At 64.1% G+C, this 56,404-nt stretch carries 53 protein-coding genes and 1 pseudogene (1 of these 54 cut by a window edge); 26 read left to right on the top strand and 28 right to left on the bottom strand.

What is annotated here, in order from left to right:
• On the top strand, positions 1-290 hold the 3' end of the coding sequence (locus ACIPUD_RS32170; RefSeq protein ID WP_446482250.1) for a thermonuclease family protein. Its footprint begins 550 nt before the window's first position; 290 of the gene's 840 nt are visible here — the last part of the coding sequence; the start codon falls outside the window, past its left edge; the stop codon is at positions 288-290.
• A gap of 134 nt (positions 291-424) precedes the next feature.
• Entirely contained in the window at positions 425-1,816 is a 1,392-nt protein-coding gene (locus ACIPUD_RS32165) for a M48 family metalloprotease (protein WP_018452960.1), read from the top strand.
• A gap of 198 nt (positions 1,817-2,014) precedes the next feature.
• Here the strand turns inward: ACIPUD_RS32165 and ACIPUD_RS32160 are convergent, their stop codons facing one another.
• Positions 2,015-3,340 (bottom strand): MFS transporter, encoded by a 1,326-nt coding sequence (locus ACIPUD_RS32160; protein WP_007604615.1) that lies wholly within the window; start codon positions 3,338-3,340, stop codon positions 2,015-2,017.
• A gap of 181 nt (positions 3,341-3,521) precedes the next feature.
• Here ACIPUD_RS32160 and cyoA point away from each other — a divergent pair, with 181 nt between their 5' ends.
• Genes cyoA through ACIPUD_RS32125 form a run of 7 tightly spaced genes read left to right on the top strand, consistent with a single transcriptional unit; the run spans position 3,522 to position 10,435 of the window.
• Positions 3,522-4,682 carry a ubiquinol oxidase subunit II gene (gene cyoA / locus ACIPUD_RS32155; protein WP_446482249.1) on the top strand — a complete coding sequence of 387 codons (1,161 nt, stop codon included), beginning with the start codon at positions 3,522-3,524 and terminating at the stop codon, positions 4,680-4,682.
• 11 nt (positions 4,683-4,693) lie between these two features.
• The gene (cyoB, locus tag ACIPUD_RS32150) at positions 4,694-6,691 is read left to right on the top strand and encodes a cytochrome o ubiquinol oxidase subunit I (RefSeq protein ID WP_018452957.1); all 1,998 of its coding nucleotides are present in this window, start codon (positions 4,694-4,696) and stop codon (positions 6,689-6,691) included.
• Entirely contained in the window at positions 6,692-7,321 is a 630-nt protein-coding gene (cyoC, locus tag ACIPUD_RS32145; protein WP_085351629.1) for a cytochrome o ubiquinol oxidase subunit III, read from the top strand.
• Complete coding sequence (cyoD, locus tag ACIPUD_RS32140) at positions 7,318-7,704, top strand: cytochrome o ubiquinol oxidase subunit IV (protein WP_085351630.1); 387 nt, start codon at positions 7,318-7,320, stop codon at positions 7,702-7,704. Before cyoC ends, cyoD begins: the two co-directional genes overlap by 4 nt.
• Positions 7,701-8,561, top strand: a complete 861-nt coding sequence (locus ACIPUD_RS32135; RefSeq protein ID WP_446482248.1) for an SURF1 family protein — start codon at positions 7,701-7,703, stop codon at positions 8,559-8,561. Before cyoD ends, ACIPUD_RS32135 begins: the two co-directional genes overlap by 4 nt.
• Complete coding sequence (locus tag ACIPUD_RS32130) at positions 8,533-9,912, top strand: ATP-binding protein (RefSeq protein ID WP_446482247.1); 1,380 nt, start codon at positions 8,533-8,535, stop codon at positions 9,910-9,912. The genes ACIPUD_RS32135 and ACIPUD_RS32130 overlap by 29 nt, the downstream gene beginning before the upstream one ends.
• Complete coding sequence (locus ACIPUD_RS32125) at positions 9,902-10,435, top strand: response regulator transcription factor (protein ID WP_018452952.1); 534 nt, start codon at positions 9,902-9,904, stop codon at positions 10,433-10,435. The genes ACIPUD_RS32130 and ACIPUD_RS32125 overlap by 11 nt, the downstream gene beginning before the upstream one ends.
• A 37-nt stretch (positions 10,436-10,472) precedes the next feature.
• Here the strand turns inward: ACIPUD_RS32125 and ACIPUD_RS32120 are convergent, their stop codons facing one another.
• Positions 10,473-11,183, bottom strand: coding sequence for a glutathione S-transferase family protein (locus ACIPUD_RS32120; protein WP_204512782.1), 711 nt, complete (start codon positions 11,181-11,183; stop codon positions 10,473-10,475).
• A gap of 109 nt (positions 11,184-11,292) precedes the next feature.
• Here ACIPUD_RS32120 and ACIPUD_RS32115 point away from each other — a divergent pair, with 109 nt between their 5' ends.
• The gene (locus ACIPUD_RS32115) at positions 11,293-11,664 is read left to right on the top strand and encodes a winged helix-turn-helix transcriptional regulator (protein ID WP_018452950.1); all 372 of its coding nucleotides are present in this window, start codon (positions 11,293-11,295) and stop codon (positions 11,662-11,664) included.
• Between the two features lie 135 nt (positions 11,665-11,799).
• Here the strand turns inward: ACIPUD_RS32115 and ACIPUD_RS32110 are convergent, their stop codons facing one another.
• From ACIPUD_RS32110 to ACIPUD_RS32090, 5 genes are all read right to left on the bottom strand, one after another.
• Complete coding sequence (locus ACIPUD_RS32110; protein ID WP_018452949.1) at positions 11,800-12,624, bottom strand: CarD family transcriptional regulator; 825 nt, start codon at positions 12,622-12,624, stop codon at positions 11,800-11,802.
• Between the two features lie 343 nt (positions 12,625-12,967).
• Positions 12,968-13,306: a ferredoxin FdxA gene (gene fdxA, locus ACIPUD_RS32105; protein ID WP_018452948.1), complete on the bottom strand. Its 339-nt coding sequence runs from the start codon at positions 13,304-13,306 to the stop codon at positions 12,968-12,970.
• A 132-nt stretch (positions 13,307-13,438) separates the two neighbouring features.
• Positions 13,439-13,708, bottom strand: coding sequence for an RNA-binding S4 domain-containing protein (locus ACIPUD_RS32100; RefSeq protein WP_083926310.1), 270 nt, complete (start codon positions 13,706-13,708; stop codon positions 13,439-13,441).
• 22 nt (positions 13,709-13,730) lie between these two features.
• Positions 13,731-17,147, bottom strand: coding sequence for a helicase-related protein (locus tag ACIPUD_RS32095; RefSeq protein WP_446482246.1), 3,417 nt, complete (start codon positions 17,145-17,147; stop codon positions 13,731-13,733).
• Positions 17,148-17,824: 677 nt separating this feature from the next.
• Positions 17,825-18,634, bottom strand: a complete 810-nt coding sequence (locus ACIPUD_RS32090; RefSeq protein ID WP_085384094.1) for a DUF3108 domain-containing protein — start codon at positions 18,632-18,634, stop codon at positions 17,825-17,827.
• 628 nt (positions 18,635-19,262) lie between these two features.
• On the opposite strand from ACIPUD_RS32090, the gene rpmB reads away from it, so the two are divergent.
• A complete protein-coding gene (gene rpmB / locus ACIPUD_RS32085) occupies positions 19,263-19,574 on the top strand; it encodes a 50S ribosomal protein L28 (protein WP_007604603.1) in 312 nt (103 codons plus the stop codon).
• A 271-nt stretch (positions 19,575-19,845) separates the two neighbouring features.
• Entirely contained in the window at positions 19,846-23,682 is a 3,837-nt protein-coding gene (locus ACIPUD_RS32080; RefSeq protein WP_446482245.1) for an AAA family ATPase, read from the top strand.
• A gap of 125 nt (positions 23,683-23,807) precedes the next feature.
• On the opposite strand, the pseudogene ACIPUD_RS32075 reads toward ACIPUD_RS32080, so the two are convergent.
• Positions 23,808-23,915 (bottom strand): annotated as a pseudogene (locus ACIPUD_RS32075) (DUF1488 domain-containing protein); the annotation flags it as partial.
• Between the two features lie 194 nt (positions 23,916-24,109).
• Here ACIPUD_RS32075 and ACIPUD_RS32070 point away from each other — a divergent pair.
• A complete protein-coding gene (locus tag ACIPUD_RS32070) occupies positions 24,110-24,490 on the top strand; it encodes a hypothetical protein (protein ID WP_446482244.1) in 381 nt (126 codons plus the stop codon).
• Positions 24,491-24,505: 15 nt separating this feature from the next.
• Here ACIPUD_RS32070 and ACIPUD_RS32065 read toward each other — a convergent pair whose 3' ends face one another.
• The 3 genes from ACIPUD_RS32065 to ACIPUD_RS32055 all read right to left on the bottom strand — a co-directional run bounded on the left by ACIPUD_RS32065 (position 24,506) and on the right by ACIPUD_RS32055 (position 25,514).
• Positions 24,506-24,784 carry a DUF1488 family protein gene (locus ACIPUD_RS32065; protein WP_018452941.1) on the bottom strand — a complete coding sequence of 93 codons (279 nt, stop codon included), beginning with the start codon at positions 24,782-24,784 and terminating at the stop codon, positions 24,506-24,508.
• Positions 24,785-24,958: 174 nt separating this feature from the next.
• Positions 24,959-25,255: a hypothetical protein gene (locus ACIPUD_RS32060; RefSeq protein ID WP_085351639.1), complete on the bottom strand. Its 297-nt coding sequence runs from the start codon at positions 25,253-25,255 to the stop codon at positions 24,959-24,961.
• Entirely contained in the window at positions 25,248-25,514 is a 267-nt protein-coding gene (locus tag ACIPUD_RS32055; protein WP_377791081.1) for a hypothetical protein, read from the bottom strand. Before ACIPUD_RS32055 ends, ACIPUD_RS32060 begins: the two co-directional genes overlap by 8 nt.
• 360 nt (positions 25,515-25,874) lie before the next feature.
• Here ACIPUD_RS32055 and ACIPUD_RS32050 point away from each other — a divergent pair, with 360 nt between their 5' ends.
• The 3 genes from ACIPUD_RS32050 to ACIPUD_RS32040 all read left to right on the top strand — a co-directional run bounded on the left by ACIPUD_RS32050 (position 25,875) and on the right by ACIPUD_RS32040 (position 28,236).
• Complete coding sequence (locus ACIPUD_RS32050; protein ID WP_007599247.1) at positions 25,875-26,006, top strand: hypothetical protein; 132 nt, start codon at positions 25,875-25,877, stop codon at positions 26,004-26,006.
• A 293-nt stretch (positions 26,007-26,299) separates the two neighbouring features.
• Positions 26,300-27,637, top strand: coding sequence for a DUF2235 domain-containing protein (locus ACIPUD_RS32045; RefSeq protein WP_446482243.1), 1,338 nt, complete (start codon positions 26,300-26,302; stop codon positions 27,635-27,637).
• Between the two features lie 353 nt (positions 27,638-27,990).
• The gene (locus tag ACIPUD_RS32040) at positions 27,991-28,236 is read left to right on the top strand and encodes a PilZ domain-containing protein (RefSeq protein WP_027515169.1); all 246 of its coding nucleotides are present in this window, start codon (positions 27,991-27,993) and stop codon (positions 28,234-28,236) included.
• A gap of 243 nt (positions 28,237-28,479) precedes the next feature.
• On the opposite strand, the gene ACIPUD_RS32035 is transcribed toward ACIPUD_RS32040, so the two are convergent.
• The 5 genes from ACIPUD_RS32035 to cobS all read right to left on the bottom strand — a co-directional run bounded on the left by ACIPUD_RS32035 (position 28,480) and on the right by cobS (position 34,529).
• On the bottom strand, positions 28,480-28,890 hold the full coding sequence (locus ACIPUD_RS32035) for a hypothetical protein (RefSeq protein ID WP_026232425.1): 411 nt from the start codon (positions 28,888-28,890) through the stop codon (positions 28,480-28,482).
• Positions 28,891-29,172: 282 nt separating this feature from the next.
• The gene (locus ACIPUD_RS32030; RefSeq protein ID WP_018452936.1) at positions 29,173-30,285 is read right to left on the bottom strand and encodes an NADH:flavin oxidoreductase/NADH oxidase; all 1,113 of its coding nucleotides are present in this window, start codon (positions 30,283-30,285) and stop codon (positions 29,173-29,175) included.
• Between the two features lie 119 nt (positions 30,286-30,404).
• Positions 30,405-31,466 carry an esterase-like activity of phytase family protein gene (locus tag ACIPUD_RS32025; RefSeq protein WP_446482242.1) on the bottom strand — a complete coding sequence of 354 codons (1,062 nt, stop codon included), beginning with the start codon at positions 31,464-31,466 and terminating at the stop codon, positions 30,405-30,407.
• Positions 31,463-33,367, bottom strand: coding sequence for a cobaltochelatase subunit CobT (gene cobT, locus ACIPUD_RS32020; protein ID WP_018452934.1), 1,905 nt, complete (start codon positions 33,365-33,367; stop codon positions 31,463-31,465). Before cobT ends, ACIPUD_RS32025 begins: the two co-directional genes overlap by 4 nt.
• 163 nt (positions 33,368-33,530) lie before the next feature.
• Positions 33,531-34,529, bottom strand: coding sequence for a cobaltochelatase subunit CobS (gene cobS / locus ACIPUD_RS32015; RefSeq protein ID WP_018452933.1), 999 nt, complete (start codon positions 34,527-34,529; stop codon positions 33,531-33,533).
• A gap of 309 nt (positions 34,530-34,838) precedes the next feature.
• On the opposite strand from cobS, the gene ACIPUD_RS32010 reads away from it, so the two are divergent.
• From ACIPUD_RS32010 to ACIPUD_RS32000, 3 genes are all read left to right on the top strand, one after another.
• Positions 34,839-35,498: a DedA family protein gene (locus ACIPUD_RS32010; protein WP_018452932.1), complete on the top strand. Its 660-nt coding sequence runs from the start codon at positions 34,839-34,841 to the stop codon at positions 35,496-35,498.
• A 105-nt stretch (positions 35,499-35,603) separates the two neighbouring features.
• Positions 35,604-35,816 (top strand): antitoxin MazE-like protein, encoded by a 213-nt coding sequence (locus ACIPUD_RS32005; RefSeq protein ID WP_143273843.1) that lies wholly within the window; start codon positions 35,604-35,606, stop codon positions 35,814-35,816.
• Positions 35,803-36,132, top strand: a complete 330-nt coding sequence (locus ACIPUD_RS32000; RefSeq protein ID WP_026232424.1) for a type II toxin-antitoxin system PemK/MazF family toxin — start codon at positions 35,803-35,805, stop codon at positions 36,130-36,132. The genes ACIPUD_RS32005 and ACIPUD_RS32000 overlap by 14 nt, the downstream gene beginning before the upstream one ends.
• Before the next feature lie 48 nt (positions 36,133-36,180).
• On the opposite strand, the gene ACIPUD_RS31995 is transcribed toward ACIPUD_RS32000, so the two are convergent.
• Positions 36,181-37,401 (bottom strand): citrate/2-methylcitrate synthase, encoded by a 1,221-nt coding sequence (locus tag ACIPUD_RS31995; protein WP_085358851.1) that lies wholly within the window; start codon positions 37,399-37,401, stop codon positions 36,181-36,183.
• Positions 37,402-37,476: 75 nt separating this feature from the next.
• On the opposite strand from ACIPUD_RS31995, the gene ACIPUD_RS31990 reads away from it, so the two are divergent.
• Positions 37,477-38,571 carry a citrate synthase/methylcitrate synthase gene (locus ACIPUD_RS31990; RefSeq protein WP_018452928.1) on the top strand — a complete coding sequence of 365 codons (1,095 nt, stop codon included), beginning with the start codon at positions 37,477-37,479 and terminating at the stop codon, positions 38,569-38,571.
• 198 nt (positions 38,572-38,769) lie between these two features.
• On the opposite strand, the gene ACIPUD_RS31985 is transcribed toward ACIPUD_RS31990, so the two are convergent.
• Complete coding sequence (locus ACIPUD_RS31985; protein ID WP_018452927.1) at positions 38,770-39,405, bottom strand: J domain-containing protein; 636 nt, start codon at positions 39,403-39,405, stop codon at positions 38,770-38,772.
• Positions 39,406-39,557: 152 nt separating this feature from the next.
• Here ACIPUD_RS31985 and ACIPUD_RS31980 point away from each other — a divergent pair, with 152 nt between their 5' ends.
• The gene (locus ACIPUD_RS31980; protein WP_026232423.1) at positions 39,558-39,833 is read left to right on the top strand and encodes a BolA family protein; all 276 of its coding nucleotides are present in this window, start codon (positions 39,558-39,560) and stop codon (positions 39,831-39,833) included.
• A 142-nt stretch (positions 39,834-39,975) separates the two neighbouring features.
• Here the strand turns inward: ACIPUD_RS31980 and ACIPUD_RS31975 are convergent, their stop codons facing one another.
• From ACIPUD_RS31975 to ACIPUD_RS31965, 3 genes are all read right to left on the bottom strand, one after another.
• Complete coding sequence (locus ACIPUD_RS31975; protein WP_018452925.1) at positions 39,976-41,280, bottom strand: HlyC/CorC family transporter; 1,305 nt, start codon at positions 41,278-41,280, stop codon at positions 39,976-39,978.
• Between the two features lie 90 nt (positions 41,281-41,370).
• Positions 41,371-42,519 carry a 3-dehydroquinate synthase gene (gene aroB / locus ACIPUD_RS31970; RefSeq protein WP_247299191.1) on the bottom strand — a complete coding sequence of 383 codons (1,149 nt, stop codon included), beginning with the start codon at positions 42,517-42,519 and terminating at the stop codon, positions 41,371-41,373.
• Positions 42,516-43,139, bottom strand: coding sequence for a shikimate kinase (locus tag ACIPUD_RS31965; protein ID WP_018452923.1), 624 nt, complete (start codon positions 43,137-43,139; stop codon positions 42,516-42,518). The genes aroB and ACIPUD_RS31965 overlap by 4 nt, the downstream gene beginning before the upstream one ends.
• 184 nt (positions 43,140-43,323) lie before the next feature.
• On the opposite strand from ACIPUD_RS31965, the gene ACIPUD_RS31960 reads away from it, so the two are divergent.
• From ACIPUD_RS31960 to ACIPUD_RS31945, 4 genes are all read left to right on the top strand, one after another.
• Positions 43,324-43,470, top strand: a complete 147-nt coding sequence (locus tag ACIPUD_RS31960) for a hypothetical protein (protein ID WP_035669499.1) — start codon at positions 43,324-43,326, stop codon at positions 43,468-43,470.
• Between the two features lie 16 nt (positions 43,471-43,486).
• The gene (gene xerD, locus ACIPUD_RS31955; RefSeq protein WP_018452921.1) at positions 43,487-44,470 is read left to right on the top strand and encodes a site-specific tyrosine recombinase XerD; all 984 of its coding nucleotides are present in this window, start codon (positions 43,487-43,489) and stop codon (positions 44,468-44,470) included.
• A gap of 281 nt (positions 44,471-44,751) precedes the next feature.
• Positions 44,752-45,714, top strand: coding sequence for an acetyl-CoA carboxylase carboxyltransferase subunit alpha (locus ACIPUD_RS31950; protein ID WP_007599220.1), 963 nt, complete (start codon positions 44,752-44,754; stop codon positions 45,712-45,714).
• Positions 45,715-46,126: 412 nt separating this feature from the next.
• Positions 46,127-47,674 carry a L,D-transpeptidase family protein gene (locus ACIPUD_RS31945; protein ID WP_231189755.1) on the top strand — a complete coding sequence of 516 codons (1,548 nt, stop codon included), beginning with the start codon at positions 46,127-46,129 and terminating at the stop codon, positions 47,672-47,674.
• 186 nt (positions 47,675-47,860) lie between these two features.
• On the opposite strand, the gene ACIPUD_RS31940 is transcribed toward ACIPUD_RS31945, so the two are convergent.
• The 7 genes from ACIPUD_RS31940 to ACIPUD_RS31910 all read right to left on the bottom strand — a co-directional run bounded on the left by ACIPUD_RS31940 (position 47,861) and on the right by ACIPUD_RS31910 (position 55,447).
• A complete protein-coding gene (locus ACIPUD_RS31940; RefSeq protein WP_446482241.1) occupies positions 47,861-48,556 on the bottom strand; it encodes a branched-chain amino acid ABC transporter ATP-binding protein in 696 nt (231 codons plus the stop codon).
• The gene (locus ACIPUD_RS31935) at positions 48,549-49,283 is read right to left on the bottom strand and encodes an ABC transporter ATP-binding protein (protein WP_018452918.1); all 735 of its coding nucleotides are present in this window, start codon (positions 49,281-49,283) and stop codon (positions 48,549-48,551) included. The genes ACIPUD_RS31940 and ACIPUD_RS31935 overlap by 8 nt, the downstream gene beginning before the upstream one ends.
• Entirely contained in the window at positions 49,270-50,376 is a 1,107-nt protein-coding gene (locus ACIPUD_RS31930; RefSeq protein ID WP_446482240.1) for a branched-chain amino acid ABC transporter permease, read from the bottom strand. Before ACIPUD_RS31930 ends, ACIPUD_RS31935 begins: the two co-directional genes overlap by 14 nt.
• A gap of 6 nt (positions 50,377-50,382) precedes the next feature.
• Positions 50,383-51,600, bottom strand: coding sequence for a substrate-binding protein (locus ACIPUD_RS31925; RefSeq protein WP_018452916.1), 1,218 nt, complete (start codon positions 51,598-51,600; stop codon positions 50,383-50,385).
• A 4-nt stretch (positions 51,601-51,604) separates the two neighbouring features.
• A complete protein-coding gene (locus ACIPUD_RS31920) occupies positions 51,605-52,462 on the bottom strand; it encodes a branched-chain amino acid ABC transporter permease (protein WP_446482239.1) in 858 nt (285 codons plus the stop codon).
• Positions 52,463-52,570: 108 nt separating this feature from the next.
• The gene (locus tag ACIPUD_RS31915) at positions 52,571-54,085 is read right to left on the bottom strand and encodes an amidase (RefSeq protein WP_446482238.1); all 1,515 of its coding nucleotides are present in this window, start codon (positions 54,083-54,085) and stop codon (positions 52,571-52,573) included.
• A 174-nt stretch (positions 54,086-54,259) separates the two neighbouring features.
• Positions 54,260-55,447, bottom strand: coding sequence for a substrate-binding domain-containing protein (locus ACIPUD_RS31910; RefSeq protein WP_085384113.1), 1,188 nt, complete (start codon positions 55,445-55,447; stop codon positions 54,260-54,262).
• Between the two features lie 178 nt (positions 55,448-55,625).
• Between ACIPUD_RS31910 and ACIPUD_RS31905 the strand changes: the two genes are divergently transcribed.
• Positions 55,626-56,060, top strand: coding sequence for a MarR family winged helix-turn-helix transcriptional regulator (locus ACIPUD_RS31905; protein ID WP_007599198.1), 435 nt, complete (start codon positions 55,626-55,628; stop codon positions 56,058-56,060).
• The last annotated feature ends 344 nt before the right edge of the window (positions 56,061-56,404 follow it).

Raw genomic sequence — 56,404 nt, 5'->3', positions numbered from 1 at the left:
GGATCGGGCGTTTTGTGGTGGTCGAGGGCAAAGTCCTGTCGGTCCGGCAAGCTGGGGCAATGACCTACCTCAACTTCGGACGAAACTGGACACGCGGCTTCGCCGTGACTATTTCAAAGCGCATGATACCCGCGTTCGAAAGCGCCGGGATCGCCCCTAAGTCTCTGGAAAATAAGCGTATTCGTGTCCGGGGCTGGGCTGAGGGGAATACGGGGCCGCGTATCGATGTACGCCTCGTGGGACAAATCGAGTTGCTGGGCGCAAACGAGCCGACAGGGGTAAGGCCCTAAAAAGGGCCAGGCACGGGTTAAGCGACGTGAATGGGGTGCTAGGACGGCACGGACGAGGTGAACGCCGCCGCCTGCGGGCAGCGCCGGCTGCGCTATGCCTCGTGCTGAGTTCAGCCCTCGCCGGTTGCGGCGATATGGGCCGGTTCCAGACCGCGGCGGCGCCCCCGACCGTCGCAATGCCCAAGCCGAAGCCGGCCGTCGCGCAGACCCCCGCCACCGAAAAGGAGCACGAGCGCATCCTGGCGAGCTACGGCGGCACATATGACGACCCCAGGCTCGAATCGCTCGTCACCAAGACCGTCGACCGCCTGGTCGCAGCGTCCGACCGCCCCGATCAGGGTTACAGGGTCACGATCCTCAATTCCGGCGCGGTGAACGCCTTCGCGCTGCCGAACGGCCAGCTCTATGTCACGCGCGGTCTTCTTGCGCTGGCGAGCGATACGTCGGAATTGTCCTCCGTGCTCAGCCACGAGATGGCGCATGTGCTGTCCAAGCACGCCGCGATGCGCGAGGACCAGGCCCGCCAGGCCGCGATCGTCACCCGCGTCGTCACCGACATGAGCAACGATCCCGATCTCACCGCGCTGGCGCTCGCCAAGACCAAGCTGACCATGGCGAGCTTTTCGCGCAATCAGGAGTTCGAGGCCGACGGCGTCGGCGTCGGCATCTCCGCCAAGGCCCATTTCGATCCTTATGGTGCTGCACGCTTTCTCTCGGCGATGGAGCGCAATGCCGAGCTGAAGGTCGGCAAGACCTCGCTCGATCCGCGGGCGCAGGATTTCACCTCGTCGCATCCGGCAACGCCCGAGCGCGTGCAGAACGCGCAGACCATCGCGCGGCAATACGCAGCGCCAGAGGGCGGCGAACGCGACCGCGAGACCTATCTCGCCGCGATCGACAATCTCGTCTACGGCGAAGACCCCAGCGAAGGTTTTGTCCGTGGCCGGCGCTTCCTGCATCCGAAGCTCGGTTTCACCTTCCAGGCGCCGGACAATTTTACGCTCGACAACACCGCGCAGGCCGTGATCGGCGTGCGCGACGGCGGCTCGCAGGCGATGCGCTTCGACGTCGTGCGGGTGCCGGCCGAACAGTCGCTGGGCGATTACCTGAATTCCGGCTGGATGGAGGGCGTCGAGAAGGCCTCCACCGAGGACATCACCATCAACGGTTTTCCGGCTGCGTCCGCCACCGCCAAGGGCGACCAGTGGCAGTTCAAGGTCTATGCGCTGCGCTTCGGCAGCGACGTCTACCGCTTCATCTTCGCGGCACGGCAGAAGTCGACCGAGAGCGAGCGCAATGCGCGCGAGACCGTCGGTTCATTCCGCCGCCTGACGCTCGACGAGATCCAGGCCGCGCGCCCGCTGCGCATCAAGGTCATCACCGTACAGCCTGGCGACACCGTGGAATCGCTCTCCCACCGCATGGCCGGCGTCGACCACCCGGCCGAGCGTTTTCGCGTGCTCAACGGGCTCGATCGCAACGCGCAGGTGAAGGTGCGCGATCGTGTGAAGGTCGTGGCGGATTGACGCGCGGTGGTTCCGCAAACTCCGCTGTCGTCCCGGCGTCGGCCGGGACCCATAACCCCAGGGAGCAATTTGGCGGGCGCTGGTCGTTCGGGATTAAGAACACCCGCGTTCGATAGATCACGCGGTATGGGTCCCGGCCCCCGTGCGCAATTGCGCACTAGGCCGGGACGACATTCGCTTGTAGCTGCAGCTCACGCCCTAACCGCCCGCGTCCATATCGCCGGCCTCGCGCTGGCCGCTGAGCCAGAGCGCGAGCAAGGTCCAGAACGCGCCTGACAGCAGGTACGCACCCGAGGCGATGACGCCGAGATTGGTCGCCAGCAACAGAGCGACCAGCGGTGCAAAGCCTGCGCCGAACAGCCAGGCCATGTCGGAGGTCAGCGCCGAGGCCGTGTAGCGATACGCCTGCTTGAAGTTCGAGGCGATCGCACCCGAGGACTGGCCGAACGAGAGGCCGAGCAGGATGAAGCCGATCACCATGTAGATGGTCTCGCCGAACGCGCCGGCATCGAGCAGCTGCGGGGCAAAGCCGCTGTAGATCGCGATCGCGATCGCCGATCCCATCAGCAGCGACTTGCGGCCGACGCGATCGGCGATGACGCCGGAGAGCACGATCGCGCCGACGCCGAACACGGCGGCGACGATCTCGATGATCAGGAAGCGCACCGGGCTTTCGCGGGTGAACAGGAACACCCAGGACAGCGGAAACACCGTGACCATGTGGAACAGCGCGAAGCTCGCCAGCGGCGCAAACGCACCGAGCATGATGTTCTGGCCTTCGCGCGCCACGGTCTCGGAGATGCGCGAGGGTTGCAATTCGCGGGTCTCGAACAGCGAGGCATATTCTTCCGTCGTCACCATGCGCAGGCGCGCGAACAGCGCCACGACGTTGATGGCGAAGGCGACGAAGAACGGATAGCGCCAGCCCCAATCGAAGAAATCGTCGGCCGACAGATTCCCGGCGAAATAGGCGAACAGCCCGCTCGCCACGATCAGACCAAGCGGCGCACCAAGCTGCGGCACCATCGCGTACCAGCCGCGCTTTGAAGGCGGCGCGTTCAGCGCCAGCAGCGAGGCCATGCCGTCCCAGGCGCCGCCCCAGGCCAGACCCTGTGCGATGCGCGCCAGCGCCAGCAGCCAGATCGCGGCAGCGCCGATCTCGTGATAGCCGGGCAGGAACGCGATCGCGACGGTGGCGGTGCCGAGCAGGAACAGCGCCGAGATCAGCTTGGCCGTCTTGCCGTACTCGCGGTCGACCGTCATGAAAATGACGGTGCCGATCGGCCGCGCCATGAAGGCCAGCGCGAAGATCATGAAGGAATAGAGGGTGCCGGTCAGTTCGCTCGTGAACGGGAAGACCAGGCGCGGGAACACGATCACCGAGGCGATCGCGAAAACGAAGAAGTCGAAGAATTCCGAGGTGCGGCCGATGATGACGCCGATGGCGATCTCGCCGGGACTGGCCTGGTCGTGGCCGTGCTCGCCCGAGTGGTCTGCCATTGCGGGGGTCTGTGCCATCGCCATTCGCGCGCCCTTAACGTTCTGAAACCAAAGCCGACTGCCCGGCGAGGCGCCAGGCAATCGAATCCTGTCTGGCGCAACATCCCGCACTGCAACATTGGACAAATTGTCCAATGTTGGGATTGCTGCGCCGCAGCTACCCCTTGGCCCCGCAAAAGAAACTCATTCTCATAAGGCTCGGCCCGTGTCCCGTTTCAAGATCCTGGCGATGCTACCCTTGGCGGTTATGCTAAGTGGCTGCAACTACGTCGTGCTGGCGCCGGCCGGCGATATCGCGGCGCAGCAGCGCGACCTTGTCATCATCTCCACCGTCCTGATGCTCCTGATTGTCGTCCCCGTGATGGCCCTGACGGTGCTGTTCGCCTGGCGCTACCGGCAGTCCAACACCGACGCCCGCTACGAGCCGGAATGGGACCACTCGACCAGCCTCGAGCTGGTGATCTGGTCGGCGCCGCTTCTGATCATTGTTTGCCTTGGCGCGCTGACCTGGATGGGCACGCACCTGCTCGACCCCTATCGCACGCTCGGCCGCATCCATGCCGACCGCGCAGTCGACCAGTCCAAGGCCCCGCTCGAGGTCGACGTCGTCGCGCTCGACTGGAAGTGGCTCTTTATCTATCCGGATTACGGCATCGCCACCGTCAACGATCTGGCAGCTCCCGTCGATCGTCCGATCAACTTCCGCATCACCGCGTCCTCGGTGATGAACTCGTTCTACATCCCCGCGCTGGCCGGCCAGATCTACGCGATGCCTGGCATGGAGACCAAGCTCCACGCCGTCGTGAACCACGCCGGCACCTACCGGGGCTTTTCGGCGAACTACAGCGGGGCCGGCTTCTCCGGCATGCACTTCAACTTCCAGGGCCTCGACGACAAGGGCTTTGACGCCTGGATCGCCAGCGCCAAGTCCGGCGGCGGCTCGCTCGGCCGCGCCGAATATCTCCAGCTCGAAAAACCCAGCCAGAACGAGCCGGTGCGGCGCTACGGCACCGTCGATTCCGATCTCTACCGCCTGATCCTCAACATGTGCGTCGAGACCGGCAAGATGTGCCAGAGCGAGATGATGGCGATCGACGCCAAGGGCGGCCTCGGCCATGAGGGCCTGAACAACACCCTGCCGCTGGCCTACGACAAGTACGCCCGCCGCGGCACGGCGCTTGGGCCGGAGCCGACCTTCGTCGCCGGCACCTGCACGCCCGATGCGCCGCAGGGCAGGACCACCGCTTCCATCACGGCACCTGTCGACACCGCGCCGCTGCTCGGCGCCGGCCTGAAGCGGCCGAGTTTCACGCCGCTGAAGTCCTCGTCCTTCTTCCTCGGACAACGTCCGAAGTCAGATTCGTAAAGAGATCCCGCATGTCTCCTGATCTTCTCAAGCTCATCTTCGGCCGGCTCACCTTCGAATCGCTGCCGCTGCACGAGCCGATCGTCGTCGGCACGTTTGCCGTGGTGGCGACCGGCGGCCTCATCATGCTCGCCGGCCTGACCTATTTCCGCGTCTGGGGTTATCTCTGGAGCGAGTGGTTCACCAGCGTCGACCACAAGCGCATCGGCATCATGTACATGATCCTCGGCATCGTGATGCTGCTGCGCGGCTTCGCCGACGCGCTGATGATGCGGTTGCAGCAGGCGCTCGCCTTCGGCGGCTCGGAGGGCTATCTCAACGCCCATCACTACGACCAGGTCTTCACCGCCCACGGCGTGATCATGATCTTCTTCGTGGCGATGCCGCTGGTCACCGGCCTGATGAACTTCGTCGTGCCGCTCCAGATCGGCGCGCGCGACGTGTCGTTCCCGTTCCTGAACAATTTCAGCTTCTGGATGACGGTCGGCGGCGCGGTGCTGGTGATGGCCTCGCTGTTCATCGGCGAATTCGCCCGCACCGGCTGGCTCGCTTATCCGCCGCTGTCGAACATCGGCTACAGTCCGGATGTCGGCGTCGACTATTACATATGGGGGCTACAGGTCGCGGGCGTCGGAACGACACTGTCCGGCATCAACCTGATCTGCACCATCGTCAAGCTGCGGTGCCCCGGCATGACCATGATGCGGATGCCGGTGTTCACCTGGACCGCGCTCTGCACCAACGTGCTGATCGTCGCTTCCTTCCCGGTTCTGACCGTCGTGCTCGCGCTGCTCTCGCTCGATCGCTACGTCGGCACCAACTTCTTCACGAACGATTTCGGCGGCAGCCCGATGATGTACGTGAACCTGATCTGGATCTGGGGTCATCCCGAGGTCTACATCCTGGTTCTCCCCGCCTTCGGCATCTTCTCGGAAGTGACATCGACCTTCTCGGGCAAGCGGCTGTTCGGCTACACCTCGATGGTCTACGCCACGGTGGTCATCACCATCCTGTCGTACCTGGTCTGGCTGCACCACTTCTTCACGATGGGGTCGGGCGCCAGCGTCAACTCCTTCTTCGGCATCACCACGATGATCATCTCGATCCCGACGGGCGCGAAGATGTTCAACTGGCTGTTCACGATGTATCGCGGCCGCATCCGCTTCGAGTTGCCGATGATGTGGACGATCGCGTTCATGCTGACCTTCGTGCTCGGCGGCATGACCGGCGTGCTGCTCGCGGTGCCACCGGCCGACTTCGTCCTGCACAACAGCCTGTTCCTGATCGCGCACTTCCACAACGTGATCATCGGCGGCGTCGTGTTCGGCGCGTTCGCCGGTATCGGCTACTGGTTCCCGAAGGCATTCGGCTTCAAGCTCGACCCGTTCTGGGGCAAGCTGTCGTTCTGGTTCTGGGTCACGGGCTTCTACCTCGCTTTCATGCCGCTCTATGTGCTCGGCCTGATGGGCGTGACCCGCCGCCTCCGCGTGTTCGACGACCCGAGCCTGCAGATCTGGTTCATCGTCGCCGGCATTGGCGCCTTCCTGGTCTTCCTTGGCATCCTCTCGATGCTGATGCAGTTCGCCGTCAGCTTCCTCAGGCGCGAGCAGCTCAAGGACGTCACCGGCGATCCCTGGGACGCGCGCACGCTGGAATGGGCGACCTCCTCGCCGCCGCCGGCCTACAACTTCGCCTTCACCCCCGTCGCTCACGACAACGACGCGTGGTGGGACATGAAGAAGCGCGGTTATCAGCGCCCGCTCACCGGGTTCAAGCCGATCCACATGCCGAGCAGCACCGGCACCGGCATCATCCTCGCCGGCTTCGCCACCGCGATGGGATTCGGCCTGATCTGGTACATCTGGTGGCTGGCGGCCGCGAGCTTCATCGCGATGCTCGCCGTCGGCATCGGTCACACCTTCAACTATCACCGCGATTTCGATATTCCGGCCGAGGACGTCATCCGGGCCGAAGACGCGCGCACCAAGCTGCTCGCCGGAGCCAAGTAAATGACTGTCGCTGTCAATCCCACGCAAACCGGCGAGCCGGTCTTCTACCTCGCCGACGAACACCCGCATCCGGAAGGCTACAGCACCTCGCTCGGCTTCTGGATCTATCTGATGAGCGACTGTCTCATCTTCGCGATCCTGTTCGCCACTTTCGGCGTGCTCGGCAGCAATTACGCCGCCGGCCCGGCGCCGAAGGATCTGTTCGAGCTGCCGCTGGTCGCGGTCAACACCTCGATGCTACTGCTGTCGTCGATCACGTATGGTTTTGCCATGCTGACGATGCAGCAGAACAAGATCGCGCAGACCCAGATCTGGCTGGCGATCACCGGCCTGTTCGGAGCCGCATTCATCGGCATCGAGCTGTCCGAGTTCGCCCACATGATCCATGAGGGCGCGACGCCGCAGCGCAGTGCCTTCCTGTCCGCCTTCTTCACCCTGGTCGGCACCCATGGCCTGCACGTCAGCTGTGGCCTGATCTGGCTGGTGACCCTGATGGTGCAGGTCTGGAAGTTCGGCCTGATCGAGGCCAATCGCCGCCGCCTGATGTGCCTGTCGATGTTCTGGCACTTCCTGGACGTGGTCTGGATCGGCGTCTTCACCTTCGTCTATCTCCTGGGAGTTCTGCGATGAACACCGATACTCACGCCGCCCACGCGGACGATCATCATCACGGCGACAGCCACGCCAATGCCCACGGCTCGTTCTCGACCTATATGCTCGGCTTCGTGCTCTCGGTCGTGCTCACCGCGATCCCGTTCTGGCTGGTGATGAGCGGCGCGCTTCCGAGCAAGCAGATCACCGCGCTGGTGATCATGGCCTTCGCGGTCGTGCAGATCATCGTGCACATGATCTACTTCCTGCACATGAACACGACGTCAGAGAACGGCTGGAGCATGATGGCGCTGATCTTCACCATCGTCATGGTGGTGATCGCCCTGTCGGGTTCGCTGTGGGTGATGAACCACCTCAACAGCAACATGATGCCGATCCACCAGATGACCGGGATGAAATGAACGAGACCCGGACCGTGACGAGCGAGGCAAACGGGACGCGCAGCAACGCAGCGCGCCCGCCCTTGTGGCTCACGATCCTCTCGCTCACGGCCTTTGCGCTTCTGATCGCGCTCGGCGTCTGGCAGATCGAGCGCCGCGCCTGGAAGCTGGCGCTGATCGATCGCGTCGAGCAGCGCGTTCATGCCCCGGCCCAGCCGATCCCCTCGCCGGCGGCATGGCCGACCGTCTCCGCCGCGAACGACGAATACAGGCACGTCAGCGTCTCCGGCCATTTCCTGCATGACCGCGAGACGCTGGTTCAGGCCGTCACCGAAGAAGGCCCGGGCTATTGGGTGCTGACGCCGCTCAGGCGCGACGACGGCACGCTGGTCCTGGTCAACCGCGGCTTGGTGCCGCCCGAGCGGCGCGACGCCTCGACGCGCCGGGACGGCAATCCGCAAGGCCAGGTCGAGATCACCGGCCTGTTGCGCGTGACGGAGCCAAAAGGCGGATTCCTCAGGACCAACGTGCCTGAGCACAATCGCTGGTACTCGCGGGATGTCGCCGCGATTGCGGCGGCACGCGGCCTCGACCATTTCGCGCCCTTCTTCGTCGATGCCGACGCTCGATCACAATCCGGCAACGGCCCAATCGGCGGATTGACCGTGATCAGCTTTCCCAATAACCACCTGATCTACGCGCTGACGTGGTTTGCCCTGGCGTTCATGCTGGCCGGCAGACTTTTCGTCACATTCGGCGGCGGGCTGTTCCGCCGCAAGGAGCCCTGGAGCGGCTTCGCCCACGAAGCGGCCGGCGGCCTCGATGCTGTCGCCCGCAGGACGGGATCAGATGCTGGAACGATCGGCGAGCCCACCTGACAACGGAAGAACGCATGGCGCCGTCACGCTGCAATCGCAGGCGGACGCGCGCAGCGAGCTGATCGGCACAGCGCCAACCGACGACGAGACCAACCGCAAGAACATGGCGCTGCTGATCCAGCTACGCTGGACCGCAGTGGTCGGCCAGATCGTGACCATCGGCGGCGTGCATGTGTGGCTCGGCATTCCCCTGCCCCTCACCCGCATGGGCGCGGTAATCGGCGCCCTGATATTTCTCAACATCTCCAGCCTGGTCTGGGTGCGCCATCGCGCCGCGATCACCAACAATGAGTTGCTGGTCGCCCTGATGCTGGACGTCGCCGCGCTGACCGCGCAGCTTTACCTCAGCGGCGGCGCCACCAATCCCTTCACCTCGCTGTTCCTGCTCCAGGTGACGCTGGGCGCGGTGCTGCTCGATGGCCGCTCGACCTGGTCGCTGGTCGCCTTGACCTGCGCGAGCTTCGTCTGGCTGACCGTCGCCTACCGACCGCTCGATCTGCCGCCGAACCCGCTGAGCGAAACCTACACCCTCACGGTTGCCGGCATGCTGCTGGGCTTCGTGCTCAACGCCGTGCTGCTGGTGGTGTTCGTCACCCGCATCAACAGGAATTTGCGCGAGCGCGACGCGCATCTGGCGGCGCTGCGCCAGCATGCCGCCGAGCAGGATCATATCGTGCGCATGGGCCTGCTCGCCTCCGGCGCGGCTCACGAGCTCGGCACGCCGCTCGCCTCGCTCTCGGTCATCCTCGGCGACTGGCGCCGCATGCCCGACCTCGCCGCCGATCAGGAGCTGGCCGAGGACCTCGCGGAGATGGAGACCTCGCTGCAACGCTGCAAGTCGATCGTGACAGGCATTCTGGTGTCGGCGGGCGAAGCCCGCGGCGAGGGATCGTCGCCGACGACGGTGGCGGCTTTCGTCACCGCGCTCGTGGAAGAGTGGCGCGACGCGCGCTCGGCGCGCACGTTGTATTTCGTCAACACTTTCGGCGAAGACGTCGCAATCGTCTCGGACGTCGCGCTGAAGCAGGTGATCTTCAACGTGCTCGACAACGCCTACGAGGTCTCGCGCGACTGGGTCGAGCTCGTTGCCGGGCGCGAGGGCGATCATCTCGTGCTGTCGATCAGCGATCGCGGCCCCGGCTTTGCGCCGGAGATGCTGGCACAGCTCGGAAAGCCCTATCAATCGAGCAAGGGCCGCGCCGGCGGCGGGCTCGGCCTGTTCCTGGTGGTGAACGTGGTGCGCAAGTTAGGGGGCAGCGTGACCGCCGAGAACCACAGGAAGCGCGGCGCTACGGTCCGCCTCACGCTGCCGCTCGCAACGCTCGCGATCGGAGGCAGCTTTGACGCCTGATCGTTCGCTCGTCGTCGTCGAGGACGATGCCGGCTTCGCCCGCACCCTGAAGCGTTCGTTCGAGCGCCGCGACTACGAGGTCGTGCTCGCCGCCTCGATCGAGGACGTGCGGAAAGTCCTGGAGGAGCGATCGTTTGGCTATGCCGTCGTCGACCTCAAGCTCGGCGGCGCCTCGGGACTGGCCTGCGTGGAGCTCTTGCACACGCACGATCCAGAGATGCTGATCGTGGTGCTGACGGGCTTTGCCAGCATCTCCACCGCCGTCGAGGCCATCAAGCTCGGCGCATGCCACTATCTGGCAAAGCCGTCGAACACCGACGACATCGAGGCCGCCTTCAACAAGGCCGCAGGCAATGCCGAGGTCGCGCTCGACGCCCGGCCGACATCGATTAAGACGCTGGAGTGGGAACGCATCCACCAGACCCTGATCGAAACCGATTTCAACATCTCGGAAGCCGCAAGGCGGCTCGGGATGCATCGGCGGACGCTGGCGCGGAAGCTCGAGAAGCGGCCGGTGAAGTGAGGAGGAGCGGATCGAAGCCGCTCCTCCTCTCCACTGGTTAGGCTTGCTTGCCATATCGCGCGATGACGTCGGCCAGGGCGGTGTGGCCTGCGCAGGATCCTGTTCCCGGATCATTGCTGCCGCTCTCCACGGCGGTGGCGTAGATGACCCCGGGATCGGCCTCGAGTTGTTGGCGCAGCGCGGCCAGCTTTGGCCAGCGGCTCCTGTCCGCGACAGCGTGGAAGTCGAGCCAGCGCGCCACACCTGCCAGCAAGGCGTCCGCGAGGGTCGGCCGGTCGGCGAGCAGGAACCTTGCCGGCTCGATCATGCCTTCGAGCTTGTCGTGACGTTCGATCACCTTTCTCCTTCCGAACTCCCGCAAGGCCGAACGCATGGCGTCGTCCATCGCCACGCCTTCCATTGCGACCCAAAGCGGCGCGAAGGCGCCGGTAAAGCCGGTATTCACGAACGCCATCAGCTGGTGCATGCGATCGGCTTGCGGCGACAACGGATCAAAGCTGATGCGCCGTTCGGTATCCCTGGCTTCGAGCCAAGCCGCGATCGCCATGGTTTCCGTCAGCACATCGCCCTGGTCCGTGATGAGTGCAGGTGTCTCGTGTCGCGGATTGATCCTGGCGTATGACGGGCTCAGCATCTCGCCCAGCATGTCGACGCGACACAGGCGATATGGCCTGCCAAGCCATTCAAGAGCTGCAACGAGCCCCATGGAGCTTCCCATCGGGAAGCCGTAGAGTAGGATTGGATCCATCGATCTATTCTCCGTGATTTCTGATGATCACGCTGCGCAGCGGTCCCGAACCCTAGTCGCTCGCTCCATCAAGTAAATTGCGAACATTTTTGTAACCTGGAGTCCGCCGATGAAAGACCTCGTTTCGAGATGTCCCATCGAGGAAGTGATGCAGATCCTGAGCGGCCGGTGGCCTACGCTTCTGATCTACTATTTGAAACAGGGCACCAAACGGTTCAGCGACTTGCGTCGGGACAATCCGACCATCTCGCACAGGATGCTCGCCCTCGAGCTTCGCAAGCTGGAGGACGCCGGTATCGTGACCCGCACGGAATTCGACGGATACCCGTTGAGGGTCGAGTACGATCTGACCGCCGCCGGCCACACCTTGGTGCCGTTGATCGATGCGTTGGGCGCCTGGTGGTCGACGGTTGCGACTGACGCGCGCGGAGACGACCGCGAGACCGGGCGCGGCGCTTCGGGAAGCGCATCGCGGGTTTGATCCTGCTCAGGACCGCATAGGCTCAAGGCAATTCCGCCCGCTGACGTCCCCGAACCGGGACGGTCAGCGTCTCCAAAACAAGAAGCCCGGCCGTAAGGCCGGGCTTTGATCTGTTGCGTTCGACGCGCGAGACGCTTACGCGGCCTCGTCGGCGACCGTGGCGCCGCCCTCGGTCTCGTCGCTATCGCCCTCGGCGTCCGCATCGGCCTCGCCTTCGGCGGCTTCGGACTTGGCGCCAGTGCGGCGCGGGCTCTTGGCGAGCTGGGCCTCGATCTCCTTGACCGCTTCGGTCTCGGTCGAGTGCTGCACCACCGCGATCTCGCGGGAGAGACGGTCGAGCGCTGCTTCATAGAGCTGGCGTTCGCTGTAGGACTGCTCCGGCTGCGACTCGGAGCGATAGAGGTCGCGCACGACTTCCGCGATCGCGACGATGTCGCCCGAATTGATCTTCGCTTCGTATTCCTGGGCGCGGCGCGACCACATGGTGCGCTTGACGCGGGCACGGCCCTTGAGGGTCTCGAGCGCACGCTTCACCAGCGCGGGGTCGGAGAGCTTGCGCATGCCGACATTGGCGACCTTGGCGGTCGGCACGCGCAGCGTCATCTTGTCCTTGATGAAGTTGATGACGAACAGCTCGAGCTTCGCGCCGGCAATCTCCTGCTCCTCGATGGCCAGAATTTGGCCGACGCCGTGAGCGGGATAGACGACGAATTCGTTGGCCTTGAAGCCCTGACGCTGGGTCACAACCTTCTTTTCCTCGACCTTCGGCGCAACAGCCGCGGGCTTCACGGCCGGCTTGGCGGCAGCAACAGGGGCCTTGGCAGGAGCAGCAGCAACAGGAGCCTTTGCGGCGGGCTTGGCAGCGGGAGCCTTGGCAACAGCGGGCTTGGCGGCAGGCTTGGCGGCAACAGGCTTGGCAACGGTCGCTTTCGCGGCCGGCTTGGCAGTCTTGTTAGGCATTGCGCTTCTTTTGTTCTTCGAGGACTTTGCAGCCGGCGCCTTCGTCGCGGTCCGACCCTTGGATGCGCTACGGCTGGCCGCGGCGACTTTCTTGGCGTCCTTATGGGAAGCCTTCGCTGAAGTACTCTTTTTACGCGTTTTCTGTGACACAGCCTGCGCGCGGAAACTGCCACGCCCCTGTTCGACATTTGGTTTCACGGGAACCCAAGGGGCCGACGGGGCTAACCAGGGTTCGGCTCAATGTGCCCAATATAGCACATTTCCCGCAAAAATCAATGATTTAGGGGTGTTAAGGGCTGGTTTTCGGCGGTAAGGCCGCTAATAGGGTTAAGTTTGGCCCGAATTAGTCGCCGGAGCCGGGGTTCGGCGAGAAATACTTGTCGAACTTGCCCTCCATGCCGTCGAAATCCTTGGCGTCGTCGGGTGATTCTTTCTTCTGGGTGATGTTCGGCCAGCTCTTGGCGTAGTCGGCGTTGACCGTGAGCCACTTTTCCAGGCCCGGTTCCGTGTCCGGCTTGATGGCATCGGCGGGGCATTCCGGCTCGCACACGCCGCAGTCGATGCACTCGTCAGGATGGATGACGAGCATGTTCTCGCCCTCATAGAAACAGTCGACCGGGCAGACCTCGACGCAGTCGGTGTACTTGCACTTGATGCACGCTTCAGTGACGACGTAAGTCATCCAACGCTCCGAAAAGCTCTTTTAAAAGTCGCGGCTTGCGTAGCGCGGATGGCCCGGCGCCGCAAGCTCAGGAACGGCCGATCATGACGGCTTTATGCGCTTGATCGACCAAGAAATGAATTCAAAGCGCAATTAATTGCGCTGAGAACTTGGCGGGCCTTCACCGAGCTCTTCGTAGAGCACACGGGCCGAGGCGGCATCGCCACGGCGCTCGTTGAAGGCGATGACTTTCAAGACGCGCACGGTGCGATCGAGCGCGATGGTGAGCACGTCGCCGATCTTGATCGCATGCCCCGGCGATTTCTCGCGTGCGCCGTTGACGCGAACATGGCCGGACTCGACAAGCGCGGCCGCGGAGGTGCGCGCCTTCACCACCCGCGCGTGCCACAGCCATTTGTCGATGCGCTGCCGCTCGGTCGTGGGCTCACTCCTTACGCCCGGACAGCTGCTCCTTCAGCGCAGCGAGCTTCGCGAACGGCGAGTTCGGATCGACCGGACGATCGCGCTCGCGCGGGGTGGCGCTCGATGCGTAGGGCCGCAGCGACGGGCCGCCCTGGCGGTCGCGGCCCTTGTCGCGGTCGCGGCCACGGTTATCGCGGCCCTTGTCGCGATCGCCGCCGAACTTGCCCTTGTTGCGGTCCTTGTTGTCGCGGTCCTTGTTGCCGCCATTTTTGCCCTCGAAGCGGCGGTTCTTGTCGTCGCGGCCCTCGGGACGCGGCGCAGCTTCGGCGCTACCTTCTCGCGGCTTGCGGAAGTCCCTGCCACCATCTCGACGATGACCGCCGCCATGGCGATGGCGCTCACCGCGCTTCTCGCCGTCGGCGGCAGGCTGGGCTTCGCCTTCGGCAGGCGCAGCGCCGGCTTCAGCGGCCGCCTGTGGACGCGGCTGGTGATGACGCGGGTTGCGATGGCGCTCGTGGCGCGGCTTGCGATCATCGTGACGGCCCGCGGGACGCCAGACCTCGATGAGCTCGGGCTCGGCGGGCGTCGCCGCGGCTTCCACGGGCGCTGCCGCATCGGCCGACGCAGTGGCTTCAGTTGCAGCGGTCTCTGCAGGCGCGGTTTCGGCAGGTGCGGTTTCGACAGCTTCAGCGGGGGCAACAGGCTCTTCCGCAGGTGGCGCGATGCCGGGAGCGTCTTCCGGCGTGACGGAAGCTTCGAGCGCCGGCTCGTCATGCGCGGGCTCGTCGTGTTGCTCCATCCCGGGCGCGTCTTCGACGGTCACAGGCTCGGCGGCGGCTTCGATTGCGGTGTCAGCGGGCGCTGCGGCGTCTTCGACCGGCGTTTCGGTTGCGGGCGTCTCTTCGCTAGATGCTTCAGCAACAGGCGCGTCAGCAATAGGCGTCTCGACAACAGCCGCGGCGGGCTTCGCCGGCAGCGGCGGGCGCTTGTCCATGCGATAGCCGAGCGCACGCAGCACGGAGGCAAAGTCTTCGCCGGCGGAGCCGGTGAGCGAGGTCATCGCCTGCGTCACCACAAAGCTGCGGCCGTCGAATGCCCCGGCGGGCTTTTCGCCAGACGCGTTCTCGCGCCAGGCCAGCGCCGGACGGATCAGATCGGCCAGGCGCTCGAGGATATCGACGCGCACGGCGCGCTCGCCGGCCTGCTTGTAGCCGAGCACGCGATAGGCATCGCGCGGCAGCTGCTTGTCGACCGGGAACGAGGTGCGGCCGGAGCTTGCCAGATGCTGCGCGCCCGACAGCGCGGAGGGATCGACATTGTCCTGCTTCAGCGCCCAGAGCAGCGCGGCCAGCGCACGCCCGGCCGGCTTGAGCAGGCCGGGGAAATAGAGGTGATAGGCGCCGAAGCGGACGCCGTATTTGCGCAAGGTCGCGCGCGAGGGCTGGTCGAGATCCTTCAGCTCGTTGGCGATCTTCGGGCGCTCCAGCACGCCGAGCGCCTCGACGAGTTGATAGGCGATGCCGCGGGCGATGCCGGTGACGTCCTCGGCCTTGCTGAGCTCGAACAGCGGCCCGAGCAGCTTTTCGATATGCGTCTTGAGCCAGAGCTCGAGCCGGGCCTGCACCTTGTCACGGGGGGCGCCCGTGAGGCGTTCGTCGGAGATGATGCGGATGCGCGGATGCAGCGCCTCCTCTGCGGCAGACAGCCGCGCCACGGCGTCGCCGGTCCAGCGGATGATGCCTTCCGAGGTCAGCACGAACTGCTCGTCCGGTGCGTTGCCCAGTTTTTCGGCGCGCGCGTTGATCTCGCCGGCGAGCACGGCCTGCGCTGCAGCCTGCAACGCTTTCGCATCGGAGCCGGCTTCCGCCGCATCCGGTGCAAAGGTGAAGCCATCGAGGCGGCCGATGACATGGCCTTCGACGATGACTTCGCCGGTCTTGCCGATTTCCGTATTCAAGCTCGTGTTCTCCCGCAGGCGGCGCATCAATACACTGGTCCGGCGATCAACGAAACGCTCAGTCAAGCGTTCATGGAGCGCATCCGATAATTTATTTTCGACCTCGCGGGCGATCCCCTGCCAGCGTTCGGGGTCTTTCAGCCAGTCGGGGCGGTTGGCGACGAAGGTCCAGGTGCGAATCTGCGCGATCCGGGCCGACAGCGTGTCGATATCGCCGTCAACGCGGTCGGCCTGGTCGATCTGGGTCCTGAACCAGGCGTCGGGGATGCATCCCTTCCGCATCAGGAAGCCGTACAGCGTCGTCACCAGCTCGGCATGGGCGGCCGGCGACAGCTTTCGATAATCCGGGACCTGGCAGGCCTCCCACAGCCGTTCCACCGCATCCTTGCCATGCGCGACATCGCGCACTTCGGCGTCGCGCGCGGCGTGGTCGAGCACGCGCATGTCCTCGGCGATCGGCGCACGCGTCAGCGCGTCGTGGCCGGGGGCCAGGTTCAGCGACACCTGGAGCGCGCCGAGGGACGCAAAATCCAGCTTCGAATTGCGCCATTGCAAAACCTTCACGGGATCGAAGGTGTGGTTCTGCAGCGCATTGACGAGCTCGGGCTCGAACGGCGCGCAGCGGCCGGTGGTGCCGAAGGTGCCGTTGCGGGTGGCGCGGCCGGCGCGGCCGGCGATCTGGGCGAATTCGGACGGTGTCAGGCGGCGGAACTGGTAGCCGTCGTACTTGCGGTCGGAGGCAAAGGCGACGTGGTCGACGTCGAGATTGAGGCCCATGCCGACGGCGTCGGTGGCGACGAGGTAATCGACCTCGCCGTTCTGGAACATCGCGACCTGCGCGTTGCGGGTGCGCGGCGACAGCGAACCCAGCACCACGGCGGCGCCGCCATGCTGGCGGCGGATCAGCTCGGCGATGGCGTAGACCTCGTCGGCCGAGAAGGCGACGATGGCGGTGCGGCGCGGCTGCCGCGTGATCTTGCGATCACCCGCGAATTCCAGCTGCGACAGGCGCGGCCGCGTGATCATGGAGACGCCCGGCAGCAGCCGCTCGATGATCGGGCGCATGGTCGCAGCGCCGAGCAGCAGCGTCTCGTCGCGGCCGCGGCGATTGAGGATGCGATCGGTGAAGACGTGGCCGCGTTCGAGATCAGACGCGATCTGCACCTCGTCGACGGCAAGGAACGAGACGTCGAGATCCCGCGGCATCGCCTCGACGGTCGAGACCCAATAGCGCGGCGCTTTCGGCTTGATCTTCTCCTCGCCGGTCACGAGCGCGACGGCATCGGGGCCGACCCGCGCGGCGATCTTGTTGTAGACCTCGCGCGCCAGCAGGCGCAGCGGCAGCCCGATCATGCCGGAGGGATGCGCGAGCATCCGCTCGATGGCGAGATGGGTCTTGCCGGTGTTGGTGGGACCAAGCACCGCAGTGACGCCGGCGCCGGGAAGCCGCTCGGAAGCGAAGGGGGAGGAGGAAAAAGGCATCTGGGGGATTAGGTAATGGCGATTGGGGCGAATGTCAGTGCTGTTTTGGGGCGGTGGCGCGAAGGGCTCGCCTCACACGCTGCTGTCCTCGCCCGGCTCGACCGGGCGATCCAGTATTCCAGAGGCGGCGCAGATCAAACCGAGAGGGCGCGGCGCACTGGATGCCCCGGTCAAGCCGGGGCATGACGGCGGAGAATGCGGCGCCCCTTCCCAGATCCCGCGCAACTGTCTCACTTTGCGACGCTTTTCCCGTTGGCTTTAAGCTTCGGAACGAGTTGAGAACGAATCGCGGCCGAATCGCTGACTCCCCCTTGAGTCCTGTTCCGTTCACGCAAGATGTCGCGGGAGGCTTGTTGGGTCGCACTAGATGGAGTTTTGGCCCGCCGCACAAGCGACGTTTCGGTGGCGGATTCGTTAAAGCTGGGGACGGCGCGGAGTCGAATCAGAATCGGGGAGGAGTCAAATGGATTCCCGGTTCTCGACCCCCTCCAAACAAAATGCGCGAAAACAACCCCATGCACAGTAGGGATGTTGTTGAAATCATTGATGTTTATTTTCACCAAAAGGGAGGTCCGTAGCCCGCATGGAGCGGAGCGCAATGCGGGGGCCGAAGCAAAGAACCCCGGATTACGCTGCGCTCCATCCGGGCTACGGCAGCGGGGCTACGGCACCCAGCCCTACTGCGTCTTCGCAACCTTGGGCGGCTGGGCGCTGGTGATGAAGGAGGTTGCTTCCAGCATGGCCGGCCCGAGCGGGGTCGGCACTTTCAGCCAGAACGGGACCAGGATGCGCGTGCCCGCGATCGGCGCGAACGCGACCTCGATGTTGCGCTGGGCGGCGAGATATTTGATCACGGGACGGTCGGGGATGTAGCCGGCGATGGGCACGAAATAGAGCGAGCAGACCACGACCTGGCCGTGATAGCCCTTCTCCGCCTTCACGTTCTCCATGCGCTTGAAATCGAGCTTGAGCTCGTAGCGCATGCGGCCGTCGAACACGGCGGCGCTGCCGTGGCAGGCGTCCGCCGACAGCACGTCGCCGGTGCCGGATACGCGCACCAGCGAGGCCGTCATCGGGTCCCAGACGCCGCGGCGATGCGCGTCGGTGACGACGATGCGGTCGGGATCGACCGGCGGCTCCGGCAGGATGGCAAAATCCTTCACATTGCCCTTGTCGAGCGTGATGCGGATCTCTTCGGTCTTCTTCGAGGTGGTGGTGGAGGCCTGATAGCCGGTCGCGACCAGCGCGCCGTTGACCACGCGGCCCTGCGAGGCGCCGGTGCCGGACCCGCCCGCGAAGGATTTCAGCAGCCCCGAGGTGCCGCCGGAGGCCGCGGCCGCGAACACATCGTCCTGGATGTCGATGTTCCAGGCGCCCTTGCCGACGGGAATGCCCGCCAGCGTCGCCTCATATTGCGCCTCGAGCTTGCCCTGCGCCGCCGCGGGCTCCGCCGCCCACGCCAACACCAGCCCGCCAAGGGCCGCCATGACCCAGCGGCCGGCAGAGCGAGGATGGCTTACGCGCGGATTCCTCGCGCGCCGCTCCGCTGAGCGCAGGCCGGGCGCAAGATGAGGCGTTGTGAGCACGAAACAATCCAATCGGGGCGCGAACGGTTGTTACTTAAGCCAAATACCGCGCCAAGCAATGCGTCCGGGCCTGTCGGCGTCCGGAACTCCACCGGACTTTTCGGGCGCGAATACGCCCTTTATGTGATGGTAAGGCGCGATAATCATTGCCGTTTTGGTGATCGGGGGTGGGACTGAAAAGCGCACCTCACCCCGCCACCTCCACCGCCGTCATGCCCCGGCTTGACCGGGGCATCCAGTACGCCGCGGCCCCTCTGGTCAGCCGCACCGGCGCGGAGTACTGGATCGCCCGGTCCCGGCTCCGCCAAGGCTACGCCGAGGCCCACACGGGTGCTCGGCCCGCCGAAGCTTCAGCGAAGGCGGCGAGCCGGGCGATGACAGCTACCTTGGAGCACGAAACCCGCCCCAAAACCTTGACGTCCCGCCGCTTCCCCCCTATACGTCCGCCCGCTCCCTGCAAGGACAGAGATTTGCCCGTGGCGCCCCGAATGGCGGCCGCACATCGTTGGGAAAGATTGAGGATTTTGCCATGTCTCGCCGCTGCGAATTGACGGCCAAGGGCCCCCAGGTCGGCCACACGGTCAGCCACTCCAACATCAAGACCAAGCGCCGCTTCCTGCCGAACCTGGTCAACGTGACCTTCATCAGCGAAGCGCTGGGCCGCAACGTGCGCCTGCGCGTCTCCACCAACGCGATCAAGAGCGTCGACCACAATGGCGGCCTCGATCCCTTCCTGCTCAAGGCCAAGGCCGCCGTGCTGTCGCCCCGCGCCCTCGAGCTGAAGCGCGCCATCCAGAAGAAGGTCGGCCCGACCCCCGCGCCGGCGAAGAAGGCGAGCTAAGAGTTTTAGATTGGGCGGGAGCTTGCGTCGCGTGACGTAGGCTCAGCCGGATCAAGTTTTGCGTGACGGCCGGATCGGAAGATCCGGCCGTTTTTGTTTTTGCCATGCAACGCGCTGAATTCCCGCGAACATAATTGGTATTAGCTCCCAGAAGTTGTTGACTACATGCTGCGCAACTACCATCGTGCTCAAACTTTGAACTTTAGCTCGATTGCATTTTCGCTTCGCTCTTTTCCGGCTTAGCCGCCCTCAATCATTTCAAGAGATTTCTGTGGCGCGCCTTACGAAGGCAGATATCGAGAAGACGTTATTGGCAGGCGACAGCCTGTCTTTCGCAGATGCAAGCGGAAGCCAGGCCGCGTTGCAACTTACGACGCCAACGCAACGGCGCCTCTTCGAATATCTTCTCGGTTCGAGCGTGCGCCTACCAACTTCGCTTCCTGCCGAATTCATCGCAGGTCTCCAGAAGGCGCTTGAGGCAACGCACGATCCGGCCATACAAGCAGCAACTGCGAGCCATACTCCTCTTGGATCGGCCGGACCTTGGAAACTTTCGTTGATCGAGGCGGAGGGTTTCGGAGGGTTGAATACGTGGCAAGGCGAAATTTTCACCTTCGATCTCGCCTGCGAGAGCTTCGTATTGGAGGGCCCCAATGGAAGCGGAAAGTCTTCTTTGATTGGCGCCGTCACTTGGGCCCTCACAGGACAACGCCCCCGTGAGCAATCCGAAATTGCCGAATCAGAGAAGAAGCCAGTCTACGGAAACGGCCCTAAACCCGTCGGACAGTGGCCTCCACTAGCATGCTATCCACCAACCACCGCCGATGCCGAAAAGACACCGAAGGTACGCGTAAAACTCACCTTCCGTGACCCCGGCGCACAAACGGCAACGGTCGAACGCAAATTGCTGGGCGACACAGTCTCCACAAGCGTTTCGTCAAACTTTCAAATACCGCTTCCCTTCATTGAGGTTGGGCTCCTTATGCCCTCGCGCATTGGGCGCATCCGCTTAAATGAGCCAGGCAACCGACTAAAAAGTGCAGTCGAACAATTAACTGGACTGGATGATCTCATAGCAATCGGATCGCTGACGGCGGGGCTTTGTCACGCGGCCAGAGAATACAGAAGTTACCGCGCTAAGGAGTTGATCGCTCTACGCAGCAGCTTTAACCGCGCCGTAGAGACCGCTCGAGTCGCACTAGCGCGTGTGAACATGCCGGTAGCAGAGTTTAAGCCGGCTGACACTGAGGACACTAGCGGTCCGATGGTGGCTCTTGGAAAACAGCTTTCCGAACTCGCCGCGGAACAGGCTAATGTAATCAAGAATGACCTTCATCCGAGCATCCAACTAGGCCAAGCTCGCGTCCAGAATGAAGTTGTCGCGTATATCTCTGCCGCTCGACAAGACTTCGAAACGGGCTTGGCAATCCTCCCCGCATGGAAGACTGTTAGCTCAATCCAATCTACACTAAGTCTTCAAGCAGCAGCGTCGCTCGAAGTTGCAATTAACACGGCCAGATCAAGCCTAGATGAAGCCCTAGTTCTCCTTCGAAAATCGCAACTGGACACAAAGTTTCAGCTAAAGGCGATCGGCGCTCATTGGCACGAAGAGAACCTTGGTGGCATCGTCGCTGATTGCCCGCTCTGCAGTACTCCCCTTTCGGATCTGGTACTGAAAGCTGAATTAGAGGAGCTTAGAAAGTCGGGAGACGCCGCAAGACGGGCATTCGCAGACAACACGAATGCAATCGTCCTTCGGTTGAATGAAGCAACTCCCGCCGAACTTCAAAAATTCGATCTTGACCTGCTAGCGTTGGAACCGAGGCGATCTTTGATCGATGATATCACCTCTACTCTGATATCAAATCCGCGGTATCGCGATTGCCTCGTAGGAGCAAAAGCGCTCGTGGAAAGCGCACTCAAGATTACCCCAGACATTGATGTCCAAGCGACACTTCCGCCTTCAGGCGCACTCAACGCAAACGATGCGGCCCGCGTTCTTGAGCGCATATTAATCGCCGAAAGACTCGTCGCGCTCGCGAAGTGGTCAGCCACCGAAAGTGCACGATGGACACAATGGTGGAGCAACCTAGTCGAGGGATTGTCTGCGACGGATACGGAAGGATCGCCCCCAATAGAGGGAATTAGAGTTCACCTCGATCGACTGTCGGAAATACTTGAGAAGGCTGAACCCTATCGCACGGCGCTTGAGTCTATGCGCACCGCATTCAAAGAGGGCAAGCAAGCTGCAGACATTCAGCGAGAGGTCGATCTCCGGACTTTAGTTTCTGAAGGTCTCGCACCATTAAAGACATTGAACGGCGTATGCGACTGGGTTACCCGCAATGCGCTGGATGAGCTATCCGGGCGCATTGGTGGGTTGCTCAAAGAAATCCTGGTCGCAGAGCAATTGCAGTATCAAAGCGCAGCGCTCGACCGAAAGGAAGGTTTGCGCGTCCAAGCTAATTTCTCCGCTGATTTAAGTGTGGATGCCACAGTCGTCGCGAACACATCGTGGATAAGAGCCGTGCTTTGGGCGTTTGTCTTTGCTCTACGAGAGGAACTGGTCGAGCAATTCGGAAGAGACTGTTTGCCCCTGATGATGTTTGATGATCCTCAATCGACATTTGATGATTTTCATCGCTCCCGGTGGGCGAACTACATCGCCAAGCTTCAACATGAAAGCAGCAGCGTTCAGATCATAATCACAACCCACGATATAGGCTTCGTGGATTTGATTAAGATGGACGGTGTGACGGGGCGGGACGGCCTTCTGATTGCATGTGGACCTCGTTCAGACCGCGCTACAGTTTTGGAAGGTGCAAAGATCGATAGAGCATGGGCCATTGCCAACACTGAGAAGACCCCAAAAGCGGCGCAAGATTACTTAGCTGATGTACGCGAGTACGCAGAAGGGCTTCTGAAGACGATAGTAAGGGGCCGCGACGGCGATGTCCGAATGATGGCGCTGGGCGATCTGCGTGACTTGCTTGAGCGATCAAACAAAGCCGGCCTCACTCCTTGGGATGCTCCCGTCATCGGGACGGTATTGGCCTTGATTCGCAAGGGCAGCCCTGAAACCAGCTATATTGAGGGCCCTCACCATACGACTGGCCGACAGTTCGGCATGCAGGAGGCCACAGCCGTCCGCACTCTGTGGAAGAAGCTTGGTCCGGCAATTGAGGGCGCCTATCGTACGATCCGTGACTATCGTAAGCTTCACGGCGGAATGGAGTTGCTTTTTTCAACTCCTGCGACTGCTGAGATGCCGGACGGTCATCAGGCCGCCGTTCGTACCATTCCACTGAAAATACTTGGGCGCGCAGCGGCGCTCAGCGACGGTCGGGCTGCAGACGGCACAATCGACATGAGCGAATATAAATCAGTCGAACAGATTGGGATTACGCTCGGGAAGCATTCTGCGTTTCGACTGACCGCCCCGACGCTCGAACCTGTCGCACGAGTAGGCGACATCTTGATCACAAGAGAATATGGCGAGGTTTCCAATCGGTCGCTTGTTGTGGCTCGATTCGACGACCGACTACTTGCGCGACGACTCGAAATTTCTGACAACGTTAACAACGTCGCAGCTCTTACAGCTCAAGCCGTCAACCCTCGTGAGATCGCCGCTCCAGTGGTAACGCACCGGGGATCTCTCGACGTGCGAAAAATCGTAGGGGTCCTCTTCGAGAAACGTAGCTCTTCGGCGGTATTGCAGACCAGCAGAAACGAGATATGCGATTGTGGAGGCCAGGCAGCGCTGACACACCTTGCGAAGACCGCGCTGGGTATTGTTGAGGTCGAAGGCAAAAGCGCTGAACCTTTAGCCCTCGATGGTCAGTACTTGATCGTGCAAGACGCTCTTACGTCGCAAGCAGCCATCAATGCTCAAGATGGAAGACCTGTCATTGTCGAAGATTCGAATGGCACGCATTATTTCAAACGTCTCCGTCTCCAGCCGGATGGAGGTGCAGTACTTGAGAGCCTGCATAGTGGGGGCGAATATTGGCCAATCGTGCTAAGTCCAGTTGGTTCGAAAAAAAACTGCTTACAAAAGCTATGGCCGGTTGCCGGCGTTCTCTTCGAGTTGCCTGGAAAGGCCGTCTAAAGCTGACATAGTTGAATCCAGTGTCATCACAAGCTTTTAGTGAGGCATCGCTCTACTTTATCTTCCAGCCGGCCTTGGCGCCGCAATGCTGGTATCGCAGTGATGGAGCATTTGGAGCAATCCCCCTACCCCCGAAAATCAATGCTCCGCAGCCCGATCCCCGGCGGCGTGCCCTCGAACTCCGTCGCCTGATATTTGCGTCCGGTGCAGGCTTCGATGCGCTCGCGCAGGCGATCTCCTTAGGGCATTCCTACCGAGGGAACCTGACGTTCATGCAACGTGGCGATGATTCAAGGCTCAGAATTGTCGGTCCATCACTTATCGCCGAAACCGACTGCTACTCCGTAGTGTTACTAGCTAAGCCAAGGTTCTATTGATCTCCCGCAATGGTTGCGCTTCTGTGCAACTTTCCGGGGGGACTCTTCTAATGCGTAATTTGGGCGTGGCGGTCCTTGCGGCCGCGCTTGGTGGCTGCGCGTCGTCTTCATCTGACATCACGGCGGCTTACGTCTCGCCGGTGCAGTATCAACAGTACAACTGCCAGCAGCTCGCGCTTGAAGCGCAGTCGGTATCCGCCAGAGCTGCGACCCTCTCCGGCGTGCAAGACAGCCAGCGCACCAAGGATCAGGTCGCGACGGGCGTTGCCGTCGTTGTGTTCTGGCCCGCGGCGTTCCTGGTCGGCGGCGACAAACAGGCTGCGGCCGAACTTGCGCAAATGAAGGGACAATTGATCGCGGTCGAACAGGCCTCGATCGCAAAGAAGTGCAACATCCAATTCCAGGGCAAACCCCAGGAGCCGCCGAAGTAGGCGTCCTCGCTTCCCCTACCCCCGAAAATCAATGCTCCGCAGCACGATCCCCGGCGGGGTGCCTTCGAACTCCGTCGCCTGATATTTGCGTCCGGTGCAGGCTTCGATGCGTTCGCGCAGGCGCGTGAACTGCTCTTCGCGCTCGCTGGGCCGGGCGCGCGGGCCGCGCTCGAGGTCGTCCATGGCGGAGGTCGAGATCGCGCAGGCGATCTCCTTCGCGCCGTCCTGCATCGAGAACTGGACGATGCCGCGGTCCTGGTCGTGGGCGATGAAGCGGCTGCTGGTGAGCGTCATGGGGTACTCCTTTTGCGTCCGCGCGCTTGTGCGCGATGGCGCACGGGGGCGGCGTCGGTCAGCGTTGTCGAAGCACGCTGTGGCACAAGCGTGCAAAACAATGCACTTCGGTGGTTATGGGTCCCGGCCATCGCCGGGACGACGCCTGAGTGGCTCGCCGTCAGCCGTCGCCGTTCAGCCGTCGCCGTTGAGCCTTGCGAAATCGTCGAACAGGGCGGCCACCAGCGCGCGGTGGCGGGTGTCCTCGCTGGGCAGGCTCGCGGCATAGAGGTTGAGCAGATGGCGGGCCTTCACGGCGGCCTCCGGCCAGGACGTAGCCGGCACCGACATCATGCGGTTTTCGAGCTCGGCCTCGCGCTCGCGCAGCTCCCTGACCTGGGCCTCGACATCGGCCAGCGCGCGGCGCAGATCGGTTGCCTTCTGGGCGGCCATGCCGCGGTGGCTGTCGAGATCGACCGGAATTTCAGTCATTGGCGGCACTCGCGTCGATACGTTGGGCATCCGCCAGGTCGACCGAGCCGATCGACAGCATCTCCGTCGCACCGCGCACGCCTTCGGAGGGCACCGTGATCATGGTGGCGACGCGGCGATAGGACGCGAAGGACAGGCCCTCGATCATCTCCTCGTCGGTGACGACCTCATAGGCGCCGGCCGGCAATTGGCGCTCGAGGCCGCGGATGTGAAATGGATGCTTGAAGGTGATGGTTTCTCGCCGCGAGCGGATGGTCATGCGCGCCTGCCTTTCGCAAAGAAGGGGCCCCAACCGACACCAGCTGGTCACGACCATGCGCTTGTTGCCCGGCAATAGCCAGCATTATGTCAGCGCGGGCCGGGACTTAAGCGGCAAGCGCGGTGCTCGCGCGCGGCGTTTTAGTCCTCGCAATCGGCAGGACGCGGGCGTACGCTCGACCACGTCAGCGCAGCTCACGCAATTGCCGCGCGTCGATGTTGCGCTGCATCTTTCGCGCCTCGTGTGCGCGGCGCCGATCTTTCAATGGCTCGGGCGGGTGCATCGCGTAGCCCTGCCAGCGACCATTGCAGCGCCGATCTCGCACGCGGACGAACTCGAAACCCAGGAGGAGACGACGTCATGGCCAAGGGACAGCAACGCAGCAACCGCGAGACCAAGAAGCCGAAAAAGGACAAGATCAAGACCAGCGCCGCAGCGCCCAGCCGCAAGGATGCGGCGTGGCAACCGGAAATCGGTCAGAAGAAGAAGTAGCGGGCGGGCGCTGTTTTCCCTTCTCCCCTTGTGGAGAAAGTGGCGTAGGCGGCCTTTGGCCGCTGTTCTTGAAAACGCCGATGCTTCGCATCGGCTATGGCGCCGGATGAGGGGTCTGTCTCCGGGAGTTCTGACGCGAGAGATTCGCACGCGGAGAGAGACCCCTCACCCGGCTCGCCGCTTCGCGGCGATCCACCCTCTCCCACAAGGGGGGAGGGGAAGAAGCGCCATCTCCCTCTCCCCACGCTTTTCCGCTATACTCGCCCGGGTAGCATCAGCGGGAGGGGCATCCTGTGGATCACGAGCGCAACGCCGAGCATACATCCGAGCCGAAGAACCTCGTCATCTGCTGTGACGGCACCGGCAACGAGATCTCGGAGAACATCTCCAACGTCCTGAAGCTCTATCGCTGCCTGCGCAAGACCGACAAGACGCGGCCGCGGCAGCTGGTGTTCTACGATCCCGGGGTCGGCACGGTGACGGAGCCGTCGACGTGGCACCGCTGGAAAGCCAACGTCAATCTGGTGCTGGGGCTCGCCACCGGCTACGGGCTCGATGACAACACGCTGTCGGCCTATTGCTTCCTGGTCCAGCACTACGCGCCCGGCGACAGGATCTATCTGTTCGGTTTTTCGCGCGGTGCCTACACGGTTCGCGTGCTGGCGGGGCTGATCCACAAGATCGGCCTGATCTCGCCGGAGCAGGCCAACCTCGCAGGCAGTGGCCTCGTCGCCTACAAGCAATATTCCGGCACCGGGCGCGGCAACGATGTCAGCGACCTCATCGATGAGGGGTTTGACGACAGCGGGCCGCTGCCGAAAAACAAGTTCGATCTCGCCGCGCAGTTCGCACGCATCACCTCGTCGCGCTGGCCGACCATCCACTTCATCGGCGTCTGGGACACGGTGGCGAGCGTGATCGTGCCGCGCGCCGACCGGGGCTATTTGCCGAGCTTCGAGGAGCTCGCCTTCACGCTGCGCAATCCCAGCGTCAACATCTTCCGCCAGGCGATCGCCATCGACGAGCGGCGCTGCATGTTCCGCCTCAAGCAGTATGAGGAGCCGCAGGATTATTGGCGCAACCGCTTCGTGCCCGACGACAAGAAGGAGCCGCAGGACATTTTGCAGGTGTGGTTCGCCGGCGTGCATTGCGACGTGGGCGGCGGCTATCCGGAAGTCGAGAGCGGCGAGTCCAAATATCCGCTGCTCTGGATGATCGAGGAGGCGACCAAGGCCGGGCTGAACTTCAACCCGCGCACGGTGAACCAGCTCGCCTGGGGCATCCAGCGCAAGAACTCGCCGTTCCAATACGTGCCGCCGGCTTACACCGGCAAGACCGGCGAGCTGCATGATTCGATGACCGCGCCCTGGCGCGTGCTGGAGTATCTGCCGAAGAGCGCGACCTACAAGGAATGGCCGGCGCGGAAGGTGTTTCTCGGGTTCTACATCCCCGATTGCGAACCGCGCCTGATCCCCGAAGGCGCGCATGTGCATGAGAGCGTGGTGAAGCGGATGGCGGTGGAGCCGGGCTATCGGCCGGTGAATTTGCCGAAGGAGTATGTGACGGTGCCGATGCCGGCGCCGCCGGGTGTGGGGATGGCGGCGGAGGCGGGGGAGATCGTGGTGGGGTGAGGGCCTTCCCTTCTCCCCCTGTGGGAGAAGGTGGCATAGGCGGTCTTCGGCCGCCGTTCTTGAAAACGCCGATGCTTCGCATCGGCTATGGCGCCGGATGAGGGGTTGTCGCCGCGAACGCGAAAGCTTCGTATGCCGTGCGAGACCCCTCATCCGTCTCGCCACTTCGTGGCGATCCACCCTCTCCCACAAGGGGAGAGGGGGAAGCCTTCCCACCCCGCTACCGCCGCTTTCTCCACTCGCCGACACTTTTCATTAAAATTCTCCAGCCCGCCTTAGCCGGATCGAATCAACTCCTTGGCATCATCTCCCAGACCACCCGCGCCATCCGCGGAAATTGGAGGAGAGTGCCAATGCATCCGCGACGACATGCCCGTGTCAAGCCTGCGGGCCTCGTGTCCCGCCAGGCCAAGATCATCACCGACCCGCGCGCGCCGGTGATCCCCTGCACGCTGATCGACTATTCGCCGGGCGGCGCCTGCGTCGATCTCGGCGGCCAGGTGAAGATTCCCGATCGCTTCGAGCTGCTGCATGTGAACACGAAAAAACGCTGCCGGGTGGCGTGGAAGCGCGGCTCGAAGGTGGGCGTGGTGTTTTGACTCCTTCCAGCTGCTGAACAAGGCCGCGCTCCACACTCCGCTCGGCTCCCTCCCGCCTTGTGGGGGAGGGTTGGGGAGAGGGGTGGCCCAGCAAAAGGTGTTAGTTACGTGCGAAGCGATGGCAACAGAGTGTCGCTTCATTCGACAGAGCACGCCGTGTGGCTACCCCTCTCCCTAGCCCTCCCCCACAAGGGGGAGGGAACGCAGTGTACTTGCGGCGCGATCTCTCCCAACACAACAAATTCACGGCTTCCGCATCCGCGCCTTTGCGCCCGCGACGATCTGCATCGCGACGCCGGCGATCCAGCCGAACAAGGCGAACCAGCTCCAGGCGATGTGCGGATCGAGGCGGAGCACGATGATGGCGACGGAGGCGAGTGCGGTGAGCGTGGCGCAGAGCGTGCCGGCGGCGCTCAACAGTTCCGCGGCGTCGATGTCGCCGTGGGCCTCGTCGAACGGCAATTGCGGCGTGTCGATGCCGAGATAGAAGCCGACGAAGCCCAGCACCATCATCAGCAGCAGGAACCCCTCGGTGGTGAGCGCGGGGATCGCCGATCCCACATAAGCGCCGACAAACAGCCCGCACGCCGCGCCCGCCATCGCAAGGCCCACGCGCTCGATGACGTGGGCAGCTTTTCGAACACGAAATCGCATGGCGGGCCTCCGCGAGGCGTTGGACGCACGCGAGGTTAGGCCAGATTTGGGTGGGGTGGAAGCTGAGAGGGTTTACGGATGCGTGAGGCGGAACGGCACGGGACCAAAAGGTAAGCGGAGCAACGACCTTGGCGTGTGTCGCATGGCTGCCTCCCCATCCTCATGGCGAGCGCAGCGAAGCAATCCAGGATCTTTCCGCGGACACAGCCTGGATTGCTTCGTCGCAAGGGCTCCTCGCAATGACGAGTTTGCGGCGCGGTCCTCGCGCCAGACTCGCCTCTCTCACCGCGCCCCGAACGTGGTCTTGCCGAACAGCGCCTTCTGGGTCGAGGGCTGCGAGCGCCAGTATTGCGGCGGGGCTTCGACCTCGCCGCCGAGTTCGGCTGCGGCGTGCCAGGCCCAGCGCGGGTCGTAGAGCAAGCCGCGGGCGAGCGCGACCATGTCGGCCTTGCCGGATGCGACGATCTCTTCGGCCTGCTTCGGCTCGGTGATCAGGCCGACGGCGATGGTGGGCAAACCGGTCTCGCGCTTGATGGCCTCTGCAAACTGCACCTGATAGCCGGGGCCGAGTGCGATCTTCTGCAGCGGCGAGACGCCGCCGGAGGAGGCATCGATCCAGTCGACGCCGCGCGCCTTCAGCGCGTTTGCGAATGCGATGGTCTGCGCCAGGTCCCAGCCGCCCTCGACCCAGTCGGTCGACGACACCCGCATGCCGACCGGCTTGTCGTGCGGGAATACGGCGCGGACCGCGTCGTAGACCTCCAGCGGGAAGCGCATGCGGTTCTCGAGCGAGCCGCCATATTCGTCGGTGCGCCTGTTCGAGATCGGCGACAGGAATTGATGCAGGAGATAGCCGTGCGCGCCGTGCAGCTCGACCGCGTCAATGCCGATGCGATCGGCGCGCTTGGCGGCATCGACGAAGGCCTCGCGGATGCGCTTGAGGCCGGCGGCATCGAGCGCCAGCGGCGCGGCCTCGCCCTCCTTGTGCGGCAGCGCCGACGGCGCCACGGTCTGCCAGCCGCCCGCGTCCTGCGGAATCAGCTGGCCGCCGTCCCAGGGCCGCGCGCTGCTGGCTTTGCGGCCGGCATGCGCGAGCTGCATTGCGACGGCGGTCGAGGAATGTTTCCGCACCGAGGTGAGGATCTGCTTCAGCGCGGCCTCGGCGGCATCGCTGTAGAGCCCGAGGCAGCCCGGCGTGATGCGGCCGATCGCCTCGACATGGGTCGCCTCGATGCAGAACATCGCGGCGCCGGACAGGCTGAGATTGTTGATGTGGGTGAAGTGCCAGTCGGTGGGGACGCCGTCCTCGGCCGAATATTGGCACATCGGCGACACCACGATGCGGTTCTTCAAAGTCAGGCCGCGCAGCTTGATCGGGGAAAACAGGGCGCTCATGCGGGGGAGTTCCGGGATGGGGGGCAGGGAGTTGGAGAGAGTGTAGTGGGCGATGCGCCGATTGCCAGCCGCGCGGGGGGCATGGCGGCTCGCGGGGGATGCATTGCGGCCGCGCCGCCCTACTCCACCAGCGCGAACTGCAGCAGCAGGGTGCGCTGGAGCATCGAGAAATTGTCGTCCGACACCAATGTCAGCACGGTCTCGCCGTCAGCCGTGACGTGGGCGTCGATGCCTTCCATGTTGTCGATCTCGTGGCCGAGATCGGCCTTGAACAGCACGGGGCCGTCGACCAATGCGCCCGGCGCGATCGATTTCAGGGGGATCGCGCGGATGCGGATATCGACGCCGGTGAACCAGGAGAATTTGCGTTCGAGGATCAGGAGATCGCCCGAGGGCAGCAGCACCGCGTCGCTGATGAGCTGCTGGTCGGTGCGGCGAATGCTGAACTGGCCGGGTGTGGGGCCGCCGAGCAAAAATCCGATCAGATTGCCGTCGGCATCGAAGCCGCCCTCCGACAGCGCGATCAAGGTGCCCGCGAGCGGCTGCCCCTTTGGAACGAACACCAGCGCCTCGAGCCCCTTGTTGTAGGGCAGTTTGCGCACCGCCGGCGGGGTCGGCAGCACCTCGCCGCGCGCGCGTGTGCCGCCCTTCGCAAAATCGAACCGCATGATCTGGTTGACGCGCTCGAGCCCGACATAGACGAGGTCGCCGTCACGCGCGAGCGACTCGGTGTCGTACCACAGCCGCTTCTCCGTGATCGGCCGCCCCTCCGCATTGAGCACCGGCGCGGCCTCGACGTCGTCGAGACCCGTCATGCTCCGCCCGGAATAACGGATGCGACCGGTGAACCAGGTGCCCTGGTCGGAGATCGCGAGGAAGCGCTCGCCTTTGCTGTCGAGAAAGCGGAAGCCGGACAGGCCGCCGAAGCCGCGATGCGGCGAGGTCAGCACCAGGCCGCCGCGATAGTCCAGCGAACCGAACCGCGTGCGCGCGCGGTCGCGCGGCTCGAAATTGGGGATCGGCCGCGCGTTGACCTCGATGCCAACGGGCGCGGCGACGGCGTGCTCGATCAGCGCCGGCTTCGGCGCGGGCTGTGCCTGCGCCAGGCGAGACAGTACGAGAGTGGAAAATCCCGCCGCCGCGTGGCCGATGAAGCTGCGGCGGGATCGATGGTTGCTCACGAATGCAATTTGCGTCGCGGGCGGTTGGCCGGCTGCGTGGGCGCGGTGTTGGTCTCGCTGAACAGTTCGGCGAGTTTTTCGGTGATGGCGCCGCCGAGCTCTTCGGCGTCCACGATCGTCACCGCGCGGCGATAATAGCGCGTCACGTCATGGCCGATGCCGATCGCGATCAGCTCGACCGGCGAGCGGGTCTCGATCTCCTCGATGATGTGGCGCAGGTGCCGCTCGAGATAGTTGCCGGGATTGACCGACAGCGTGGAATCGTCGACCGGCGCGCCGTCCGAGATCATCATCAGGATCTTGCGCTGTTCGGGCCGGCCGAGCAGGCGCTTGTGCGCCCAGTCGAGCGCCTCGCCGTCGATGTTCTCCTTCAACAGCCCTTCGCGCATCATCAGGCCGAGGTTTTTCCGCGCACGACGCCAGGGGGCGTCCGCCGACTTGTAGATGATGTGGCGGAGATCGTTGAGGCGGCCGGGGCTGGCCGGCTTGCCGGCGGCAAGCCACGCCTCGCGCGATTGCCCGCCCTTCCAGGCGCGCGTGGTGAAGCCGAGAATCTCGACCTTGACGCCGCAACGCTCCAGCGTGCGGGCGAGGATGTCGGCGCAGGTCGCCGCGACCGTGATCGGCCGCCCGCGCATCGAGCCGGAATTGTCGAGCAGCAGCGTCACCACGGTATCGCGGAACGTCGCCTCCTTCTCGTGCATGAAGGACAGCGGGTGATAGGGATCCGTCACCACGCGCGACAGCCGCGCGGGGTCGAGAATGCCCTCTTCGAGATCGAACTCCCAGGCGCGGTTCTGCTGCGCCATCAAGCGCCTCTGCAGCCGGTTGGCGAGACGGGCGACGATGCCCTGCAGATGCGCGAGCTGCTTGTCGAGATAGGCGCGCAGCCGCTCCAGCTCGTCATGGTCGCAGAGGTCTTCGGCGGCGATGACCTCGTCGAACTTCGGCGCGAAGGCGTGATATTCCGGCCCGCGCGGCTCGTTCTTGCCGTGCGAATTCGGCCGCGTCGCCTCGCCCGGCGTCTCGTCGTCGCCGAGCTCGCCGTCGTCGAAGGTGTCGGAGGTCGAGGCCTGCGCGCTTTCCATCGCGCTCTCGCTCATCTCCTCGCTCGACGCCTGGGCCTGATCGGCGCTCATCTCCTGCGCGGCGTCGGAATCGGGCGAGCCCTCGGCGCCGGACTGATCGTTGTCGCCGTCCTGGTTCTCGTCGTTCTCGTCATTGTCTTCGCTGTCGGCGCTGCGCTCGTCGCCGATCTCGAGCGCCGTCAGCAGATCATGCACGGCATCGCCGAACCTGGTCTGGTCCTCGACCACGGTATCGAGCCGGTCGAGCCGCCTGCCGATCTTGTCTTCGAGAATAGGGCGCCAGAGATCGACCATCTTCTTGGCGGCCGTCGGCGGCGCCATGCCGGTCAGGCGCTCGCGCACCAGCATTGCCAGCGCGTCGGCGAGCGGCGCGTCGGCGCGATCGGTGATCTCGTCGAACTTGCCGCGATGGAAATGGTCGTCGAGCATCGCGGTGAGGTTTTTCGCAACGCCCGCCATGCGCCGCGCGCCGATCGCCTCGACACGGGCCTGCTCCACCGCCTCGAACACGCCGCGCGCCTGCGGATTGCCCGGCATCAGCTTGCGATGCACCTTCGGATCGTGACAGGCGAGCTTGAGCGCGATGGAATCGGCGTGGCCGCGCACGATGGCGGCATCACGCCTGGTCATCTTTCGCGCGGGCTCGGGCAGCCGCGCCTTGCCCGGCGCGAGCCCGGGACGCTCGGCGGCGAAGCTGACGTCGAGCTCGGGCGCCTTGGCGATCGCCTTCAGGCAGGAGGCCACCGAGCGCTTGAACGGCTCGGTCGGGGCTTCCTTGGTGTTGCGGAATTTGGAGTTGGAGGTGGTGCTCATCTCGCCCTTACCCGTCGTCCCCGCGAAGGCCGGGACCCATAACCGCCGGCAATCATTGCGTCAGGAGAAATTAGCAGCGTCGCTTCACAGAGAGACCTCGCGGTATGGGTCCCGGCCCCCGTGCGCAATTGCGCACTCGGCCGGGACGACACACCGAGAGCGATCAGCTGAGCGCCACGTTCACCGACGATTCCGGCAGCTCCGCGTTGAAGCAGCGCTGGTAGAACTCGGCGACGAGGGGACGTTCGAGCTCGTCGCATTTGTTGAGGAAGGTGACCCGGAACGCAAAGCCGATGTCGCTGAAGATGTCGGCGTTCTCCGCCCAGGTGATCACCGTGCGCGGGCTCATCACCGTCGACAGATCGCCATTGGCGAAGGCGTTGCGGGTGAGGTCGGCGAGGCGAACCATCTTGTTGACGATGTCGCGGCCCTCCGTGGTGCGATAGTGCTTGGCCTTGGCCAGCACGATCTCCACTTCCTCGTCATGGCTGAGATAGTTCAACGTGGTGACGATCGACCAGCGGTCCATCTGACCCTGGTTGATCTGCTGGGTGCCGTGATAGAGGCCCGAGGTGTCGCCGAGGCCGACGGTGTTGGCGGTCGAGAACATGCGGAATGCCGGATGCGGCTTGATCACCTTGTTCTGGTCGAGCAGCGTCAGCCGGCCGGAGACTTCCAGCACGCGCTGGATCACGAACATCACGTCCGGGCGGCCGGCGTCGTATTCGTCGAACACCAGCGCGACGTTATGCTGGAGCGCCCAGGGCAGGATGCCGTCGCGGAATTCGGTGACCTGCTTGCCGTCGCGGACCACGATCGAGTCCTTGCCGACGAGGTCGATACGGCTGATGTGGCTGTCGAGGTTGACGCGCACGCAGGGCCAGTTCAGTCGCGCAGCGACCTGCTCGATATGGGTGGATTTGCCGGTGCCGTGATAGCCCGTGACCATGACGCGGCGGTTGTGGGCGAAGCCGGCGAGAATGGCGAGCGTGGTGGCGCGGTCGAAGCGGTAATCGGAATCGACTTCGGGGACGTGAGGATCGACTTCGGAATAGGCGGGGACTTCGAGATCGCTGTCGATCCCGAACACCTGGCGCACCGACACCTTCATGTCGGGCAAACCGGAAACTTCCTCAACTTTGGACATCGCGGCGGTCGTCATCAATCCTCCGAGGTCCCGGGCGATCCCGAGACCAGTTATTGCACGTTGGCTGCGGCTGGGTGCTGTTGCGAACCTATCAGAGACAACGGGCGGGCAGAAGCCCGCCCCCCGATCAAAGTTCCGTTGTCTTTTCATTTAGATAGGCAAGGAACGCGATTTTTGGAAGGCTGCCCTGCGAATCACGCCTGAATTTCGTGCCGAAGGCACCGTCCTGCCGACGCGGGTGGCACTTTTACCGCCGCTCATTACTTATGTAGGGTCTGAATATAGGGTCCGAACCCCAAGGCCCAATCCCACCGCAGAGACGATGTGACGTCCTTTCTCGATCCCCTCATTTCATTCGTCTCGGCCCATGCGTGGCTGGCCTATCTGACCCTGTTTCTGGCGGCCCTGCTCGAGGCGGTTCCGGTGGTGGGGTCGGTCATCCCCGGCTCGACGATCATCCTGGCGCTGAGCGCCCTGGTCCCGGGCGGCGAGCTCAAGCTGCAATGGGTGTTGCTGGCGGCGGCGCTCGGCGCAGTGCTCGGCGATGGTTCGGCCTACTGGATCGGACACCGGCAACAACGGGAGATCCTCAACACCTGGCCGCTGACCAATTATCCGCGTGTGGTCGAACAGAGCGAGAATTTCTTCCACCGCTTCGGCACCTGGGCGGTGTTCTTCGCCCGCTTCGTGCCGCCGATCCGTGCCTTCGTCCCGGTCACGGCGGGCGCGCTCGGCATGCCCCCGGCCCGCTTCTACGCCATCAACATCCCGGCGATCCTGGTCTGGGCGCCGGCGCATGTGCTGCCGGGCGTTTTGGCGGTGTCGGCCCTGCACGAATATGCCGGGCTGCCGCACCATGGGCATCCGTATAAGCATATGTGGATTTTGACCGTGGTCGGCGTGGCAATCGTCGTAGGCCTGGCGGTTTGGATCTATCGCCGCCGGAACGGCGGCGGCGTGGCGGTGGCGAAGCCGCGAGGGTGATAGCGTCGAGCGGCGCACTGCGGTTTGGGGACTTCGCAACGTGGCGGCCCTTGCCTCCAAGCCGTAACGCGTTACATTGTAACGCGTTACATGGGATCGTTTCCAATGACTGCACCCGCTGAAAGAATGAAAATGATGCGCCAGCGGAGGCGGCTGCGGGGCTTGCGCGAACTGCGCCTCGTCGTAGCTGATGCTCGCTCGCGGTCAGTTCGACGACGGGTGGCGAAGCAAGTTGCCAGCCTCGACCCCGATCGCGAGCGCAACGCGCTGCAGTGGATCGAGTCGGTCTCCGAGTTTGATGCAGATGCAACGCGGTGACGTCGTGACCGTCGCTGCAACGGGCGACTATGGCAAACCCCGCCCGGCGGTCATCGTGCAGAGCGACGCTTTCCCTGAAACTCATGCCTCCGTCGTGATCTGCCAGTTGACTTCCGAACTGGCGCACGCCCCGGATTTTCGGGTGACTATCGAGCCAACCCGCGAAAATGGATTACGACTGAGATCGCAGGCGATGGCCGACAAGCCGATCACCGTGAGACGCGAACGGATCGGACAGAAGATCGGGCGCCTCGGCAGCCAGGATATGGCGCGGATTGGGATTGCTTTGGCGTTCGTGTTAGGGCTTGCGGATTGATCAGGTACCCGAGCACGGGCTTCCGCCAGGACGACCGCAGCAGCGATCCTAGCTAGCAGCGCCTCCCCTCCGCCCCGGTGCCGGCCCGACATACCTCGCCCGGGGCCTGATCAGCTTGCCGAACTGCAACTGCTCGCTCGCATGTGCGATCCAGCCGACGCTGCGGGCCATCGCGAACAGGGCGAGCTCGCTGCCGCCAGGCAGGCGCAGCGCGTGCACGAGCACCGCGAGCGCGTAGTCGATATTGACGAGTTCGCCGGTCGCCTCCGCGATCCGCTCGGGCACCTCCTTGGTGAATTTGCGCGGTGCGCCTGCGCGAGAGAGCGCGTTGAGCAGCGATTGCGCGCGCCGATCGCCCCGCTTGTAGACGCCGTGACCGAAGCCGGCAAAGCGTTCGCCGAGCGCGACACGCTCCCGGACCATTGGCTCGACGTCACGATCGACCAGTGCCTTGACGAGCTGCGAGGCGAGCACGCCGGCACCGCCGTGCTTCGGTCCCTTCAGCGCGGCGAGGCCGGCGATGACGGAATCATAAAGATTAAGACCGGTCGAGGCTGCGCAACGCGCGGTGAAGGTGGACGCGTTCAACTCATGCTCGGCGAGCAGAACCAGCGCGCGGCGTATGAGATCGGCCGCGTGCTTGTTGTCGGGAGCCCAGGCACTGGCGATCTGCTGGTGCAGCGGCTCGGCGGACGGCTCCGTATTGAGCATGGTCGCGACCAGGAGCCGGACGATGCGCGCACCGACCATCGCACGTCCATCATGCGCGCGGGTGAAGGCGCGGGGATCGGCGCTCGATGCGAGCGCCAGCACGGCAATGGCGCGATCGATCGGCGCGGCGCGCCGCGCGGCCTGCGCGATCAGGCGCATCTCATCGGACACCGCGGGAAAATTGTCCGGCGCAAAGGGATCGACGCCGGAGACGTCCCACAGAAGCGTCGCCGTGTGCTCCAGCGTGTCGTTCTCCGCGAGATCGACGCAATTGACGCCGCGATAGATCGCGCCCTCCTCGGTGATGGTGGAGATCTCCGTGTCCATGACCGGCAGATCGGCATCGAAGCTGCGCAGGCCGCGCGGCTCCGGCGACGGCACCCGACGCTCCTTCAGCGCCCGGACGTCCTCGGCGCGATAGCGGTTCTTGCGCGAGTCGGGCGTCGGCTCGGAGCGGACCAGGCCGCGGCTGACATAGGCGTAGAGCGTGGCCGGCGAGATCGCGAGCTCGGCGGCGGCTTCCCGGGCGGAGAGGTAGAGACCTTCCGAATTTTTCATATTGATTAATGTAATCAAGATTGATCAATCTGTCGAGAGGCCTGATCTTTGGCTGGTGCAAAGGAGATTTGGGCCATGAACATCCACCTCACCAAGAGCCAGATCGGGCTGGACGGCGTTCCCGCGGCCGAAACCGTGCTGAGCCATGTCGACGGCGAGCGCGGCGAGTTGATCATCGCCGGCGAGCATGTTGGCCGACTGGCGAGCCAGTCGAGCTTTGAGGGCGTCACCGCCCGGCTCTGGAACGGCGCCAGCACGACCACGCTGAGCGAAGCCGATGTGCGCGCGAGCCTGGGCGCCGCACGCGAGCGCGCCTTCGCGCGGCTGGATGAGCTGCTGCCGGCAACGCGCGGCATGGGCATCATCGACGGATTTCGCGCGGCGGTCGCGGGAGTTCGCGCCGAGCACGGGCTCGCCCATGAGGCGACGATCGTCGGCGCATTCCCGGTGATTGCGGGCGCGCTCGTCCGCCGGGCTAGGGGTCTCGATCCCGTGGCGCCCGATCCGAACGTGAGCCAGGCTGCCGATACGCTTCGCATGCTGCACGGGCGCGCGCCCGAACCACGCGAGGTCAGGGCGCTGGACGCCTATCTCGTGACCGCCAGCGACCACGGCATGAACGCCTCGACCTTCACCGCGCGCGTGGTGGCCTCAACGCACGCAGATCTGTTTGCCGCCGTCACCGCCGGCTATTGCGCGCTGACGGGTCCGCTGCATGGCGGCGCGCCGGAGCCGGTGCTGGAAATGCTCGACGCGATCGGCTCGCGCGAGCGCATCCAGCCCTGGGTGGACGCGGCACTCGCCCGCGGCGAGCGAATGATGGGCTTCGGCCACCGCGTCTATCGCGTGCGCGATCCCCGCGCCGACGTGCTCAAGACCGCGATCGAGGCGCTGGCCTCGGACGGCGCCGACCTGCCGTTTGCCGGCGAGGTCGAGGCCTATATCCGCGCAGCCTTGCGCAAGAAGAATCCGGACCGGCCGCTGGAGACCAATGTGGAGTTCTTCACCGCGATCCTGCTCGATGCGCTGGCGATTCCGAGGCAGGCCTTCACGCCGATCTTCGCCGTGGCGCGCGCAGCCGGCTGGACGGCGCATGCGCGGGAGCAGCAGCGGACCGGGCGGCTGATCCGGCCGAGCTCGTCATATGTGGGCGCGATGCCGAAGGCGTAGGGAATGCGTAGCCCGGAGCGCGTGCTTCCCCTCTCCCCTTGCGGGAGAGGGTGGCTCGCCGCAAAGCGGCGAGACGGGTGAGGGGTTGTCTCGACACCCTCATATCTTGCAGTTGAATTCGCCGAGAGAAACCCCTCATCCGGCGCTTCGCGCCACCTTCTCCCGCAAGGGGAGAAGGGAAGAAAGCGCGCGCGAAGCCTACGCCTCGCGCACCACTGTCTTCAGATAATTATACGCCTTGATGATTTCGATCAGGCGATCCTCGGTGGAGCGGTCGCCACCGTTGGCATCGGGGTGGTGCTGCTTCACCAGCGCCTTGTACTTGGACTTGACGTCGGCGAGCGTGGACTCGGGGGCGAGGCCCATCACCTGAAGCGCCTTGCGCTCGGCGTTCATGATCTTGCGCGTCTCGGCCTTGGGCGCGGCCTGCGGGCCGGCGCGCCAGCCGGTGCGGCCGTTCAGCTCCTGGAACATGCTGAACGGATCGAAGGCGCCGTCGATCTCGGCCTCGGCGCCCTTCTTGACGCCGCCATTGGCGCCCATCTTCCAGGTCGGACGATGACCGGTCAGCGCATCTTTCTGATAGCGCGCGACAGCGTCGGCATTCATGCCGGAGAAAAAATTGTAGTTCTGGTTGTACTCGCGCACGTGGTTCAGGCAGAAGTGCCAGTACTCACGCTGATTGTCGCGACCCTTGGGCGCACGATGCGCGCCCTTGTTCTGACACCCGGTCCATTCGCAATTGACCACGGCGTCGCGCGGCTTCACCTCCGGCTGCTTGCCTTTCGGCTTGATCCGGATGGAGTCGAAGAACTTTGATGAATCGATCGGCATGGCTGACTTTGACTACGCAATGCAAAAACCTTCAAGTCTTGACATTGCAATTAGCTGAAAAGCATAGCCGAAACTATGCTGAGGCGTCCTTGAACGGCCGCTAGAGGCGGCCTATCCAATACGGAGAGCGATCTCGCACCGTAATGACCCAGATGGCCATCAGAGACACTATCAGCAACAAGTTGCAGGAAGCTTTCACGCCGGAAAGCCTGCAAGTCGTCGACGAGTCACATTTGCATGAGGGCCACGCCGGCCATCGGCCGAGCGGCGAGACGCACTTTCGGGTTTATATTGTGTCTTCCGCCTTCAAAGGGAAGAGCCGGGTCGATCGCCACCGCATGATAAATTCGGCGCTGGCCGCGGAACTCTCCGGCAGCGTGCACGCGCTGGCGATCCACGCGCAAGCGCCGGGAGAAGGCGGCAGCTAGCTCGCCGATGCGGCTGTCATGCCCGCAAAGGCGGGCATCCAGTACTCCGAGGCGGCGCGGCTAGAATCGAGCCGCTGCGGCTTACTGGATCGTCCGCCCCAGTGCGCAAGCGCGCACAAGGCGGACGATGACAGCTACCGCTTCAAAACGACGTCCCCGCCCGCCGCCGCTTGGCTTCCTCCATTTCCGTCTCGCGCGGCACCGGTGAAATACGGAGCGCGGTGATGCGGTTGCGTTCGCGGCGGAGGACGCGGAAGCGGAAGCCGTGAAAGGTGAAACTCTGGCCGCGGTCGGGGATCGAGCGCGCCTCGTGAATGACGAGGCCGGCGACCGTCGTTGCCTCTTCGTCGGGCAGGTGCCAGTCCATGGCGCGGTTGAGATCGCGGATCGGGACCGAGCCGTCGACGACGACCGAGCCGTCCGGCTGGGCGCGCACGCCCGCGACCACGACGTCATGCTCGTCGGAGATGTCGCCGACGATCTCTTCCAGAATGTCTTCCAGCGTCACGAGGCCTTCAACTTCGCCGTACTCGTCGACGACCAGGGCGAAATGAGTCTTGCGGCGGCGGAACGCCTTGAGCTGCTCGGAGACGGGCCGCATTTCCGGCACGAACCAGGGCGGCAGCGCGATGGTCGAGACGTCGATGCGCGAGGTGTCGCCGTCGGACGCGCGGATCGCGCGCAGCAGATCCTTGGCGTGGAGCACGCCGATGATGTTTTCCGGTTTCTCGCGCCACAGCGGGATGCGGGTGTATTCGGCCGCCAGCACCTCGCGCACCAGATCCTCCGGCGGCAGGTCGGCGTTGATCATCGTCATCTCGGTGCGATGGATCATGACGTCGGAGACCTGGAGCTCGCGCAGATCGAGCAGCCCGCCGAGCATGTCGCGGTCGTGCTTCTCAAACTTGCCTTCATGATGCAGCAGGTCGACCGCGCCGCGGAGGCGCTCGGTCGGCGACAGGATCGCCTGGTGCTCGCCGGCAAGGCCAAACAGGCGCATCAACAGCCGCACGATGACTTCCACGATCCGCAGCAGCGGCCCCAGCACGTACATCGTCAGCCGCATCGGGCGCGCGACCGCGAGCGCCATACGGTCGGGCGCGTTGATCGCGATGGTCTTGGGCAGCACCTCGGCGAAGATCACGACCAGTGCGGTCATCAAGCCGGTGGCATAGAGCACGCCGACGTCGCCGAACCAGGCCGTGAAAATGCTGGTGGCCAGGGCGGATGCACTGATATTGGCGATGTTGTTGCCGAGCAGCAGGGCGCCGATCAGGCGCTCGCGCATGTCGAGCAGCTGCGAAACCACGTCGGCGTCGCGATTACCCTGCTTGGAGAGCCGCAGCATGCTGGCGCGCGAGGCGCCCGTCAGTGCGGTCTCGCTCGCGGCGAAGAAGCCGGAGACCAGCAGGCAGAGAATGACGATGGTGAATCCGAGCCAATCCATGAACCACTCTGGTTTCTTGTTTTGACGCGTTACTTACGCGAACCGGTACCCACTTCGCGCGAAAACGCTGTAGCGCCGTTCAGCCTCGCGTCATGCCTTTTGCGCGAGCTTGTCCTTCAGGAAGTCGCGCACCGGAGCCGGCTCGACGTTCTTCACGGCGACGGCCCGCCCCACGGCCTCCAGCAGGATGAAGGTGAGCCTGCCGCGCTCGACCTTCTTGTCCTGCGCCATCAGCGTCATCAGCGCGTCGGCATCGGCAAGCCCCTCCTGCGCGAAGCCCGCGATGTCCTGCAAGCGCGTCGGCAAGCCGGCGTCAATGAGGTGACGCTCGACTCGCATCGCATCGGCTTCGCCGATCATGCCGAGCTTCGCCGAAAACTGCGCCGCCAGCGTCATGCCGATCGAAACGCCCTCGCCGTGAAACAGGCGGTCGGAGAAGCCGGTCGCGGCTTCTAGTGCATGGCCGAACGTGTGGCCGAGATTGAGCAGCGCACGCTCGCCGGTCTCGCGCTCGTCGCGCGAGACGACGCCGGCCTTGGCGCGGCAGGAGGTCGCGATCGCATGCTCGCGCGCCGAACCGCCTTTGGAGATGTCGGAATGGTTGTTCTCGAGCCAGGCGAAGAAGGCCTCGTCGCCGAGCACGCCGTATTTGGCGACCTCGGCATAGCCGGCGCGAAACTGCCGCGGCGACAACGTGTCGAGCACGGCGGTGTCGGCGATCACAAGCACCGGCTGGTGGAAGGCGCCGAGCAGATTCTTGCCCTGCGGCGAGTTGATGCCGGTCTTGCCGCCGACGGAGGAATCGACCTGCGCCAGCAGCGAGGTCGGCACCTGCACGAAGTCGACGCCGCGACGCAGGATCGCCGCCGCAAAGCCGGCGAGATCGCCGACCACGCCGCCGCCGAGCGCGATGACGAGATCGTTGCGCTCGATCTTGGCGGCGATCAGGGCTTCGCTGACCTTTTCGAGCCCGGCATAGGTCTTGGAGATCTCGCCTTCCTCGACGACGATGCGCGATGTCGGAACGCCGCTGGCTGCGAGGGACGCCTCGGCGGGTTCGAGCCAGTATTTCGCGACGGTGCGATCCGTCACGATCGCGGTGCGCACGCCGGGGCGCAGGCGCGCGACGCGTTCGCCGAGCGAGGCCAGCACGCCGCGGCCGATGACGATGTCATAGGCGCGATTCCCCAGCGCGACCTCGACATTGACGGGATCTGAATGTTTCAAAGGCGCGGTCATCGTGCGGCACTCGCGACGTCGGCTGGTGGCGGGGACGCCCGTTCGCCGCAAAGATGCGCGCGCAGCGTCTCGATGGTCTCCTCAACGATCTTGTCGTGCGGCACGTCGCGCGAGGCGATGGTGAGGTCGGCATGGCCGTAGACCGGCTCGCGCTCGGTGAGCAGGCGCGTCACGGTTCCTTCGGGATCGGCGGTCTGGAGCAGCGGACGGTCGGCGCGCCGGCGCACACGGCGCATGATGACGTCATGATCGGCCTTGAGCCAGATCGAGATCGCCTTCGCGGCGATGCGGGCCCGCGTCTCCTCGCGCATGAAGGCGCCGCCGCCGGTCGCCAGCACGATGGGACCGCCGTCAAGCAGACGCGCGATCACGCGGGCCTCGCCGTCGCGGAAATGCGGCTCGCCATGACGCTCGAAGATTTCCGGTATGGTCATGCCGGCCGCCGCCTCGATCTCGGTGTCGGCATCGACGAAGGGCAGCTTGAGCCGGAGAGCCATGCGGCGGCCGATGGTGGATTTGCCCACCCCCATCATGCCGACGAGCACGATCGAGCGCGTCCCCAGCGCCGACAGGATGTCGGCCTCGGGCGAGGCTTGGATCGGCAACGCGGCGTCGGGCATTTGTCTCGCTCGAATGGGTCTCGCTCGATCTGCCGCCAATGGCGGCATCCTTTGGCCACCTATACGACCCCGCAGGGGCCCTCGCCAGAGGACTCTTGCCACGAAACGGCGAACGTGTTGGATGATTTCATTGGTTAATTTGCCCGCCAAGCCCCTGACCGAGACCCTCTCCGAGATCCTGCCGATGCCCAGCCTGTTCCGCTTCCTGACGGTCGTCGCCGTGATCGCCGGCATCGTCTATGGCGTGGTCTTCGCGCTGGCGAACTTCGTCAATCCCAAGCCGCGGGAAATGACGGTGACGATCCCGCCGGATAAGTTTCTCAAGAAATAGCAGCTAGGCTGCGGGCATGCGTGCCAGATCTTCCGATAACAAGTCCTCAGACACAAAACTCACCGGCCTGTTCCTCGACATGCTCGCGGCGGAACAGGGCGCCGGCCCCAATACGCTCGACGCCTATCGCCGCGACCTCACCGACTTCTCCGAGTTTCTCGGCCGCGTCGGCCATGCATTCGCGGACGCGGAAACACAGACGCTGCGCGACTATCTCGCCGATCTCGACACGCGCGGCTTCAAGTCCACCAGCGTCGCGCGACGGCTATCGGCGATGCGGCATCTCTATCGCTTCCTCCTGAACGAACGCATCAGAACCGACGATCCCGCGGCGATCCTGTCCGGGCCGAAGCGTGGCCGCGGCCTGCCGAAGGTGCTGTCGATTGCCGATGTCGACCGCATGCTCCGCCGCGCCAAGGAATTGAGCGAGGCGGAGGATGCTTCGCTCTCGAAACGGCTGCGCGCCCTGAGACTCTATTGTCTGCTCGAGGTGCTCTACGCCACCGGCCTGCGCGTCTCCGAACTGGTGGCGCTGCCACGTACGGCCGCGAAGCGCGACGCCCGCATGATCGTGGTGCGCGGCAAGGGCAACAAGGAACGGCTGGTGCCGCTCAACGAGGCCTCGCGCCAGGCGATGGCCGATTATCTCGCGGCGACGGAGGCGGCCAAGGACAACAACAAGACCGACAAGAAGAACCGCGTGGCGGCCTCCAAATGGTTGTTCCCCTCGTTCGGCGAGAGCGGGCATCTGACGCGGCAGCATTTTGCCCGCGACTTGAAGGAGCTCGCGGTCGCTTCGGGCCTGCAGGCCCGGCTGGTCTCCCCCCACGTGCTGCGCCACGCCTTCGCCAGCCACCTGCTGCACAACGGGGCCGATTTGCGCATCGTGCAGACGCTGCTCGGCCACACCGACATCTCGACGACCCAGATCTACACCCACGTGGTCGAGGAGCGGCTGAAGAGCCTGGTCCGCGACCTGCACCCGCTGGCGGAGAAATAGTTGCTGCCGTAGCTGCAGTAGCCCGGATGAGCGAAGCGACATCCGGGATTGACGATCGGGCGACCTGCCCCGGATATCGCTTCGCTCATCCGGGCTACGGTACTGGAACGATGAAACCGCCTTGACTTCGGCCACATCTCCGCAGAAAGAGCCGGGGCCTCACGATGATTTGGCCTGCGCTCGTTGCGAGCACACAAGCCAACTCATTGACGAACCTACACTTCTTTCCGCGACATCGAATCCGCTTCGCCGCCTCGCCCCGTCCTCCCTATATTGAGTTGATGCCAGACCAGATGCGCAGCTATCTCGATTTCGAAAAGCCCGTCGCCGAGCTCGATTCCAAGCTCGATGAATTGCGGACGCTTGCGGCCTCCGGCAGCGACATCGCCGAGGAGATCGGGCGGATCGAGGACAAGGCGGCGCAGGCGATGGCCGACCTCTATCTGAACCTGACGCCGTGGCAGAAAACGCTGGTCGCGCGGCATCCGCAGCGGCCGCATTTCAACGACTTCATCAAGGGCCTGATCACCGAGTTCACCCCGCTCGCCGGCGATCGCAAGTTCGGCGAGGACGAGGCGCTGGTGGCCGGCTTCGGCCGCTTCCGCGGCGAGGCCATCTGCGTGATGGGCCAGGAAAAGGGCGATTCCACCGAGAGCCGCATCAAGCATAATTTCGGCATGGCGCGGCCCGAGGGCTATCGCAAATGCGTGCGGCTGATGGAGATGGCGGAGCGGTTCGGCCTGCCGGTGCTGTCGCTCGCCGATTCCGCCGGCGCCTATCCCGGCATCGGCGCGGAAGAGCGCGGCCAGGCCGAGGCGATCGCGCGTTCGACTGATGCCTGCATGGCGCTGACCGTGCCGAACGTCGCCATCATCACCGGCGAGGGCATGTCGGGCGGCGCCATCGCCATCACCACCGCCAACAAGGTCCTGATGCTGGAGCACGCGATCTACAGCGTGATCTCGCCCGAGGCGGCGTCCTCGATCCTCTGGCGCGACGGCTCCAAGGCGCAGGAAGCCGCCAACAACATGAAGATCACGGCCCAGGACATGCTCCGCTTCGGCGTGATCGACAGCATCCTGAAGGAGCCGGTCGGCGGCGCCCATCGCGACCCCGCCGCCATGATCGCCACCACGGGCGACGCCATTGCCAAGGCCTTTGACGAACTCCGGGGTCTGGACGGGGACGCCATCCGCAAGCATCGGCGGCAGAAATTCCTCGATATTGGCCGGAAACTGGGCTGATTCGGGCGGGCTTTGGGGCCCGTTGGACGCGTCCCCCTCCGCCGTCGTCCTGGCTTTCGCCGAGACGACGCTGAATTTGAGGCCGGCCAAACCGTCCCGGAGGCCCCCGGTAACCCCGCGTTAACCCTTTTTTTGCCCAAATCAGCGATCTCAGTGCTGGTTTGGCCGAAAGGCCCAAGTTTCAGCCCAGTTTAAGTCTTCGTTGACCACGCCTTTGGGCCAACGGGCTCGTGATCCCCGTGCGGGTTGCGACCACATGACCCAGAGGTTAGAATTTTAATCAATGGCTTCAGGGCATAAGCGCTGGAGCGTGATTGCGAAAAAGCCCGTCGCGACGGGTCCCGGTCTCCGGTCGGATCATGCTTCAAGATTGGGGTTTGCGCGCGATGCGTTGGACGGTGTGGGGTCCATCTTGATTTCTCGTTCGCTTGCTCGCGCGTTTCTGGTTTCGGTGGCGCTTGCCGCCAGCTTCGTGCTGGCCGGCTGCGACACCGACCAGGTTTCGCTCGCGACCAATGCCAAGGCCAACCAGCCGGTGCCGCCAAAGCTTCTCGCCGCGATGGTCGAGAAGAACATGGATCTGCAATCACCGATCCTGGTGCGCCTGTTCAAGCAGGAGGCCGAGCTCGAGGTCTGGAAGCAGACCCGCAACGGCCAGTTCGCGCTGCTCAAGACCTATCCGATCTGTCGCTGGTCAGGCGACCTCGGCCCGAAGGTGCGCGAAGGCGATCGTCAGGCGCCGGAAGGATTCTACTCGATCAATCCGGGCCAGATGAATCCGCAATCGGCGTACTATTTGTCGTTCAACACGGGCTATCCGAACGCGTTCGACAAGGCTTTGGGCCGCAGCGGCTCGCAGCTGATGGTGCATGGCGATTGTTCGTCGCGCGGCTGCTACGCGATGACGGACGAGCAGATCGCCGAGATCTATTCGCTCGGGCGCGAATCCTTCTTCGGCGGCCAGAAGGCGTTCCAGCTGCAGGCCTATCCGTTCAAGATGACGCCGGTGAACATGGCCAAGCACCGGAACAATCCGAACATGCCGTTCTGGAAGATGATCAAGGAAGGCTATGATCATTTCGAGGTGACGCGGCAGGAGCCGAAGGTCGATTTCTGCGAGAAGAAGTACGTGTTCGACGCGGCGAAGCCGCCCGACGCCAAGCGCGATCCGGTGTTCGACGCGTCCGCTAAGTGCCCGGCCTATGTGATCCCCGAGGAGATCGCCAGCGCCGTGCGCGAGAAGGATGCGCGCGACCAGGCGGAGTACAACAAGCTGGTTTCGCGCGGCACGCCCGTTGCGCGCATGAACACCGGCATCGACGGCGGCATGAACAAGATCTTTGCCGCGAAGATTCCGGAAGGCTCGACCGGCCTGTCGGAGGGCGCCGAAGGCACCACGCTCCAGATGTTGGCGATGGCGAAGGCGCCGGGCACCATCCCTGGACACGTCAATCCGCCGAAGCCGAATCTCGATGCAGCCGCGCCCTCGCCGCAGGAAGAGCCGGTCGTCGCCGTCAGCGCGCCCGCCGCCAGCGCCCGCGTCGCCACCGCAGCTCCGCCCGAGAAATCCGGCTTCTTCTCCAATCTCGGCCGCAAGATGGGTGTGGGCAATGCCGACGCCACGGCGACCACGCCGCCGCCGCAGGCCACGGCATCCGTCGCTCCGGCTGCAACGACGACCACGACGCCGCCCACCGCAGCGTCCCGGCTGAAGGCCGCGGTGACCCGGTTCGTACCGGGCCGCGACACGTCCAAGGACGCAGCGAAGGATGCACCGAAGCCGGCTGTTGCCGCTGCCAAACCCGCCGAAGCTGCGAAGCCCGACACCCGCCTCGCCGCAACCCGCCCGACGCTGAAGCCGTCGGTGTCGGATGGCGCGGGTGAAGCGACCCAGATCATGGGCGCCGCGCCGGTGGTGCAATCGAACTCGTTCGACAGCCGGTTTGGGGCGGTGAAGTAAAGCGGGCGCTCCGCTTAATCTCTTCGATCCATCCCAGCCTGACGCCGTCATTCCCCGCGAAGGCGGGGAATCCAGTATTCCAGAGGCACCCCTTATCGATCGAGAAGCTGCGGCGTACTGGATGCCCCGCCTTCGCGGGGCATGACAGCCGAGTTCGGTGTGAGAGCGACGCGCTTCACGCGCGCCCTACGGCGCCAGATACCGCAGCAGCTCCGGATTGCCCCTCACCTCGCCCGCTTCGCCTTGCAGCGCGACGCGGCCGCGGTCCAGCACGTAGGCGTAATCGGCGACGCGGAGCGCGAGGTCGAGGTGCTGCTCGACGATGATGACGGCGATGGTTTTCGCAAGCTCGATCAGGCGCTCGGTGATCTCCTCGATTACGCCGATCCAGACGCCTTCGGTCGGCTCGTCGAGCAGAAGAAGTTTTGGATCGCCCAGCATGGCGCGGCCGATGGCGAGCATCTTGCGCTCGCCGCCGGAAAGCGTGCCGGCGGGCTGGTCGAGGCGCTGGCCGAGCTTTGGGAAGATGGTCAGCACGTGCTCGACCGCGTCGGCTTTCCTGCTCGCGAGCGACCCGACCGCGAGATTGTCGCGCACCGACAGGCGCGCGAACACCGAATGCTCCTGCGGCACGTAGCCGATGCCGGCGCGCACGCGCTCCTGGGTCGCGCGGCGGCTGACGTCGCGGCCATCGAAGGCGACCTCGCCCTTCCACGCCGGCAGTTCGCCGACGATGGTCTTCATCAGCGTGGTCTTGCCGGCGCCGTTGCGGCCCAGCACGGCGACACCGCCGCGCCAGGGAATGCCGAGGTTGACGTCGAACAGGACCTGGCTGCGACCATAGCCGGCGTCGAGATGCTTGATGTCCAAAAATTCAGGCACGGCGCAAATAGATCTCCTGGACGGCCTTGTTGGCCTGGATCTCCGACACCGTGCCGGACGCCAGCACCTTGCCCTGGTCGAGCACGGTTAGACGATCGCAGATGTCGCGGATGAAATCGAGATCGTGCTCGACGATGACCAGCGAGCAATGTTTTTTGATCGGCTGCAGCAATTCACCGGTGACGCGGCGCTCCTCCAGGCTCATGCCGCCGGTCGGCTCGTCCAGCAGCAGAAGCTTCGGCTTGCAGGCCAGCGCCATCGCGATCTCCAGCCATTGCTGCTGGCCGTGCGACAGCGCCGCCGCCGCGTCGAAAGCGCGGTTGGCGAGGCGAAATTGCGTCAGCATGGTCATGACCTGATCGTGCAAGAGCCCGCGCGTGCGCGAGAACACGAGATCGAACAGCGAGGATTGCGCCTGCAGCGCGAGCAGAATGTTGTCGTAGAGCGTCAGCGTCGGCAGCACGGATGTGATCTGAAATTTCAGGCTCATACCGGCGCGGGCACGCTCGGTCGGCGTGAACGCGGTGATATCGGCGTTGACGAAGGAGACCTTGCCCTGTGTCGGCACCTCGGCGCCGGCGATGCACTTCATCAGCGTGCTCTTGCCGGAGCCGTTCGGGCCGATCAGGCCGTGAAACTCGTTCTCGCCGACGGTCAGCGCGGCGCCGTCGAGCGCGGTGAGCTTCCCGAAGATCTTCTTGACGCCGCTGGCTTCAAGGAGCGGCATCGCGCTTCTCCTTCCCGGTCTTCCTGGATTTGCCACCAAAGCTGCCGACCCGCTCGCGCTCGCCGAGCACGAAGCTGATCAGGCCGAGCGGCCGGAACAGAATCACCAGCAGGAGCAGCACGCCAAGGATGATCGGCCAGACCTCGCGGTAATTGTCCGAGAGCCAGAAGCTGACGCCCTCAACGATGACGGCACCGATGACGGCGCCGATCAGCGTGCCGGAGCCGCCGAACAGCACATAGAGCACCACTTGCGTCGAGACCACGACGCCGACCATGTTGGGCCAGACGAAACCTTCGTGGAAGGCATAGAGGCTGCCGGCGAGGCCGGCCACTGCGCCTCCGATCGCAAAAATGATCGCCTTCACATGCTGCGCCTTGTAGCCGAAAAAGGCGATGCGCTGCTCGTTCTCGCGCAATCCCGCGAGCGCCAACCCGAACTGCGAGCGCACCAGAAAGCGGCAGAGGAGATAGACCACGACGAGCAGGCCAAGCACGAGATAATAGAACGGCGGCCCTTCCGAGAACTCGTAACTGCCGAGCGTCATCGAGGAGATCGAGGGGATGCCGTTCTGGCCACCGAGATAGTACCAGCCGCGCGCAAGCCGATCGGCGGCGTAGGATCCGGTCAGCGTGCCCAGCGAGACGAAGATCACGCTGGAGGGATGCCGTCCAAGCAGCAGGAAGCCGCCCAGCAGTAGCGCAAAGGTGAGCCCGATCATGGTGCCCGCGGGCAGCACCAGGAAGATGTTGGTAATGTCGAGATCGCGCGCGAGCAGCGCCACGCCATAGCCGGCCGAGCCGAAAAACAGCGCCTGGCCGAAGCTCATGATGCCGGCATAGCCCCACACCAGGTCGAATGACAGCGCGAACAGCGCGAGGATGATCACACGCGTCGCGAACACCGTGAGGTAGTCCTGCAGCACCAGCGGGGCGAGCAGCGCCACGACGAGCACGACGCCCTCCACGATCGGCAGGATTTTCCGCACCGAACCGGCTTGCCCTGCTGATCCGTGTTCAACCATGGCAACGTTCTGCTCCCCGCCGATCTCGGCGGGGACTGCCTGCTTCACTGCGCCCATCGCTTTCGGCATTCGACTCTAGCATTCCTTGGGATCGACGAGTCCGTCGCTGCGTCCGACGATCTCGTAGTTCCCGCCTTTGGCGACAGCGGTGTACATCTTCATCTTGCAGTGGCGCTTGCCCGGCACCATCTCGGCAGGTCCGCCGGGACCCTCGGCTATCTTGGCATGATCGAGCGCAGCGGCGACCGAATCGCGATCGACCTTGCCGGCTTCCTTGACGGCGGCTTCCCACAGCTTCAGGCCGCGATAGGTGCCGGTGGCGGCGCTGCCGGCAGCGAACAGGAAGTTGCCCGGGAAATCCTTCTCGTAGGCCGCCTGGATTTTTGCGTCGAACGGGTTCTCCTTGGTGAGCACCTTGAAATAATCGAGACAGCTGGCGAGACCCTCGATCTCGGCCGCCTGATTGATGTTGAGCGTGTTCTCGTCATAGTAGACGCAGGCCAGCCGTCCGCCATTCTTGAGAAAGCCGGCCTCGTAGAGCTGCTTGAAGAACGGACCGACGCCGGGCGGGATGACGGTGTTGAAGACGACGTCGACCTTGTTGGAGATGATGCGGTTGACCGTCGAGGAGAAGTCGACCTGGTCGAGTGGATAGTATTCCTCGAACACGACCTCGCCGCCGTTGGCCTCGATCACCTTGCGGGCGTAGACGTTGAGCGTGTGCGGCCAGACATAGTTGGCGCTCGGCAGCGCGAACTTCTTGCCGCCGTTCTTGATCAGCCAGGGAATGAACTCGTCACACTGCTGCGCCGGCGTCGGCCCGGTACAGAACAGATAAGGCGTGCACTCCTTGCCTTCGTAGAGCTGCGGATAGATGTAGAGCGTCTTGCCGCGCGCGACGATCGGGTCCTTGATGGCGTTGCGCATCGACGAGGTGATGCCGCCCAATACCATGTCGACCTTGTCGCGCTGGATCAGCTTGCGGACGTTGCCGACCGCGACGGATTCGTTCGAGGCGGTGTCCTCGACAAAGAGCTCGAGCGGGCGGCCGAGCAGACCGCCGCCGGCGTTGATCTCCTTGATCACCATCTTGGCGACGTTGGCGTCGGCATTGCCGGCGTAGGCAATCGGCCCGGTGAGGTCGGTGGCGATGCCGACCTTGATCGGGGCTTCGGCCGCATTGGCCCAGGGCGCCGGGATCACCCAACTGCCGACGCCGGTTGCGACTGCACCGGAGGCAAAGGCGAGATTCGAAAGGAACCGGCGACGGGAGAGCTGAGAACGATCGGACATGTGACTAAACCCCTTTTCCAGCGATGAGGCCCTGCGGCCGGAATTTGATGAAGACGATGGCGAGAACGAAGACGAGGACATCGGCCACGACGGGCGCCATCACCCAGGGCAGCGCGGCGCTGAGCGTGCCGATGACGCCGGCGCCCGCGACCGGCCCGATGAAGGAGCCGACGCCGCCGACCATGACCGCGACAAAGCCCTGGATCAGGAAGCGCAGGCCGAGATCGGCGAACAGGCTGAACACCGGCACGATCAGTGCGCCGGCAAGGCCGGCAAGCGCCGCGCCGAACGCAAAGGTGGCGCCGTAGATCAGCGGCGTGGAGATTCCGGAGGCGCGGGCCAGCGAAGGATTTTCCAGGGTAGCGCGCACGCGCAGGCCGAAGCTGGTGCGCGCCAGCAGCAGATAGCAGCCGCCCATCACCAGCGCCGTGATGATGATGATGGTGAAGCGCCAGGCCGAGATGTGCATGGCGCCGATGTCGATCGAGCCGCCGATCGGCTCCGGCACGGTGAGATAGAAGCCGCCGATCAGGCCGCGCACGGATTCGCGGATGATCAGGCCGAGCGCATAGGTGCCGAGCATGGCGACGATGGGGGCTGCGTAGAAGCGTCGGATGATCAGCGCCTCCAGCACGAAGCCGAGCGCGCCGACGACGAAGGGCGCGGCGACCATGCCGGCCCAGATCGGCAGGCCATTGGCGTAGGCAAGATAGGTGATGTAGGCCCCGAGCAGGACGAACTCGCCCTGCGCGAAGTTGAAGATGCCCATCATGCTGGCGATGATCCCGAGCCCCAGCACGATCAGGACGATGATCGCGCCGAAGCTCAGGATCTCGAACGCCGCGACGAACGCGTTAGCCATGCGCCGGAGCCTTTCCCGTTCCGAAGGAATCGGAACGGGGCTCCGGCTCGTTGTCTTGACGCGTCCGAAAACGCTTCCCTGTTCCGTTGGCCCGCATCAATGCCTCGCTCACATCTTCTTCCAGTCGCCGATCTGCTCGAAGGCGTGGGCAGCCCGGTAGATGGTGGATTCCTCGAACATGCGGCCGACCAGCATCAGGCCGACGGGCAGGCCGTCGACCATGCCGCAGGGCAGCGACATCGCCGGATGATGGGTGATGTCGAACGGCGCGGTGTTGGAGATCATCTCCAGCGCACGCGCGACATAGTCTTCGCGGCTGGCCGTGGGCTCCGGCAGCTTCGTCGCCTTCATCGGCGTCGTCGGCAGCAGCAGCAAATCGTAGTCTTTGAAGGCCTTGTCGTAAGCCGCGGTCAGGCGTCGGGAAATGTTGAGAGCCTTGCCGTAATAGCGCGGACCAAAAGTGTTGTTGATGTAGGTGCCGAGCAGCAGGAACAGCTTTGTGGTCTCGGACAGGGAATCCGCCTGCCGGCGCCAACCCCGATGGAAATCCATCAGAGTGGTCGAATAGAGGTCGGATCGGCTCAGCCCATAACCGTCGCCATACATCATGGTCTGGGTCATGCCCTCGGTGCCGATCGGCGTCCAGATCGCGGGGCCCATGAGATGCATCGGGATCGAAACGTTCTCGACCGTGGCGCCCAGATCCTTGAAACGCTTTGCGGCCTCCCGCGCGCTCTCGTTGACGGCGGCTTCGGCCGTCGCCTGCTCAAAGCCTTCCTTGAGGATGCCGATCTTCATGCCCTTGACGCCCTGGCCGAGCGCCTTGGTGTACTCCTCGACCTTGGGCGCCTTGATGCGGGGATCGTAGCCGTCGTCACCGGCCAGCACCTCCAGCAGCAGCGCGTTGTCGGCGACGGTCGCCGTCATCGGGCCGGTGTGGTCGACGAACACCTCGATCGGCATGATGCCGGTGTAGGGCACGAGGCCCCAGGTCGGCTTCATGCCATAAGTGCCGCAGAACGAGGACGGCATGCGGATCGAACCGCCCTGGTCGCCGCCGATCGCCATGTCGACCTCGCCGAGCGCGACGACGACGCCGCTGCCTGACGACGAGCCGCCGGCCGAATAGCCCATCTTGTGCGGATTGTGGACGGCGCCGACCGCATTGGTGTGGCTGCCGCCGGACATGCAGAAGGATTCGCAATGAACTTTTCCGGCGATCTCGGCGCCGGCATCGAGCATGCGGGTGACGATGGTGGCGTCGAAATCGGGGACGTAGCCTTCGAGCGTCGCCGAGCCGTTCATCATGGGAACGCCGGCGAGCATGATGTTGTCTTTCAGGGCGACCGTCTTGCCCTTGAGCTTGCCGCTCGCCGCACCCTTCACGGTCGACTTGCGATACCAGGCGTTGCGCGGGTTCTCTTCCGGCGAGGGCCGATAGCCCGGCGTGCGCGGATATTTGACCTCCGGCACCTCGTCCGGCATGGCTCCGACGAGATTGTAGGCCTCGATCGAGCCCTGCATCAGACCGCGGAACGAGGCGACATCGTCGTCGGTCAGCGAAAGGCCGCACTGGTCGGCGACACTGCGCAATTGGGCTGGCGTGGGAAGGACAACTGTCACGGCGCTCTCCTCAAAGGCTTCTTGATCCCTGGAATTGGAATCCCTGGCATTGGAGCCTCATTGGCGCGCGTGTGCGGCGCGCGCCCATCGGCTCTACCTCGATATTACAGACGGAAATATTTTCCTTTTCAAGTATTATTTTGGATTCGGGCGTTTGCAGATGGGGCGCCGGCGTCAGATCGGTTTGATCAGCTTGAAATCGAGGCCATCCGCGCCGGCGAGATACATTTGCATCCGGGTATGACCGTTCCTGACGGTGACGGGACCGCGCGCGCCGCCATAGACGATGTTGCGGCCGGCCGCGAGCATGGGCCCCATCGCCAACGTGCCCGCCTTGTTTGCCACGGCCTCAAGGAAGCGCAGTCCCTCATAGCTGGATTGACCGAGCGAGCCGATCGGGGGGCCGTTCGGTCCGAACATCGCGCGATAGCGGCTCTGGAAGTCGTCGTTGGCCCGCGATCCGATGCCCGGGAAATAGCCGGAGGCACAGAACAGATTTTCGCTGTTGTCGGCGCCGATTCCGAGCAGCACGGTCTCGTCCATCGCCCCGGCCAGCCGCAGCGTCGTGGCGCCGAGGCCGCATTCGCCGAACGCGCGATTGAACGTGATGCTGTCGGTGCCGATCAACGAGATCAGGACGACGTCAGGCCTCGCGGCACGGATGCGCTCCAGATGCGGCTCGTGGTTGTCTTCGCCGAGGGGAACGAACTCTTCGCCGACGACATGGCCGCCGGCCTCCTTGATGTAGCGCTTCACCGCGCGGTGCGACTGCCAGGGCCAGACATAATCGCTGCCGATCAGGTACCAGCGCGCCGCCTTCTTGACGTCGGCAAGCCAGTGGATGGAGGGGCGGCTCTGCCAGCGCGGCGTCTCGCCGATCGCCATGACACCCGGCGTCTGCTCGCCGCCCTCGTAGACGGGCGTATAGATGTAGGGGATACGGTGGCGGGTCGTGACCTTGCGCAGCGCCACACGCACCGCGCTGGTATGCAGTCCCACGATGAGGTCGATCTCATCGGAAGCGATCGCCTGCTCGGCGCGGCTCAGAATCCCGTCGAGCGGCCCGCCGGCATCGTAGATCGAAAGCTCGATCTCGCGCCCGAGAATGCCGCCGCGCTTGTTGATCTCGGCGACCGCGAGCTGCGCGCTGCTTGTCGCGCACGGGCCCCAGACACCGGGCGAGCCGGTGCAGCAAATGAAGCCCCCGATGCGGAGCTTGTTGTGTGCGCCGCGGCGCTTCATGAAATGCGCATCAGCCGGCGACAGGTCGAAATCCGCTGCCGCGGGCGACAGATTCCTGAACAGCAAGGACGGCGGTAACGCCGGACCGCCGTGAGCCGGGAAGTTTACCGTCGCGCGCACGCCAACTCCTGTCTGATACCAGACTTGAAAGCTCATTCAGCAGGCGGCCGCGGCACCCGCCCTATTGTTGGGCAATATCCTATTTTGAAAATATTGAATATTCAAGAATTGAAGTGCATATAGATGCAGCATCGATTGCAAGACATTCACTCATTTGGGTCAAGACAAAGTCTTAGCCGTGGCAAAACCGAACACCCCGATCACTGAACACCTCGCGTACCTGCTCGCGCAAGCCAACCGGGAGATCAACCGGCAGCTCGAACTGCGGTTGAGCAAGGAAGGCGTGCCCGTCGAGCAGTGGCGCATTCTGAAAGTCCTGTCGGATGGCAACGGCCATTCGATGGGAGAGCTCGCGGATGCCGTGCTGCTCAACCATCCGACGCTGACCAAGATGATCGATCGCATGGTCTCGGACACGCTGGTCTACCGCGTGCAGGACCCGAACGACCGCCGCAAGGTCCTGATGTTCATCTCCGATCGCGGCAAGGTGCTGAGCAAGAAGCTCAACTCGCTCGCGGTCGACCAGGAAGAGCACATCCTCGAGAGCTACGGCGACAAATCGACGAGCGAATTGAAGCGGCTGCTGGAGAGCTTGATCGACAGCTCGAATTGAGCTGGCGTGTTTAGCAAGCTCTCTCCACACGGTCGTCCCGGCGAAGGAGATGGAGCCGCGCGCCCCATACTCGATGTCATCGCCCGATTTAATCGGGCGATCCAGTATTCCAGAGACTGACGTGATTGAACCGAGAAGCCGTGGCGTACTGGGTCGCCCGGCTAAACCGGGCGACGACAGTGGAATGTGAGGCGCCGACGTCGCACCTCACACCTGATCGCTAAGCGTACCGCCCGTGGCAGTGCTTGTATTTGCACGGGAAGTAAAATCTCGGAATTGTTTCAGTAGCTTGCAGCTCTGCAAACTGCGCTGTCAATCTTTTGTCAAACGGCCTGCCATCTCGC

The sequence above is a fragment of the Bradyrhizobium sp. CAR08 genome (genome assembly GCF_052871955.1).
The sequence above is the reverse complement of the archived record's forward strand: the minus strand, read 5'-3'. Positions and strand labels throughout refer to the sequence as shown.

Bases quoted from the DNA above. Each gene is read 5' to 3' on its own strand.
- xerD (WP_018452921.1), top strand. From the start codon at position 43,487: ATGCGTGCCAGATCTTCCGATAACAAGTCCTCAGACACAAAACTCACC.
- ACIPUD_RS32055 (WP_377791081.1), bottom strand. From the start codon at position 25,514: ATGACCATCCGCTCGCGGCGAGAAACCATCACCTTCAAGCATCCATTT.
- ACIPUD_RS32005 (WP_143273843.1), top strand. From the start codon at position 35,604: ATGACTGCACCCGCTGAAAGAATGAAAATGATGCGCCAGCGGAGGCGG.
- cobT (WP_018452934.1), bottom strand. From the start codon at position 33,367: ATGAGCACCACCTCCAACTCCAAATTCCGCAACACCAAGGAAGCCCCG.
- ACIPUD_RS32110 (WP_018452949.1), bottom strand. From the start codon at position 12,624: ATGCCTAACAAGACTGCCAAGCCGGCCGCGAAAGCGACCGTTGCCAAG.
- ACIPUD_RS31935 (WP_018452918.1), bottom strand. From the start codon at position 49,283: ATGCCGCTCCTTGAAGCCAGCGGCGTCAAGAAGATCTTCGGGAAGCTC.
- cyoD (WP_085351630.1), top strand. From the start codon at position 7,318: ATGAACACCGATACTCACGCCGCCCACGCGGACGATCATCATCACGGC.
- cyoC (WP_085351629.1), top strand. From the start codon at position 6,692: ATGACTGTCGCTGTCAATCCCACGCAAACCGGCGAGCCGGTCTTCTAC.
- ACIPUD_RS31980 (WP_026232423.1), top strand. From the start codon at position 39,558: ATGGCCATCAGAGACACTATCAGCAACAAGTTGCAGGAAGCTTTCACG.
- aroB (WP_247299191.1), bottom strand. From the start codon at position 42,519: ATGACCGCGCCTTTGAAACATTCAGATCCCGTCAATGTCGAGGTCGCG.
- ACIPUD_RS32165 (WP_018452960.1), top strand. From the start codon at position 425: ATGGGCCGGTTCCAGACCGCGGCGGCGCCCCCGACCGTCGCAATGCCC.
- ACIPUD_RS31950 (WP_007599220.1), top strand. From the start codon at position 44,752: ATGCCAGACCAGATGCGCAGCTATCTCGATTTCGAAAAGCCCGTCGCC.
- cobS (WP_018452933.1), bottom strand. From the start codon at position 34,529: ATGACGACCGCCGCGATGTCCAAAGTTGAGGAAGTTTCCGGTTTGCCC.
- ACIPUD_RS31960 (WP_035669499.1), top strand. From the start codon at position 43,324: ATGCCCAGCCTGTTCCGCTTCCTGACGGTCGTCGCCGTGATCGCCGGC.
- ACIPUD_RS31995 (WP_085358851.1), bottom strand. From the start codon at position 37,401: ATGAAAAATTCGGAAGGTCTCTACCTCTCCGCCCGGGAAGCCGCCGCC.
- ACIPUD_RS32060 (WP_085351639.1), bottom strand. From the start codon at position 25,255: ATGACTGAAATTCCGGTCGATCTCGACAGCCACCGCGGCATGGCCGCC.
- ACIPUD_RS32065 (WP_018452941.1), bottom strand. From the start codon at position 24,784: ATGACGCTCACCAGCAGCCGCTTCATCGCCCACGACCAGGACCGCGGC.
- ACIPUD_RS31925 (WP_018452916.1), bottom strand. From the start codon at position 51,600: ATGTCCGATCGTTCTCAGCTCTCCCGTCGCCGGTTCCTTTCGAATCTC.
- ACIPUD_RS32040 (WP_027515169.1), top strand. From the start codon at position 27,991: ATGCATCCGCGACGACATGCCCGTGTCAAGCCTGCGGGCCTCGTGTCC.
- rpmB (WP_007604603.1), top strand. From the start codon at position 19,263: ATGTCTCGCCGCTGCGAATTGACGGCCAAGGGCCCCCAGGTCGGCCAC.
- ACIPUD_RS31990 (WP_018452928.1), top strand. From the start codon at position 37,477: ATGAACATCCACCTCACCAAGAGCCAGATCGGGCTGGACGGCGTTCCC.
- ACIPUD_RS32160 (WP_007604615.1), bottom strand. From the start codon at position 3,340: ATGGCGATGGCACAGACCCCCGCAATGGCAGACCACTCGGGCGAGCAC.
- ACIPUD_RS31930 (WP_446482240.1), bottom strand. From the start codon at position 50,376: ATGCCGAAAGCGATGGGCGCAGTGAAGCAGGCAGTCCCCGCCGAGATC.
- ACIPUD_RS32090 (WP_085384094.1), bottom strand. From the start codon at position 18,634: ATGGCGGCCCTTGGCGGGCTGGTGTTGGCGTGGGCGGCGGAGCCCGCG.
- ACIPUD_RS31985 (WP_018452927.1), bottom strand. From the start codon at position 39,405: ATGCCGATCGATTCATCAAAGTTCTTCGACTCCATCCGGATCAAGCCG.
- ACIPUD_RS32135 (WP_446482248.1), top strand. From the start codon at position 7,701: ATGAACGAGACCCGGACCGTGACGAGCGAGGCAAACGGGACGCGCAGC.
- ACIPUD_RS32130 (WP_446482247.1), top strand. From the start codon at position 8,533: ATGCTGGAACGATCGGCGAGCCCACCTGACAACGGAAGAACGCATGGC.
- ACIPUD_RS32115 (WP_018452950.1), top strand. From the start codon at position 11,293: ATGAAAGACCTCGTTTCGAGATGTCCCATCGAGGAAGTGATGCAGATC.
- ACIPUD_RS32095 (WP_446482246.1), bottom strand. From the start codon at position 17,147: ATGCCTTTTTCCTCCTCCCCCTTCGCTTCCGAGCGGCTTCCCGGCGCC.
- ACIPUD_RS32000 (WP_026232424.1), top strand. From the start codon at position 35,803: ATGCAACGCGGTGACGTCGTGACCGTCGCTGCAACGGGCGACTATGGC.
- ACIPUD_RS31920 (WP_446482239.1), bottom strand. From the start codon at position 52,462: ATGGCTAACGCGTTCGTCGCGGCGTTCGAGATCCTGAGCTTCGGCGCG.
- ACIPUD_RS31965 (WP_018452923.1), bottom strand. From the start codon at position 43,139: ATGCCCGACGCCGCGTTGCCGATCCAAGCCTCGCCCGAGGCCGACATC.
- ACIPUD_RS32120 (WP_204512782.1), bottom strand. From the start codon at position 11,183: ATGGATCCAATCCTACTCTACGGCTTCCCGATGGGAAGCTCCATGGGG.
- fdxA (WP_018452948.1), bottom strand. From the start codon at position 13,306: ATGACTTACGTCGTCACTGAAGCGTGCATCAAGTGCAAGTACACCGAC.
- ACIPUD_RS32050 (WP_007599247.1), top strand. From the start codon at position 25,875: ATGGCCAAGGGACAGCAACGCAGCAACCGCGAGACCAAGAAGCCGAAA.
- ACIPUD_RS32070 (WP_446482244.1), top strand. From the start codon at position 24,110: ATGCGTAATTTGGGCGTGGCGGTCCTTGCGGCCGCGCTTGGTGGCTGC.
- ACIPUD_RS31975 (WP_018452925.1), bottom strand. From the start codon at position 41,280: ATGGATTGGCTCGGATTCACCATCGTCATTCTCTGCCTGCTGGTCTCC.
- ACIPUD_RS32030 (WP_018452936.1), bottom strand. From the start codon at position 30,285: ATGAGCGCCCTGTTTTCCCCGATCAAGCTGCGCGGCCTGACTTTGAAG.
- ACIPUD_RS32035 (WP_026232425.1), bottom strand. From the start codon at position 28,890: ATGCGATTTCGTGTTCGAAAAGCTGCCCACGTCATCGAGCGCGTGGGC.
- cyoB (WP_018452957.1), top strand. From the start codon at position 4,694: ATGTCTCCTGATCTTCTCAAGCTCATCTTCGGCCGGCTCACCTTCGAA.